The organism is Aestuariimicrobium ganziense (genome assembly GCF_015352975.1).
Taxonomy (GTDB): domain Bacteria; phylum Actinomycetota; class Actinomycetes; order Propionibacteriales; family Propionibacteriaceae; genus Aestuariimicrobium; species Aestuariimicrobium ganziense.
Map to the genome: position 1 here is coordinate 397676 of NZ_JACYIZ010000002.1, position 57671 is coordinate 455346.

The window sequence follows — 57671 nt, forward strand, 5'->3', positions numbered from 1 at the left end:
TGAACTGGTCGGGCGGTGCACCGACGGTCACCCCCTGAGCGAACACGTCGGCCATCATCCAGGTGTCGGCGCCGGCGGCGTTGACCCCGACGGCCAGGTCGGTGACCACACCGATCGCCATCCCGGCGTCCTTGGCGCTCTGCTGCGCGATCGAGACCTGGTGCTCGCACTGCCACTGCAGCCACTCGTAGAACCGCACCCGGTCGGCGTTCTCGCGGTGGAACTCGGCCACCTCGGGCGAGGTCGGCCGCTGCAACTCCGCGGGCCAGGTGCGCCAGTCGACCCCGTGCACCTCGTAGAGCGCACACCAGGTGGCGAAGTCGCGCAGCGGTCGTCCCTCACGGCGGCGGAACCCTTCGAAGGCCATCTGCCGCGCCGCGGGCAGACCGACGCGGTAGAGGATCTCGAGGGCCGCCATCTTCGCCGCCCAGGCCTCGTTGCGCTGGATCTGGTCGGCCTTGCGCACCTTCTTCCACAGCTTCTTGCGGATCGCCTCGATCTGGTCGCGCACGGCGTCGCTGACCCCGGCGTACTCGGGGATGGCTTCGGGGCGCAGGTAGAGCGGGTTGACGTACTTGCGCGACGACGGCAGGTAGGGCGAGGGCTCCATCGGGGCCGTCGGCTGCGCGGCGTGCAGCGGGTTGATCAGCACGTAGTCGGCGTACTGCTGGGTGCGTGACCACACGGTCAGGTCGGCCAGGTCGGTCAGGTCACCGACACCCCAACTGCGCTCGGAGCGCACCGAGTACAACTGGGTGGCGTACCCCCAGATCCGCTTCTCACCCAGGGCGCGGGGGAAGCCGACGAAGTTCGGGGTGACGATCAGGGACGACTCGACCTCGCGGTCAGTGCTGCGCAGCACGAGGCGGTGGTAGCCCAGCGGCAGGTCGCCGTGGATGGCGAACGTGGCTCGTCCCATCCAGACGCCGTCGACTTCCTGGTCGGGCACCTGGTTGTCGATCTGGGCCAGCGGACTGACCCGGCCGTCCTCGGTGCGCACCGACAGGTCGGCGTGGTGGCCGGCCAGCACGTGCACGTCGACCGAGCGCCAGTGGCCCTGCTCGACCACGATGCACGGCGGCAGCGCGCGGCGCCACGGCTTGAGCCGGATCTCGTCGACGGCGGCCCAGGCCAGGTCGTGGGTGCTGGCGTCGACTCCCAGGGCGGCCAGGATCGCGATCGCGGCCTCGTCGGTGATCGAGGTGTGACGGCCCTTCCAGTCCCAGAACTCGGTCTGGATGCCGAAGTGCTCGGTCAGTTCGTTCAGCGCCGCGTCGTTGAGTGCCACGCCGCACACCCTAGGACATGCTCGCGGGCCTCACCGAACCCGGGGTCAAATCCCCTTGGCTCGACGAACCACCTGGGTTCGTCCCAACTTGTCGTGCAGGGTCTGGCGGCTGTCGCCGAACAGCGGCCACAGCGCGTCGATGATGTAGGCCAGGCCGATGAGTCGATTCAGTCCGAGGATGATCGCGTAACCGGCGGCTCGCTTGATGGCCAGCGGCAGCGGCAGTCCGCCACGGTGGTTGCCCTGCCCGGCTGGGACGACGCGCAGCCCGGTGACCAGCTGGCCAGGCGTGGCTGCGAACCGGGCGTGAAAGAACGCGGCCGAGACGCAGGTGAGGGTGATCGAGACCAGCCCGATCATCGTGCTCTCGTCCTGAATGGCGTTGGCCAGGGCGACCGAGTCGACCGGGACGCCGCGCATGGCGTCGGCCATCGCCGTGTCCCACCACTGCCGCACCGCGGTGTAGGCGGCGCGGAACTGCGGCCAGCACACCGCGAGCACGACCAGCCCGATCAGCAGGTCGTCGATCAGGCGTCCGAGCACCCGCCACCACCACCCCGCCAGCGGGACGCCGTCGGCGGTGCGCTTGACCTGGTCGACCACGGGCATCTCGCGCCACTGCATCGAGACGTGGTCCCACTGGGTCGAGGTCGGCACCTGCGGGACGGGGCCCGGTGCCGGCGCCCCCGCCTGCCGGGGGTCGGCCACGCGGGCGCCGAGTCCGGACTGCCAGTCGGGCTGGGCCATCGGCTCACGGGTGTTGTGGGTCCAGCGGGTGCCGTCCCAGTAGCGTTCCTCGACCCCACCGGTGGGGTCGGGGTACCAGCCCATCGGCGGCAGCGAGGGCTGGGCGGGCGGCGACGTGCTCACCCGACCATTCTGTCAGGCGCTCGCGGAGGCGCCGAACCGGCCTGATCAGGTGGGGAACCGACGGTGGACGAGGCGGCGTCTCATGCGACACTGTGAACGCCATGGAACGCATCGGCCGGTACCGAGTGGCCCAGCGCATCGGCGCGGGGTCATTTGCGACCGTCCACAAGGGCCACGACGACGACCTGGACGTGCCGGTGGCGATCAAGGTGCTCAGCCCCCAGTGGGCCCAGCACGAGGATGTGCGTCGTCGCTTCGTCACCGAGGCCCAGTTGCTGCGCCGGATCCGCGACGAGCGGATCGTGCGGGTCTACGACATCGGGACGACGCTCGACGGCTCGCCCTACTTCGTCATGGACTACGCCGACGGCGGTTCGCTGGAACGGCTGCGCAAGAACCTGGTTGCGCCGGGACGAGCGCTGCGGCTGTGCGCCGAGGCCGGCCGCGCCCTCGAGGTGCTGCACCGGCACAACGTCATCCACCGCGACGTCACCCCGGGCAACGTGTTGCTCAGCCACTCCGCCGCCGGCCTCAGGGTGCTGCTGGCCGACCTGGGCGTCTCGGAGTCACTGGTCGAGAAGTCCGGTCTGGCCGCCACCGCCGGCACCCCGGCGTTCATGGCGCTGGAGCAGGCCACCGGGCAAGCGCTGGACCACCGCTCCGACATCTACTCCTTGGCCGCGGTGACCTACGCGCTGCTCACCGGCCACGCACCCTTCCCGATCAAGACGCTGCAGCACCTGCTCGAGCGCAACCCGAATGTGGGTCCCCCGCCGATCGCCGACCGGCTCGGTGGCCCGCGCGAACTCGACAACCTGCTGGCCGATGCGCTGTCACCGCACCCGGAGCGTCGTCCGCAGAGCGCTGAGCAGTTCGCCGCCGCACTGGACGCGTTCGCGGCGGTGATGCCCGGCGGTGAGACCTACGCGCCTCGTCCGCTCGACCCGGCCGGCGGCTCGTCGCTGCCACCGACCCACGGGTCGGGCGGCTCGGGCGGCTCAGGTGCGCCGCTGGTGCCGGTGGCACCCAACCCCTACGCCTCGTCCGAGGGTGCAGCACCAATGCCCATCCAGGGCCTGCACGAGTGGTCGCCGTCGTCGATGCACAGCTACCGCTCGCAGGTCGGCCACAACTCGATCACCCCGCGCAACGAGACGCCGGGTTCGATGCTCGACGCCTACCTGGGCAAGGGCCGCTACACCCCGGCCCCGGTCAAGGAACGCCACACCATCGGCTTCTACGTGGTGGTCGCGCTGGCGGTGCTGGCGGTGTTCGGGCTGACGATGTTCCTCACCATCACCTACCTGCTGAACTGACCAGGGTCAGCCGACGCCCGAGGTGGCGTTGCGCACCGGACCGATCCTGCGCGCGGCGAGATAGGCCGCGACGGCCACCAGACAGATCGCGGCGAACAGCCAGGCGAAGGTGGTGGTCGGGATGTGGGTCTCACGCAGCGCGACGAAGATCGCCCCGGCCAGCCCCAAGGACAGGGCGTTGCCCATGGTCTCCGAGACCTGCAGCGACGAGGTGTTGCGACCCAGTCGGGCATGACTGCTGAGTTGCATCACCGCCAGCGATCCCGAGGCGGTCGAGAAGCCCATGCCCAGCCCGGCGATGCTGTAGGCGGTGGCGATCACGACCAGCCCGGCGGTACTCGGGACGAGCACGCCGGCGGCGACCCCGACCAGCCCGACCACCCCGCACAGGGTGCCGAGAACGATGATCTGGTCGCGTCGGATCCGCAGCCACGGACGTGACTGCAGCCATGACCCGGTGGTCCAGCCGACCGAGCCGATGGTGAGCATCGACCCGGCCCAGAACAGGCTCAGGCCCCGGGTCTGGACCAGCGCCAGCGGCAGGAAGCTCTCGAAGGTGAAGAACGATCCGGCCTGCAGCAGCCTCGTCCACGAGACGGCCGGGATGCCGGCGGCCACGGTGAAGAATCCGGGCGGCATCATCCTCGGCACGGCCAGCCCCAAGGCGGCCAGACCGGCGACGGCCATGCCCGCGCCGAGCAGGTCGAGGCGTTCGGTGCCCGCCTGCAGCACCGCCAGGCCGAGGGCCGCGGCGATGGCGGCCCAGACCGGCACCGGGTCGACCGGTTCGTCGTGCTGTGGGACGCCCTGTCGCTGGATGGCCAGCATGGGTCGCCAGCACAGGATGGCGGTGAGCACCATGACCGGGACGAGGATCCAGAACGCGGCGTGCCACGACCACAGGCGGGTGACCAGGGCGGCGACGGGGGGTCCGATGAAGGCCGGCAGCACCCAGCAGAAGCTGAATGCGGTCATCATCACCGCGCGCCGGTGCTCGGCATAGGCGCGGGCGACGATCACCATCAGTGCCACGTTGATCAGGCCACCACCCAGGCCTTGGACGAATCGTCCGGTCACCAGCACCAGCATCGTCGGCGCCGAACCGGCGACCACCAGGCCGACGGTGAACAGCGCCAGGCCGAGCGCGGAGGGGATCACCGGACCGAAGCGGTCGACCGCTCGTCCACCCAGCACCGTCGACAGCGCGATGCCGATCACGAACATCGAGAAGGTCCAGGCGAACAGCCCGAGCTGGCCCAGGTCCTCGGCGGCCCGAGGCATCGCGGTGGCCACGGCGTAGGCCTGGAACGCCACCGCGAAGACCCCCATCAGGATGCCGACCGTGAGCGCACGGGAAGCAGTCTTGGCAGGGGTGGAGGGCACCGACCAATGCTAGTGGCGAGGTGTGCGCGTGGCGAACGCCCTGCCAACCGCTGGTGGGGTGTGCCTAGACTGCCGGGCATGAGTCAACAGTTGGCACCGGGTTCGCAGACCGTCCTCGACGAGCGCACCGAGCACCAGTACGACGAGGGCGACCACGAACGCTTCTCGCACTACGTGCCCAAGGCCAAGTTGATGGAGGCGATGGTCAACGGCACACCCGTCGTGGCGCTGTGCGGCAAGGTCTGGGTGCCCCACCGCAACCCCGACAAGTACCCGGTCTGCCCGGAGTGCAAGGAGATCTGGCAGGAGATGGACGCCGGCCAGGGCTGAGGCCTCCCGGGCGCCACGGCACGGTCAGTAGCGGTAGGCGTCGCTCTTGTAGGGGCCCTCGACCGGCACGCCCAGGTAGCTCGCCTGCTCGGGGGTGAGCTCGGTCAGCACCGCACCAAGGGCGTCGAGGTGCAGACGGGCCACCTCCTCGTCCAAGTGCTTGGGCAGGGTGTAGACCGCGGTCGGGTACTGCTCGGGCTTGGTGTACAGCTCGATCTGGGCCAACACCTGGTTGGTGAAGGAGTTGCTCATCACGAAGCTGGGGTGCCCGGTGGCGTTGCCCAGGTTGAGCAGGCGTCCCTCCGACAGCACGAGGATCGCGTGGCCGTCGGGGAAGCTCCACTGGTCGACCTGGGGCTTGATGGTGGTGCGCAGCACCCCCGGCCAGCGCTCCAGCCCAGCCATGTCGATCTCGTTGTCGAAGTGGCCGATGTTGCCCACGATCGCCTGGTGCTTCATCCGTGACATCTGGTCAGCGCTCACCACACCCTTGTTGCCGGTGGCGGTGACCACGATGTCGGCGACGCCCACGACGTCGTCCAGACGGGCGACCTGGTAGCCGTCCATCGCGGCCTGGAGCGCGCAGATCGGGTCGATCTCGGTGACGATCACCCGTGCACCCTGGCCCTTCAGCGACTCCGCGCAGCCCTTGCCGACGTCGCCGTAACCGCAGACCACGGCCACCTTGCCGCCGATCAGCACGTCGGTGGCCCGGTTGATGCCGTCGATCAGGGAGTGGCGGCAGCCGTACTTGTTGTCGAACTTCGACTTGGTGACCGAGTCGTTGACGTTGATCGCCGGGAACAGCAGCGCCTGCTGGGCGGCCATCTCGTACAGCCGGTGCACACCGGTCGTGGTCTCCTCGGTGACACCCTTGACGGTGTTGGCCAGCTGCACCCAGTCGGTGGTCTCGGCTGCGATGTCGTCGCGCAGGGTCTGCAGGATCACCTGGTACTCGTGGGAGTCGACCTCGCCCGCCTCGGGCACCTCCCCAGCCTTGGCGAACTCGACGCCCTTGTGGACGAGCAGGGTGGCGTCGCCGCCGTCGTCCAGGATCATGTTGGGGTAGCGGACACCGCCGTCGGAGTCCTCCCAGCGCAGGATCTTCGAGGTGCACCACCAGTACTCCTCCAGGGTCTCTCCCTTCCAGGCGTAGACCGGCACGCCAGCGGGGGCGTCGACGGTGCCCTCGGGGCCGACCACGATCGCAGCAGCGGCATGGTCCTGGGTGGAGAAGATGTTGCAGGAGGCCCAGCGCACCTCGGCGCCGAGTGCCACCAGCGTCTCGATCAGCACCGCGGTCTGGATGGTCATGTGCAGCGACCCGGCGATCCGGGCACCGGCCAGCGGCTTGGACGACCCGTAGCGCTCGCGCATCGCCATCAGCCCGGGCATCTCGTGCTCGGCCAGCTTGATCTCACGTCGCCCGAAGTCGGCCAGGGAGAGGTCGGCGACCTTGAAGTCGGGAGGGGTCTGGGACGACGCAGTGCTCATGGTCGCTGAGCCTATCGGTGCGGCTCGGGAGCGCCCCAATCGCAGGACGCTCAGGCGGTGGCGGCGACGTGGGCCAGCGCCAGGTCGTAGCCGCCCAGTCCACAACCCACGATCACACCGGACGCCCCGGCCGAGAGCACGCTGTGCTGGCGGAAGCCCTCCCGGGCATGGATGTTCGAGATGTGCACCTCGACATAGAGCGGCACCAGCACTGCTGCGTCGGCTATCGCATACGAGTAGTGGGTCCACGCACCGGCGTTGATCACCACCGGCCAGCCCTGGTCGGCAGCCTCGTGCAGCCAGCCGATCATCTCGGCCTCCGACTCGGTCTGGCGCACCTGCACCTCCAGGCCCAGCCCTCGTCCGGTCTCGACGAGGTGGTCGGCCAGTTCGGCATGGGTGGTCGAGCCGTACACCTCCGGCTGGCGGGTGCCGAGCCGTCCGAGGTTGGGGCCGTTGAGGACGAGGACCGTGGTCATGGCCGCATTCTAGGGCTCACCACCACCCCACAAGCCCCAGCTCAGACGCGTCCCAGCCCGATGCCCAGCCATGCCGCGGCGAACAGTCCGTGCTGCAGCAGGGTGACGTAGCGATCGACCCCCGTGGCGGGCGATGCCTCGTCCGCAGCCACGATCGGGCACACCCGCACCCCGTGGCGCGCCGCCAACGACTGCAGTTCGCCACGTTCGCGCCGGGCCTGCGCCTCACCGAACCCGTCGTCGAGGGCCACCAGCACCGGGCGCAGCGGCTGTCCGTCAGCCACCGGGTCGGCGAACGGGTCGGCCTCTGTGGTGCCCTCGATCACCGGCACCAGCGCCTCGGCGTCGGCAGCCAGTGCGGGACGACCGGTGCTGCGGCGCAGCGACTCCGCGATCCGGCGCGAGGCTCGTGCCGACAGCACTCCTCCACCCCAGACCAGCGGCTCGGCATCGGCCAGCGCCAGCGCGATGTCCTTGGCCGGGTTGGCCGACAGGTCACGGTGCGGGCCACACAGCTCGGCGACCGCGTCGGCGGCATCGGCGACCTGCTCGGGCTGGATCCGCGGGCCCAGGCCCAGTTCGTGCAGCACCGACAGCGCCTGCACCACCGCAGCCAGCGGGTCGCCGGTGGTCATCGGCAGCACCATCGTCGAGCGCGACGCCGCCGCATCGGCGATCATCGAGTCGGGGTGGGCGGCCACCAGCAGCGAGGCTCCACGCCGCACCGCCTCAGCCACAGCCGACATCAGCCCGGCCGGCGATCCCTCCGGCGCCAGCACCACGACCAGGTCGAGCGGACCCACCCACGCCGGCAGTCCATCGAAGGGCCAGGCCACGAACGGGGCCGGGCAGACCGTCTCGAGCACCGCCCTGACCAGGCGCGACTCCGCCCCCAAGGCGATCACCCCACGCGGGCGGTGGCCGGCCTCGAAGGTGCGGGCGAGCTCAGCGGCGGGCAGCTGGGCCTCGCGCCTGATCCGGGCGCCGGTCTCAGCCAGCGAGCGCAGCAGGTCATCGGCCCGAGGTGACAGTTCGTCCTCGAGCCGGGCGTCGTCGAAGTCCATCGTTGGTCAATTGCCGAGCGGGTTGCGGGCCTCGTCGATCAACAGCACCGGGATGTTGTCGCGCACGGGGAAGGCCAGCCCGCACAGTGAGTTGGTGCAGGTGAGTTCTGAGGTGTCGTAGTCGACCGCGAACTGGCTGTGGCAGGCCGGGCAGGCGGCGATCTCGAGGAACTCCGGGGCCAGTTCCATCTGTTCGCTCATCGCGGGTCTCCGTTCGGGTCGGGGTCGTCCCCATTGTTGCGCACCAGGTCGAGCACGTCGTCACGCAGCGCTTCCATCACCTCTGGGTCGCGGGCCTCGACGTTGAGCCTGAGCAGCGGCTCGGTGTTGCTGGGACGAAGGCTGATCCGCCACGGGCCTCGTCCCTCGGCCTCACCGGCCAGCAGCAGGCCGTCGCTCCAGTCCGCCTCGGCGCGTGGGGCGAACGCGGCTGCCACCTTCTGCATCGAGGCGGTGACGTCGGCCACCACCGAGTTGATCTCGCCTGACGAGCAGTATCGCTCGTAGTCGGCGACCAGTTGGCTGAGCGGGCGTTCGTCGTGCCCGAGCAGGGTGAGCACGTGCAGCGCGGCCAGCATGCCGGTGTCAGCCCGCCAGAAGTCGCGGAAGTAGTAGTGGGCGGAATGCTCGCCACCGAAGACCGCGTCGTGCTCGGCCATCAGCGCCTTGACGTAGGTGTGGCCCACCGGTGAGACCACCAGCTCTCCCCCGTGCTCGGCGACCACCTCGGCGACGGTCTGTGAGGTGACCGAGTTGACCACGATGGTCCCACCGGGTTCGCGGGCCAGCTCGGCGGCCGCGATCAGGGCGGTGATCGCGCTGGGGTTCACCACCTCACCACGCTCGTCGATGATGAAGCAGCGGTCGGCATCGCCGTCGAAGACCAGGGCCAGGTCGGCACCGTGGTCACGCACCGCCTGCTGGGCGTCGACCAGGTTCTCGGGTTCGAGCGGGTTGGGCTGGTGGTTGGGGAAGCTGCCGTCCAGGTCCAGAAACAGCCCGATCACCTCGACGTTGAGCGGGTCGAGGGCCGCTGCGACGGTGTGGCCGGCCATGCCGTTGCCGGCGTCGACCACCACCCGCAACGGACGCAGGTCCTGCCAGTCGACCAGCGAGCGCAGGTGCTCGGCGTAGGCGTCGAGGGTCTCGACCCGGCGGTACCGCTCGGGCGACCAGTCCTCGGGCACCGGCCCGGCGGCGGCGAATTCACCCGAGGCGTCGATCTCGATCGCGCGGTCGGCCAACTGCACCAGGAAGTCGGCGGTGACCGGGCGGGCCCCGCTGCGACAGAACTTGATGCCGTTGTAGTCGGCCGGGTTGTGGCTGGCGGTCAACTGCACACCGGGCACGTCCATCGATCCGGAGGCGAACCACAGTTGGTCGGTGCTGGCCAGTCCTGTGTCGAGCACCGACGCCCCACGGGCCAGGGCGCCCTGGATGAACGCGGTGGCCATCGCCACCCCCGAGGTGCGCATGTCGCGTCCGAGGACGAACCTCTGCCCGTTCAACCCGACGAGTTCGACGAAGGCGGCACCGATCGCCCGCGCGCCGGCCTCGTCCCACTGCGGCGGCTCACCGGTCACGGTCCCCCGGACGTCATTGGCCTTGAAGATCTCGCGTTCGAGCACGCGCTCAGCGTAGCGGCGTGGCAACCAGACGTTGCCCGACGCGGCGACGTAGCCTGCTCGAACAGAGGGTGGAGTCGTCCCGCCGCCCCCGCCCTTGCCCCACCCGAGACGTCAGAGGACCACGATGCGCCGCTGCTCCAAGACCGGTTGCCACGCACACGCGACCTCGACGCTGACCTATGTCTACGCCGACTCCACCGCCGTGGTCGGGCCGCTGGCGTTGGCCGCGGTACCCGGCAGCTACGACCTGTGCCGGCAGCACTCCGACCGGGTCACCGCCCCGCGCGGCTGGGAGATGATCCGGCTGCCCGAGGACGAACTGCTCGCCCCGGTGCCTGCCGAGGACGACCTGCTGGCCCTGGCCAACGCCATTCGCGAGGTGGGCAACCGCACCGACGACGTGCGTGGTGCCGAGCCGTTGCCGCCCGGCGTGGTGGTGCTGGCCGAGAAGCGTCACCTGCGGGTCATCGCGGAGGGCTGATGGCACGCCATCGCGACCGCCACGGGCGAGGGATGCGCGGCCCGCTGGCAGCACCGAACCCGCACACCGGCCGCCAAGTGGCACTGCGCTGGCCGTTGAGCCGGGCGGAGTGGTTCGTCGACTGCCTCGAGGCTGCGATCGACCGGGTCAACCTCGCCGCCCCCGAGGTGCTGGGCAACATCACCATCGCCATGGAGGAAGTGCCCACCGCAATGCGGCACGAGGACGACCGCGTGCCCCTGGCCAGCGCCATCGAGGCCAGCGGCCAGCGTGGTGCACGCATCGTGCTCTACCGGCGTCCGTTGGAGCACCGCTCCACCAGTCGCCGGGGGCTGCGTCGTCTGGTGCACCGCACCTTGGTCGAGCAGGTGGCCGCCCTCACCGGACGCAGCATCCTCGACCTCGACCCCGACTTCGACGAGGACGACGACACCGACGATTGACCGCCGGCCCGTGCCGCCACCCTCAGCGCAGGCCGGGATCGTTCGAGACCTGGGCACCCGACTCGGTCTCGCGAACCTGCAGCACGCGTCGGGCCGCCAGCCCTCGATTGCTGACCAGCACCGCGACCACCGGGCCGCCGGTGACTCGGTTGGCACCGGCTCGGACCGGCAGGGTGACCAGGGCCCCAGCCGCCACCGACAGCGACTGGCCCGCCACCTCGACGGTGATGTCGTCATCGGACGGGTTGACCAGGTGCAGCGTGCCGCCCGGGGCGTGCACCAGGGCATCGGTGCTGGGCTCGGAAGCGGGAATCAGCGCCGCGTCCGCCCCGAGCCGCACGTGCAGGCTGGCCGCGATCTCGCCACGGTTGGCATCGACCCGCACGGCGGCCGGCTCACCGTTGACGGCCGTGGTCAGATCGAGTGCCCGGGTCGACATCGGCTCGAGTTCGACGCTCTCCTGCCCCGAGGGGGTGAAGGCCCCGCGGGCACCAAGGATGCTGATCGAGGCTGTGACGGGCTCGGCACCGGGGTTGGTCAGCAGCAGGCTGACCCGGGTGACCTTGGCGGGGACCCCGGCGACCACCTGGCGCTGGGCCGGTTCCAGACCGAGGGCCTGGTCGAGGCCCCCTGCCCTAGCCGAGAGCCGGGCGGTGGCGATGATGCGTCCCTGCGAGGTTCTCACCGCAACGCCTACCGGCTCGCCTGCCGGCGCCAGCACCGACATGGGCACCACCCGGCTGGAGCGTCTCGCCACTGACAGCCCGCGAGCACCCGACTCGATCACCTCGCCGTCAGCACCGTAGAGGGTGAGGTTGACGACGGCGTCGGTGCCGTCGGTGTTGAGCAGGACGATGTCAGAGGTGGCCGGGTCGGGCAGTTGCAGCATCGTCTGGGTGACCGGGGCGGCGCACTCGGCCCAGACCAGCCCGGTGCGCGACCCGAGGGCGGCAGTGGCAGAGCGCGACGAGCCGGCGTCGGCGATCGAGAGCCGCACCGGTGCCCTGACCCCGAAAGCTTGGCCGCCACCCTGGACGACGGTGGTGTCGAGGCCGGTGACGGTCGTGTCCGGCGGCGCCATCAGCTGGCCTTGGCTGAGGATGAGACAGCCGGCCTCACCAGGGGGCGCGGCCTGGGCAGGGCCTGCCGCCGGCGGCCGTTCGACGGGTGAGGTCTCGGCACCCAGCAGGGCTACTGCGGACAGCAGCACCACGAGCAGGGTGAGCAGTTTGCTGCGCATGATGTCAGTCCCCTCCCGCGTGGCGAGCGGTCGGTCGTCCCAGACGTTGGCGACCCAGCGTGGGTGCGGCCAGGACGAGCAGCACCAGCAGCACCGCTCCTTCCCAGACCCCAGCCCAGGTCGACGGTGCGGTCGCCCAGCTGACCGTTCCGCTCTGCCCGCCGAGCGGGACGCTGAAGGCGGTGGCGCCGACCTGCTGATGTGCGCCGGTGACCCGTTGGCCACCGACCTCGACCCGCCAACGCGGATCTGGGGTCTCGGCCACGACGAGCCGGCCGGTGGTGCCGGGGTCGACGCTGCCCGCGGCGAGGTTGACCGGGTCGGTCTGGCCCTCGGGCAGCACCCGTGCCCGGCTGACCAGTCCGGAGACGGTGAACACGGTGGTGTCTCGGTCAGCCGGGGCGGCCACCAGGCCCTGGGTGTTGGTGAGTGCGGTGAGCTGCTCGGTGGTGGGTCGGTTCACCCAGACGTGTCCGATGCCCAGGGCGCTGAGTTGCTGGGCGAAGTCGCCGGCCGGAGTGGCCGCGGCGATCTGCCCGACCAGGGCTTGGACCGTCGATGCCCACTCGGGGGTGCCACCGGCCGGGTGCTGTTCGCCGGTTCCCCAGCGCGGGGAATCGGCGCTGGTCAGGTTCCAGGTCAGACCACTGGGGCGCACCTGCACCATCAGGGTGCGGGTCGCCCTGGGCGAGTCCTGCACGCTGGTGACGTGGGCCGGCAACTGGCTCTCGGCCAGCCGCAGCGGTCCTTGGTTGGCGGCCAACTGCCAGCCGACGGCACCGGCCACCACTGCGGCCGAAACGACGATGGCGACCAGCAGCCCGAGTCGGTCGCGATCCGGACGATCCCGGTCGGGTCGAACTCGCTCGGCTCGATCTGGGTCGGTTCGGTCTCGGCCGGGTCGGTCGGCCGCGTTTCGTCCTCGGGTCACCAGCAGCAGCACGCTGGTCAGCAGGACGAACATGGCCAGCACCACCCAGGTGTCCGGCAGCGGACGAACCGGCGCCCCGTCCACCGTGACCACCTGGCGGCCGAGCCAGCCCCCGAGGGCGATCAGCGCCAACGCCAGGCCGAGCAGCGCGGCGCCATGGCGTCGTCCCGCCCGCCAGTCGACGGCGGCGACCACGGCTGCCGCCAGCCAGAGCACGGCGAACACGGCCAGCGAGGCCCACGCGGCCGGGGCCCCCTCACCGAGTCGGCCCGCGGCCAGCGCGAGCGGCCGCGGCGCCTGGGCTGCGGCCACAGCAGCCGTCGGGTCGGCGGCGGTGAGCAGCCGTGCCGGCTGCGCGGCCAGGCGCCACCACCACGGCGCTGAGAGCAGCGCGGGCAGCAACCCGACGACCAGCGTGCGTCCGGTGAATCGACGCGCGGCGACGGCATGGACGACCGCCACCACCAGGGCGACCAACCAGAACGCCGGTTGGGCGGTGCCGAGCAACGCCAGCCACAGCGCCAGCAGTCCCGGTGCCCGCCAGATCTCGCCCTGCACGAGGTCGGCGGTGGAGTCGCGCCGGTCCTGGTCGAACCAGCGCAGCAGCGCCGAGGCTGCCAGCGGGGCCACCACCGCCACCGCGATCGCGGTCACCGACCCTCGAGACACCAGCCCGAGCACCGCCACCAGCACGCCCCAGGCGGCCGACAGCAGTCCCACCTGCCAGCCATCGGGACGCACCGACGACGAGCCACGTCGACGCACCAGGGTCCGGGCCAGCGAAGAGAAGGTGAGCCCGGCCCACAGCGGAGCCCCGAGGACGACCAGCCGCACCAGCAGTTCGGGCATCCCTGCTGTCAGCCACGAGCCGAGGGCGGCCAGCCCCAGCCAGGGCGCATTGGGGCCCGGGTGACCGGCGGCGGGCTCCAGCCAGGCCGCAAAGGCCTGCCGCGGTCCGGCGGGGGCGGGCAGCAGGTGGGGCGAGGTCAGTGACCCCGCCCAGAGCTTCGAGCGTGCGGCCCACAGGGTGAGCAGGGCCAGGGCCACGAGCAGCGCGGTGGTGGGGGCCAGCAGCCGGGCCCGCGTGCGTCCGCCGGTGAAGTCGTCGCCGGTGAGGTCGTCCAGGCTGGTGCCCGAGGAGTCGTCGCGAGCCTCGCGGTAGCGGTCGGTGAAGGCACCCGCCCCTGCGCTGACCAGGAACGCCAACCTGGCCCAAAGTCCCGGGCGCAGCGCAGCCGACCCGCTCACACTGTCGGACGTCCCGGACTCGTCGCCATGCGGTTGCGCCTCGCGCCGCCCACGCATCCGGTGCACCACCTTGCGGTCACGCAGCACCGCCCCGGCGGAGCGCCACGCGGTGCGGGCGTCGGCGAGGTTCTTGCCGAGCAGCATGACCAGCGCGGTGAGCAGGCTGACCACGCTGAGGCGGAGAGCGGTCAGGGTGGGGCGCGGCGAGCGGGCCATCAGCAGGCGTTGCCCGCTGAGTCGGTCGAGCAGCGGCAGGTCGTCGGAGACCGCCGACTCCCGGTCGCCCCATCGTCCGACCTGGTGGTGGTGCAGCGCTGCTTCGGGCACGGTGACCACGGTGAGCCCGGCGTCGTTGGCACGCCAGCCCAGGTCGACCGCGTCACGGAACAGGGGCAGGTCGGGGTCGAAACCTTCCAGCGACTCCCAGGCGTTGCGACTGATCAGCAGACCGGCGGTCGACCCGCCGAGGGTGGCCGTCGGTTCCTGCTGGTGCTGGTCGATGTCGCCCGGTTCGACGCTGAGCACTCGCCTGGACCCTGTCGAGATCGACTGGCCGATCTCGAGCAGCAGGTCGGGATGGTTGCGCCTGCGCGGGGCCAGCAGCTTGGGGAACAGCAGGTCGGGGCGCGACTGTGCCGCGGCTGCCCGCAACAGGGCGGTGAGGGCGTCGGGTCGGGGTTCGAGGTCGTCGTGCAGGAACCAGATCCAGCGGTGGTGGTCGGCGAGCACCTCGAGGGCCGGAGCCGCGGCGTCGCCGAAACCGGACGAGGGTCCCGTCAGCAGGTCGTCGACGACCCCTTCCTCCAGCGCCTGTTCGAGCAGGGCTCGCGAGCCGTCGGTGGAGGCGGCATCGACCGCGACCAGCCAACCGGGTCGCTGGTCGAGCGCCGCCAAGGCACGCAGCGTGCGTGGCAGCCATCCCTCACCGTTGTGGACGACCAGCACGGTCGCCACCTGCTCGGGTTCCACCTGTGCTGGTGGGGCGTCGTCGCGATCGTGGGCCCAGCCCCAGAGGTCGTCGTCGCCTGCCTGCGGCGCAGCGCTGCGCTCATCGGTCACGGCGGGCATCCTCACATGGGTGGAGGTCGACGCTGGCGGTCAGCGCTCGATGGAACCATCCCATGGTGGTGCACCGGAGGCGGACGCACAAACCCCCGGCGGCGACACGTTCGTCGGCCGGGGGCAGGTGGTGGTGAAGATCAGGTCAGGCCCGGCGCTTGAGGCGGCGCCGCTCGCGCTCGGAGAGTCCACCCCAGATGCCGAAGCGCTCGTCCATCGCCAGCGCGTACTCGAGGCACTCACGCTTGACCTCGCAGGAGTCGCAGACCTTCTTGGCCTCGCGGGTCGAACCGCCCTTCTCGGGGAAGAACGCCTCCGGGTCGGTCTGGGCGCACAGGGCACGCTCCTGCCAGGTGACCTCGTCCTCGTCAGCCATGGACAGCACTGTCAGCAGCTCACGCACTGGTTCGTCCTCTCGACCCGAAAGCCCGGGGTGGGGTGTTGGGCTTGTGGGTCAAATTACACGGGTGTGATTCACCCTCGTCAAGCCGAAGAGCGAAATCGTCAGGCGTGCTGCCGTGGTGAGGAGTGCCGCAGGTGCCCGAGAGTGCCTCACTGACCGTCGCGGTCGACCGGACGCCACTGCGGTTGGGGCCGCAGGATCGTGCCGTCCTCGGCGTCGGTGGGTGCCGACGACTGGCTCTGGGGCTGGCCTGGTTGGGTCATGCCTTGGGCGGCCTGACCGGCGCTCAGCCAGGGCTGGTTGGCCGGCGGCGGCGTGGCGGAGGACTGCTGGGCCGGGTACTCCGGCGCCGAGTACTGGGGAGCCGGCGGCTGTCCCTGGGGCGCATACGACTGCCCGGGCTGCTGCTGGCCCGGCTGCTGCTGGGCGGCCTGCTGGCTGGGTACCTGCCACCCCTGGGACGACTGGCCCGGGGTCCCCCAGGCCGAGGCGCCGGCACCGGTGGCCGCATCGCCGGCGCGGGTCCAGGCGCCGCCGCTGGCCTCCGAGGCCTGCCAAGTCGGACGAGTCAGGGCCGGGGTGCCGGCCGGGGCGACCTGGGTGCCCGGGGCCACGCCGGCCTGCGCCGGTGCGGTGCGCTGGGCGGCCTGCCACAGGACGTAGGCGATGGCGACCAGCAGGCCCCGGAACACCGTGGCCAACAGGAACGCGATCGTGGTGTTGAGGGTCGTGGTGAACGGCCTGAGACCGTCGTAGTCGTATCGATAGATCACCCCTGAGATCAGGTCACCGACGAAGCCGACGGCACCGAGCGCGAGGGTGATGGTGGCCAGCAGCTTCACCTGCTTGGTCGGCGGGGGCACCGCCACGCACGCCAGCACGAGCAACAACAGAATGACGTAGGCGAACTGGTCGAGGCCGTAGCCGACCGACTTAATGACAGTGCTGAAGCTCATGCCGTCGACCAGGCCCCACAGGATCGTGACCAGCGCCTGGAGCTGCGTGAGCCCCACCACGGCGGCCGCGATCCAGGCCAGCAGTTCCCTGTGCTTCTTCAACGTGTCGAGCACCATCGTCCCCTCACCACGGGCGCCACTGGCCGTGGCGCATCATCGGCCACTCTAGGCGGTTCTCAGCCCAGCTCGGCCCCGTGCCGCTCCGCGACCAGCGCGACCAGGTCCTTGACCAGTTCGGAGTCGGCCAGCGGGACGACCATGGTGGCGGTGGGCGTGGTCACCACCGCGTGGTCGTGCACGCCGGTGACCGCCAGCACCGTGCCCTCGCCCCGGGTGTTGATCAGCAGGTTGCCCGACGCCCCCAGCGCCACGGTGGCGCCGGTGACCGCGTTGCCGTGCTCGTCGCGGGGCAGGTGCTCAGCCAGGGCCTGGAACGAGCCGACGTCGTACCACTCGATCGGCAATTCGACCGCGATCACGCGTCCGGGGGCTCGTCCCACCGACACCGGCTCCATCACCGCGTAGTCGACGCTCACCTTGACCAGTTGCGGGTAGAGCTCGGCGACCCGGCTGGGGTCGTCGGTCAGCGCCGTGACGTCGGCGACGGTCTGGGGCATCAACTGCTCGAGCGTCGCCAGAAAGGTCGCCGCCCGCCAGACGAACATGCCCGAGTTCCACCAGTACTCCCCCGAGGCGAGGTACTCGGCGGCGACCTCGAGCGAGGGCTTCTCCTTGAACTGGGTCACCTCGACCGCGTGCTCGTGGTCGTCCAATGGTTGGCCCTTGTGCAGGTAGCCGAAGCCGGTCGCCGGCATGGTCGGTACGACGCCGAAGGTGACGAAGGCGTCCTCGACCTGCTCAGCCACCTCGAAGCCCGCCTCGAGGCGCGAGCGGAACAGTTCGACCGGGCGCATGATGTGGTCGGCGGTGAGCACCGCCATCACTGCCTCGGGGTCCCGGGCAGCGATCACCGCGGCACTCCAGGCGACGGCATTGAGCGAGTCGCGCCCCTCGGGCTCACCGAGCAGGTTCTCCGGCGGCAGCTCGGGCAGTTGGGCGGCCACCTGGTCGGCATAGGCCGCACCGGTGCAGACCAGCACGTTGGCATCGGGCACCAGCTCGCGGATCCGTTCGTAGGCGATCCGCAGCAGGCTTCGTCCCTCGATCAGGGTGAGCAACTGCTTGGGTTCGCCCTGCCGGCTGAGCGGCCACAACCGCTTGCCCGAGCCTCCGGCCATGATCGCCACGTGTCGCATGCCCACAGGCTAGGACGACCAGCGCTCGCCGTCAGGCAGGCTGGCCACACCTGTGCCACACGCGTGCACGTGCTGGCTAGGGTGGCGCCGTGAGCCTGTTCACCGCACTCGAGCGTCGCGTCGCCGCCGACGGGGCCCGCCCGCTGCTGACCTGGTACCTGGTTGACCCCAGCGGGACGAGCACCGCCGCCCGTGTGGAGTTCTCGGCGATCACCCTGGCCAACTGGGCCGACAAGACCGTCAACCTGCTCGCCGACCTCGGCTGGGACGACGACGGGGTGGCGGTCGGTGCGCCGGTGCTGGCCGAGCGGCCAGGGCACTGGGTGGGGGCGGTCTGGGCTCTGGCCACGTGGCAGGCCGGCGGACGACTGCTGGTCGCGGGCGTCGATGCCTTGGACGACGTCGATGTCGCCGTGCTGGGCCCCTCGGCGACGGGCCCTGTGGCCGGCGCAGACACCATCGCCTGCTCGCTGCACCCGCTCGGTCTGGCACTGCCCGACCGGCCCGACGGCGTGCTGGACTTCCACGAGGTGCTGTCGCAACCCGACCTGCACTCCCCCGCTGTCGCCGACCCCGACGAGGTGTGGCTGAGCGTCGGCGACGCCGACGTCACCGGTGCCGACCTGGCTGCGTCACCCGACGATGGACGAGTGCTGGTCGTCCCGAACGGTCCGCAGGCCGCCCTGACCGTGCTGCGCGCCCTGGCCTCAGCGATCGTGGGCGGCGGATCGGTCGTCGTCGTCGACGGGACCGCGAACGAGCAGTACCTGGCCGACGTGGCTCGCGCCGAGCACGCCGTGAGTTCGTCCTTGGACGAGTCGAGATGAGGGGGCACGCACGATGACTTCTGAGACCGAGCGCTGGATCGAGGTGCAGGGGGTGGGCACCGCCGTCGCGGTGCCCGACTGCGTCGAGGCCGCGTTGACCCTGCGCCACACCGGACCAGAGGTGGCGGCGGTGCTGCAGGCCTCACTGAAGGGCATGGCCGACCTCGGCGCGGTGCTGCGCGAGCAGGGCGTCGAAGGGACCGACATCCAGACCTCCGGGGCACAGATCAACCCGCAGTGGGATCCCGAGGGTCACGGCCGGGTGATCGGCCACGAGGCCCACCAGCGAGTGATGGTGCGCATCCGTGACCCGAAGGCGGTCGGCCAGGTGCTGACCCGGGCTGCCGAGGCCTGCCGCAACGCCTTGGGCATGGACGGGGCGCACCTCAAGGTGAGCGATCCCTCGACCCTGGCCGAGCAGGCCCGCGACGCCGCCTACACCGACGCCGAGGCCAAGGCCACCGCGCTGGCCACTCGCGCCGGGGCGACGCTCGGTGACTGCCTGCGGATCGTCGAGGGCAGCAGCCATGGCGACCAGGTGATCATGCGTTCGATGGCGGCGGAGAAGGCCTTCGGTGGTGTCGAGGCTGGCCAGAGCACCATCGAGGTCGTGCTGACGGTGCGCTTCGCGCTCAGCTGAGCGCCGGGGCGCTGGGGCTTCAGGCCTGTGCTGCCGGGCGAGGCGCGGCATCGCGGCGATGGCGCTCGTCCTCACGCAGGCCCACCACGAAACCGGACCCCCAGGCCAGGTGCATGACCGCGAGGACGAACGGCAGTCGCGCCCGTACGGCCGCCGGCATCTGGCGAGGCATCGCGGCCGCACCGGCAACCACGCCGAGCAGGTACCCCAGCGGGACCAGCCAGCCCAGCAGCAGCCAGCGCGGGGTCCGGGGAACCAGCCCGACCAGTCCGGCGAGTTTGCCGACCGCCAGGCCGCCCACGAGTGCCGGCGGCGCCAGATAGCGCAGCGAGGCACTCTCGGGGTGGCGCCTGATCACCTCACGGCGCCACTGGCCGGTGCGGAAGAACTGCTTGGCCAGCGCCTTCACCGAACTGCGCGGTCGATAGACCACGCGCAGCGCCGGTGAGAACCAGACCTGCTCGCCGGCCTGTCGCAGTCGCAGGTTGAGTTCCCAGTCCTGGGCGCGCAGCAGGTCGGGGTCGTAGCCGCCGACCGCGACCAGGGCGTCGCGGCGGAACACACCGAGGAAGACCGAGTCGGCGGCGCCCTCGGGGGTGTCGTGCAGGTGGAACGCTCCGCCGCCGAGCCCCAACCGTGAGGTGTAGGCGATGGCGACGGCCTGTTGGAAGGCGGTGGTGCCCTGGGCGTCCATCAGCCCGCCGACGTTGGCGGCACCGGTGCGTTCGAGCAACTCGACGGCGGTGGTGATGTAGTCGGGGGCGAGTTCGCCGTGGGCGTCGACCCGCACGACGATCGGGTGCCTGGTGGCGGCGATGGCCAGGTTGAGCGCATCGGGCGTGGTGCCCGAGGGGTTGTCGACCACCCGGATGCGGGGGTCGTCGGCGGCGAGTTCGTCGGCGATCTCGCGGGTGCGGTCGGTGCTGGGCCCCACAGCCAGGACGATCTCGAGGTCACCGGCGTAGTGCTGGTCGAGCACGCCCTGCACCGAGGTGGCGAGGTGGGTCTGCTCGTTCAGCACGGGCATGATCACGCTCACCGGGGTCGTCATGGCGCTCATTGTCGCAGCGGCGCGGACGCCAGCGTCAAGCCGACGATCACGACACCGCGCAGACTTCGGCGAGGTCGTCGCTGGTGGGCGCCGGGGTGCCGTTGTCGTCGCGGGGGGTCGGCGTCGGGGTGGCCGCGGGCGCGGGGGCGGTGGTCGGCTGCTGGCTGTTCTGGGACGAGGGTGCGGGGGTGGGCGAGGCGGTCGCCGGGGTGCGGCCCTCGTCCAAGGCCTCGGACCGTTCGATCGCCGCCTTGACGGTGGCGTGGATGACGTCGAACTTGGGGTTGCCGGGGTAGACCAGCGGCGGGGTGAACGAGATCGACGCGATCGGCTTCTGGCGAGCCTTGACCGCCAGTTCGGTGAGCCGGTTGACGTCGGAGGGGCCGACGTCGGTCACCGCGATCTGCTTGCCGGCCGCGGCCACCTCGTTGAACTTCACCAGCACGGTGGTGGGGTTCAGTTGGTGCAGCATGGCGCTCATCACGCACTTCTGGCGGGCCATCCGTTCGAAGTCGGTCGATCCCTCACGCGAACGGGCGAACCACAGCGCGTGGTAGCCGTCGAGGTGCACATTGCGACCGGGCTCGATCCAGCCGAAGATCTTGGACGAGCCGCCGCCGATCGGCACCCGCTTGCCGATGTCGAGCCGGATGCCGCCGAGCGCGTCGACCAGGCTCGAGAAGCCGGCCAGGTCGACCATCGCGTAGTAGTTGATCTCGAGGCCCAGGGTCTCTTCGACGGCCTCCTTCGTGGCCTGCACGCCCGGGTCCTTGACGCCCGGGTAGCGGTCGGCATGCTCCTGGCCGAGCAGGTAGACCGCGTTGAGCATGCAGGAGTGGTCGTCGCAGGAATAGCCGTTGGGGTACAGGTCGTGCAGCGGCGAGTCGGCCGGGAAGCGGACGTCCTCGAGGTTGCGGGGCAGGCTGAACAGCACGGTGCGTCCGCTCTCGGCGTCGACCGAGGCGACGTGGATCGAGTCGGGACGAAGCCCGTCGCGGTTGGCACCGGCATCGCCACCGAGCAGCAGGATGTTGTAGCGGCCGGCGTTCTGCTTGGCGTTGCCGCCGCCACCGAGCACGGACGAGAACAGGTCACCCTGGGCGCGGGCGATGTTGCCGGCACCGATCGAGGCGGCGAGCACGGCCACCGCGACCGCCAGCGCCGACAGCGTGGTCGCCCAGCCGCCGCGTCGTCCCAGGCTGCCCGGGCGAGCCAACCTCAGCGAGTCGAGCAGCAGCAGCGCCCACCCGGCGCCCAGCACCCACAGCACGGGCTGCAGGGCCTTGAGGATCCAGCCGGTGGTGGCCACGGTGACCACCGCACCCCGGGCGACGAACAGGCCCACCCCGGCCAGCAGCAGCACCGCCCAGACCAGACCGACGACCCGCAGCCCGAGCACGCCGAGACGCCGGTTCCCGGCGACCAGTTGCACCGAGCCGGGCAGCACCGCCGAGCCGAGCAGGTAGCCGATCCCACGGCGCAGGCGAACGCCTCGGGCCCGCTGGGCGGCGGTGAGCGAGGGCAGGGACGAGGGGGAAGGCACGAGGACTGCGGCCTTTCGGGCGGGGAAGGAGCCGAACGGGTTCCCCCAGTATCACCAGCCCGGCCCGCCCGATGCTGGCAGGCACGCCGTGGAACGGCCGGGTAGCGTTGAGGCCGATGAACGCGACCCCAGACCCGCGCAGGCGCCCTGACGGCGCCCGCGAGGACGACCTCGACTGGCTCTACTCCGACCAGCGCCGGGCCGTGCCCGGTGAGCAGGCCGACCCGCCGACCCGGGTGGACCAGCCGCCACTCGACCGGACCAGGGTTGACCAGGCCGGAGTCGAGCAGGGCAGGGTCGCCGGCCCGCCGCCGGCAAGCCGCAGGCCCGCCGCGCAGCAGGGTCGCCGCTCGCAGCCGTCCTCGCGTGACCGTCGTCGCGACCAGGGCGCTCCCCCGCCGCCCGCTGGGACCGAGCAGGAACCTCGCCCCACCCAGCGGCGGCGCCGTCGTCGCGGTGGCGTCGGCCGGTTCATCGCGCTGCTGCTGGTGCTGGTCGTCCTCTGGTTGGTGGGCGTGCCGCTGTTCCACCTGGCTCGCGCCGGGTCGGTCGATGCGAGCCCCGGGGGCAGTCGTCCCGCCGATCAACCGGGCACCGCGATCCTGCTGACCGGCACCGATGATCGTCCCGGTGCCGAGGGTGCTCGCACCGACACGATGATGATCCTGTTCATCCCCGACGAGGGGAAGCCGGCGCTGATCAGCCTGCCTCGCGACTCCTACGTCCAGATCCCCGGCAAGGGCTCCAACAAGCTCAACGCCGCCTACGCCTTCGGCGGGCCGAAGCTGCTGGTGCAGACCGTCGAGGCCAACACCGGGTTGCGGATCGACGGCTACCTGCAGATCGGCATGGCCGCCTTCCCACGGATGGTCGACGCCGTCGGCGGCATCGAGGTCTGCCTCGACAAGCCCATGAAGGACCGCGACTCCAAGGCCGACTTCCCCGCCGGCTGCCAGCAGATGGACGGCAAGGACGCACTCGCCTACACCCGGATGCGCAAGGCAGACCCCAAGGGTGACTTGGGTCGGATCGAGCGCCAGCGCGAGGTGATCGGCAAGGTGGTCGACAAGGCGGTCAGCCCCGCCACCCTGCTGCCCAACCGGTACTGGGCGCTCAACTCCGCCGGCGCCGACCTGGTCACCAAGTCGTCCGACACCTCGACCGGCGAACTCGCCCGGGCAGCGCTCGCCTTCCGCACGATCAGCAGCGGCGGGGGCATCAGCATGACCGTGCCGATCGCCAACGCCGACGCGCACACCTCGGCTGGGTCGAGCGTGCTGTGGGACGAGGCGCTGGCGAAGCGGATGTTCGCCGACCTGGCCCGCGGCGACACCTCCAAGCTGACCAGCTACCAGCGCTGAATCCCCTCGGGCATGGCCTGCGGGCAACGGCTCATGCGCGAAGTGGGCTCGATAGGCTCGTGGGCATGACCACCGACCCCATCTGGCTTCCCTGGCAGGGCGCCCTGCCGCCCCGCGCGCACCTCACCACCGACGCCCCGGTGACCTCGCTCGATGGCGACTGGGCCTTCCGTTGGCTGCCCTCGCCGAGCCGGGCCACCCTCGGCTTCGAGGCGCCCGACTTCGACGACGCCGCCTGGGACCAGTTGGCGGTGCCGTCGTGCTGGCAGATGGTCGATCCCGCCGGTGCCGCACCGTACGGTCGTCCCGCCTACACCAACGTGCTCTACCCGATCCCGGTGCCGGCGGCCGGTGGCCAGCCGTTCGTCCCCGACGACAACCCCACCGGTGAGTACCGGCGGCGGTTCACCGTGCCCGCCGCGCACGACGGCATGCGCACGTGGCTGCGGTTCGAGGGCGTCGACTCGAAGTTCTGGGTGTGGGTCAACGGCACCGAGATCGGCTGGTCGAAGGGTTCGCGGCTGACCACCGAGTTCGACATCACCGATGCCCTGGTCGAGGGCGAGAACACCCTGGCCGTGCGCGTGCAGCAGTGGTCGGAGGCCACCTTCCTCGAAGACCAGGACATGTGGTGGATGTCGGGCATCTACCGCTCGGTGAGCCTGCTCGGTCGTCCGCAGTACGGGGTGGACGACGTGTTCGTCCATGCCGACTACGACCACAACTCGGGCTCGGGAGAGTTGCGGGTCGACGTGACCCGCGGTGGCGAGCCGGTGCTGGCGCGGGTGTCGGTGCCCGAACTCGCCCTGCACGACGTGGCTGCCAACCAGACCCACCACCTCGCCTCGGTGCAGCCGTGGACCGCCGAGACGCCGCGACTGTACGACCTGACCGTGGCCACCGACTCAGAGCAGGTGAGCCTGCGGATCGGGTTCCGCCGGGTGTGGATCGACGGCGACAGGATCATGGTCAATGGCCGCAACATCTCGCTGCGAGGGGTGAACCGGCACGAGTGGCATCCCGAGCGCGGCCGCACCATGGACGACGAGACCATGCTGCGCGACGTGCTCTTGATGAAGCAGCACAACATCAATGCCGTGCGCACCTCGCACTACCCGCCGGATGCCCGGTTCCTCGACCTGTGCGACGAGTACGGCCTGTGGGTCATGCTCGAGTGCGACCTCGAGACCCACGGCTTCCAGTTGGGTGGCTGGGAGGCCAACCCGCCGGCGGACGAGCGCTGGACGCCGCAGCTGGTCAACCGGATGCAGCGCACCGTCGAGCGTGACAAGAACCATGCCTCGATCATCAGTTGGTCGCTGGGCAACGAGTCCGACACCGGTGCGGGGCTGGCCACGATGGCCGAGTGGACCCGCCGGCGCGACCCCGACCGGTTCATCCATTACGAGGGTGACCGGGCCGTGGAGTACACCGACGTGCTCAGCCAGATGTACACCTCGATCCCGACCACCGAGATCATCGGAAGCCGGGCTCCGCTGACCGACGAGGCCAGGTCGACCATGTGGCGTAGTCAGGACGAGTTCACGCCGCGCCAGTACAGCGTGCCGTTCGTGCTGTGCGAGTACGGCCACGCCATGGGCAACGGTCCCGGTGAGCTGGCCGACTACCAGAACCTGTTCGACACCCTCGAGCCGCTCAACGGTGGTTTCATCTGGGAGTGGATCGACCACGGTGTCGCCACCGGCGGCCAGGTCGGACGACGTGGCAGCGACGAGGGCGCCGACTACTACTACGGCGGCGACTTCGGTGAGGAGTTGCACGACGGCAACTTCATCGCCGACGGCCTGCTGCTGCCCGACCGGACCCCGTCGCCCGGACTGCTCGAGTTCAAGGGCGTGATCGCGCCGTTCAAGATCGCGATCGGGCCTGAAGGCATCTCGGTGACCTCGATGCTGAGCTTCGCCGACTCGTCCAGCCACCGGTTCGCCTGGTCGCTCAGCGAGGACGGCGAGGTCGTGGCCGAGGGTGCCCTCGAGGTGCCAGTGGTCGAGGCCGAGCAGACCGTCTCGGTGGCGCTGCCCGAGCTGCCCGAGGGACAGGGCGGCGAGCGGTGGCTGACCGTGACCGCGTCGTTGTCGGTCGACACGCCGTGGGCCGAGGCCGGCCACGAAGTGGCGGTCGGCCAGGGTCAGCTGGATGCTGGTCGTCCGGTGGCTGTCGGTGAGGGCGAGGCTGTTGCCGTGGCATCGGACGCTGACGGCCACACCCTGGGCGGGGCGCGCTTCGACCGGTCGGGACGACTGGTGGAACTGTTCGGGACGGCTGTCTCGGGCCCTGAGCTCGACCTGTTCCGGGCACCGACCGACAACGACCGGCTGGGCTGGGCTCCGGGTCGCGAGACGCACTTGGGCACGTTGTGGAAGAAGGCCGGCCTGGATCGGCTGCACTTCACCACCGAGTCGGTCGAGGCTGACGGCGAGACGCTCACCGTGGTCACCCGGACCGCACCGGCGGCCCTGGAGTTGGCCTACCGCACCACGTTCACCTGGCGAGGTGTCGGCGATGCGTTGCTGGTCGACGTCGAGACCGTGCCCGAGGGCGACTGGCCGCTGGTGATGCCTCGCGTCGGTCTGCGTTGGAGCGTGCCGAGCGAGTGGGAGCGGCTGACCTGGTTCGGGCTCGGCCCGGGCGAGAGCTACCGCGACAGCACCGCCGCCGTGCAGATCGGGCGCTGGAGCGCCGGTGTGGACGAGTTGCAGACCCGCTACACCCGGCCGCAGTCGAACGGCAACCGGTCGCAGGTGCGCTGGGCCGAGGTCTCGTCCACGGGTGGGCAGGGCGTACGGATCACCGCCGAGCGCCCATTCGACATCTCGCTGAAGCCGTGGACCGAGAAGGCGATCGCCGCAGCGGCCCACCCCAGCGAGATCGAGCGGGACGAGGTCAACTGGTTGCACGTCGATCTGGCCCAGGCCTCGATCGGCTCGGCCGCCTGTGGTCCGTTCCCGCTGCCGAAGTACTGGCTGAGGCCCGAGCCGATGCGGCTCTCGCTGCGGATCGACCCGATCGCCAGCTGACCTCAGCTGTTGAAGCTGCGGACCGCCTCACCCTTGGCGGCGGCGGTCTCGCGCAGGCTCTCCTGGAACGCCACCATCCGCGCGGTCAGTTCTTCGTCCCCGGTGGCGAGGATCCGCACCGCGAGCAGGCCGGCGTTGCGGGCGTTGGCGACCCCAACCGTGGCCACGGGCACCCCCGCGGGCATCTGGACGATCGAGAGCAGCGAATCCATGCCGTCGAGGTGCTTCAGCGGCACCGGCACGCCGATCACCGGCAGCGGGGTGAGCGAGGCCAGCATGCCGGGCAGGTGGGCGGCTCCCCCGGCGCCGGCGATGATCACCTCGAGGCCGCGGCGGTGGGCCATGCGTCCGTACGAGACCATCTCCTCGGGCATCCGGTGCGCCGAGACCACGTCGGCCTCGACGGCGATGTCGAACTCGCGCAGGACCGCGGCGGCGGGCTCCATGGTGGGCCAGTCGGAGTCGGACCCCATCACCAGTCCCACGCGGGGACGACGGGCGCCGGAGCGATCCGAGTGGCGAGGTGTGGGCTCAAGCATCAGGGTCTCCCATCAGGTAGCCGGCCGCGTGCCGGGCTCGGCGCAGGGTCTGGTCGAGGTCTCGTCCCAGGCAGGTGACGTGGCCCACCTTTCGTCCGGGCTTGACGCTCTTGCCGTACAGGTGGACGCGCAGTTCACGATCGCGAGCGAAGCAGTGCTGCAGGGCGCCGGTCAGGTCGTCCTCGCTGCCACCGAGCACATTGGTCATCACCACGTGCGGGGCGCGCAGACCGGGTTCGCCCAGCGGCAGGTCGAGCACGGCCCGAAGGTGGTTCTCGAACTGGCTGGTGTGGGCGCCGTCGATCGTCCAGTGGCCGGTGTTGTGCGGACGCATCGCCAACTCGTTGACCACGACGTGCCCGTCTCGGCGCTGCATCAACTCCACCGCCAGCAGGCCGACGACCTCGAGTTCCTGGGCGATGCGCAGGGCGAGGTGCTGGGCCTCGAGCGCCTGGTCGTCGGTGAGCCCGGGGGCGGGGGTGATCGTCTCGACGCAGATGCCGCCACGCTGGGTCGACTCGCTGATCGGGTAGGCGACGGCCTGACCCGATGGTGAGCGGACGACCAGCGCCGACAGTTCGCGCCTGAAGTCGATGAACTCCTCGGCGATGATCTGGACGCCCTCGCGGCTGATCGTCCCGCCGTCGACGGTCGAGGTCGGGCGGGCGAGTTCCTCGAAGGGAATGTCGGCCTGGTCAGGGCTGTCGATCTTCCAGACGCCCTTGCCGTCGTAGCCACCCCGGCTGGTCTTGGCGATCACCGGCCACCCCGTGCGCTCGCCGAAGGCGCGCAGGGCGTCGGCGTCTGCGACCACCTCGTGGGCTGGGCAGGGGGCATCCATGGCGGTGAGCCGCGCGCGCATGACTGCCTTGTCCTGGGCGTGGACGAGGGCTTTCGGGCCGGGGCGGACCGCGACCCCGGCGGCCTCGACCGCCTCGAGGATGGCGGTGGGCACGTGCTCGTGGTCGAAGGTGATCACGTCGCAGTCCTTGGCGAACGCCAGCACCGTGTCAAGGTGGGCGTAGTCGCCGACGGTGACGTCGTGGACGACCTGGGCGGCGGAGACGTCGGGCCCTTCGGCGAGCAGGCGGATGGTGATGCCGAGCCCGATCGATGCCTGGTGCATCATCCGGGCCAGTTGGCCGCCGCCGATGATGCCGATGGTGTAGCGCCCGGTCACACGCTGACCCTAGCAAGGGGCGAAGGGGGGATTCAGTGCTCGATCACCGCACGCGATTCGGCGGTCGACTTGGTGCGGGTGCGTGCGACCATGGCTGTCATGGGTCTTGATCGCAGGTTGTTGGGCAACGACGAGCACGAGGTGCGCCACATGCGCACCCACGGCAAGGCGCTGCTGGTGCCGGGGCTGGTGTTCGTCCTGCTGGCGGTGCTGATGGGCACGGTGCTGGCGCTGCTGCCGACCTCGTGGGGCTGGATCGGCGACGCGGTGGTGGTCGGGCTGGTCGTGATCGCCATGATCGTGTTCTGCCTGGTGCCGTTCCTTCGCTGGCTGACCAGCACCTACACCCTGACCGACCGTCGGATCATCACCCGCAAGGGAGTGCTCAACAAGACCGGTCACGACCTGCCGCTGCGGCGCATCAACAACGTCTCCTACGAGCGCAGCCTGCTCGATCGGATGCTGGGCTGCGGCTCGCTGGTGCTGACCACGGCCGCCGAGACCCCGGTGGTGCTGCGTGACGTGCCCGACGTCGAGCGGGTGCACGTGCTGATGACCGAACTGCTGTTCGGGACGCACGAGTTGTCGAACGACGACGGTGTGCAGCGTCCCGGTGAGCTGGACGACCCCGACGACCCCGATCGTGGCGATGCCCGCCTGGGGCGCGGCCGGGTCGCCGACGACGACTGAGGTTCTGGCATCCACCTTCCCCCGTCCATCTGACTCGATGGACACCGGTGGCTCCCCGCGGTTTGTGGCGTGAAACGACTCGTCAATCAGTGATTTCGCGCCACGAATCACTGCGTGGGTGCTCAGCCCACCCCAACCCCACCGGTTTGTGGCGTGAAACGACTCGTCCATCAGTGATTTCGCGCCACCAATCACTGAGGCGCACTCGGACCACCCCGGCCCCCACGGGTTTGTGGCGTGAAGTGACGCGTCAAACAGCGATTTCCCGCCACAAACTGGGGTGGCCCCCCAACTCGATCACCACGTGGGACGATCCACCGCTTGGGCACCGCCACGAGAGTTGTCCACAGCTTCGAAACTGGTTGGCGCTTCCAGGCTCGCCGCCTCCCAGAGTGTGGGCATGCGAGCTGCCAAGAACCCCGGTCCTGAGCTCATCAGCCTGTTGCGAGCACAGGCGGGAGTCGCCACCACGCGTCAGCTGCGCGACAAGGGCTTCGGCCCGTCCAGCACCAAACGATGGGTGGACGCCCGCGGCTGGGTCGATCTGGGACGAGGCGTGTTCGCGGACTCGTCCCCCAGCTTCACCGGCCTCTGCTGGGCCGGAGTTCTGCTCGCAGGACCCGATGCCATCGTCGGCGGCGACGCGGCCCTGCACCTTCACGGGCTGGGCCCTCGACCGCAGGTGATCGACATCCACGCCAGCGATCTCGTCCACCGGGTTCATCAGCCTGAGCACTGGAGGTTCAGGCGGATCCCTCAGCTCGGATCGGGCACTCCTCCGCGTGCCAATCCTGGTGTGGCCTTCCTCGATCATCTCGACGCTGTCCAGGACGAAGGTGACGTCATCACCAAACTGGCTGAGCTGCTCCACCAGCGCCATGATCTGCGCCGCTACCTCGCCCACCTCGTCCGGGAGCGCACCAGGCAACGCCATCGTGGGCTGCTGAGGGAGTTGCTCGAGGGGACGATGGTGGGCATCGCAAGCCCCTTGGAGCTGCGCTACCTCCGAATGGAGAGGTTGCATGGTCTCCCCGAGGGGAGTCGTCAGGCGAGTCTGGACGGCGGCCGGTTCGTGGACGTGCTCTATGAGAAGTACTCGCTGATCACCGAACTGGACGGGGCGGCCCACCACGGTGGCGCCAGGAATGCTCGTGATGCCAGGCGAGACCGACGGCATGCGCTTCAGGGCGCTCACACCAACCGGGTCACCTACGCCGATCTCGTGCCGAGTCACTGCGAGTTGGCGCGCGACACGGCCATGCTGCTGAGGCACCGCGGGTGGCCAGGCCCCGATGGACTGATCACGTGCGTCCACTGTCGCCGCTTGCCACAGTTCGAGGCGAGAGGCGACCAGGCCGCCTAGAGCGCCGGGCGCGGCCAGGAACGGCCGGGACCGGAGCGCGTGTCTGAGGTTGCCGTGTCTCACATGTGTCGGGACTTCGGTGTCTCACATGTCTCGGGACTTGTTGTGTCACCTGTGCCGGGACACCGACGCTGTTGGCCCTTGCCGCATCTTGTGCAGCGTCCAGGCCTCGCCCGACCCCGGGATTTGTGGCGCGGAATCACGGTCTGACAGCGCATTTCACGCCACAAACCGAGTCAGGCAGACGAGTGCCCCCAAGGCTCGCGTGATTCGTGGCGAGAAATCGCCGAATGACAGCGCGGTTCACGCCACAAACCGAGTCAGGTCGACCGCGGATCGGGGGCCCGGCGTGCCGCGGCTGGAGGCAGCGTCCGAGGCGACTGCGCTACCGCAGGTGGACGACGTCGCCTGCCGCGAAGGACTGCAGCCCCTGCGCCGTGCGCACCACCAGTCGTCCCTGCTCGTCGACGGACTCACCAACCCCCTCGACCACCTCGGACGCGCTCACGTGCACCCGCAGCGGAACCCCGAGTGACCCGCAGGCCTCGGTGTAGGCCTCGCGCAGGTGGCCGCGACGCTCCCACACCTCCAGCAGCCCCGCCAGCTCACCCACGACCGCCGCCACCACCTCCGACTTCGACGGCACGACGGCCTCGTCCGACCCCGCCGCCAACAGCAGCGACGTCGCGGTCGGCACCGGCAACTCGTCCGCCTGCATGGAGATGTTGATCCCGAAGCCGATCACCGCCGCCGGGCGACCGAGCACTCCGCCGTCGACCCGCTCGGCAAGGATCCCGCAGAGCTTCCCCGCCCCGACCCCACCGTCGCCAGCCACCAGCACGTCGTTCGGCCACTTCAACACCAGCCGCTCGGCCACCGAAGCCCCGACCACCGAGCCCAGCCCGCGCAACACCGCCACCCCGGTCACCAGCGGCAACCAGGTCCAGTCCAGGAACTCCCGCCCCGGCCACACCGCCACCGAGATCGCCAGCGAAGACCCGGGCGGCGCCGTCCAGGCCCGGTCGAAGCGGCCTCGTCCAGCGGTCTGGTGATCGGCCACCAGCACCCGCGCCACGGCCTCGTCCGCACCGGCCACCCAGCGCGCCAGATCGCGGTTGGTCGAGCCGGTCTCGGGCACCCACGAGACGTCCCAGCGCACCCCTGCCGCCCGCAACCGGGAGCGCAGGTCGCCCACGTCGAGAACCGCATCCCAAGCCACCCTCGCACCCTAGCCAAGCTGGGCTATCGTCGCCTGCATGGAGATCGACATCCACACCACGGCAGGCAAGATCGCCGACCTGGGACGCCGGATGAACGAGGCCGTCAACGCCGCGTCCCCCGAAGCCGTCGAGCGCCAGCACGCCAAGGGCAAGATGACCGCCCGCGAGCGCGTGCTCGCCCTGCTGGACGAGGGCAGCTTCGCCGAACTGGACGAGTTCTCCCGCCACCGCTCCACCGCCTTCGGCATGGAGAAGCGGCGTCCCTACGGCGACGGCGTGATCATCGGGGTGGGGTCGATCCACGGTCGTCCGGTCTGTGTGTTCAGCCAGGACGTGGCGATCTTCGGCGGCGCGCTGGGCCAGGTCTACGGCGAGAAGATCGTCAAGATCATCGACTTCGCGATCAAGACCGGCTGCCCGCTGATCGGCATCAACGAGGGCGGCGGTGCCCGCATCCAGGAGGGCGTGGTCTCGCTCGGCCTCTACGGCGAGATCTTCCGCCGCAACACCCACGCCTCGGGCGTCATCCCACAGATCTCGCTGATCATGGGGGCGGCGGCCGGCGGCCACGTCTACTCTCCCGCGCTCACCGACTTCATCGTGATGGTCGACCAGACCAGCCAGATGTTCATCACCGGCCCCGACGTGATCAAGACCGTCACCGGCGAGGACGTCACCCTCGAAGAACTCGGCGGCGGACGCACCCACTCGGTCAAGTCGGGCACCGCCCACTACCTGGCCGGCGACGAGCACGACGCGCTGGAGTACGTGCGCGACCTGCTCACCTATCTGCCGCAGAACAACCTCGAGGATCCCCCGATCTACGAGGACGAAGAGGTCGACCTCACCATCACCGACCACGACCGCAAGCTGGACGCGATCATCCCCGACTCGCCCAACCAGCCCTACGACATGCGCGAGGTCATCCACACCGTGCTGGACGACGACGAGTTCCTCGAGGTGCAGGAGCTCTATGCCGGCAACATCATCTGCGGTTTCGGACGGATCGAGGGCCGCTCGATCGGTGTGGTGGCCAACCAGCCCAGCGTGTTTGCCGGTTGCCTCGACATCAAGGCGTCGGAGAAGGCGGCCCGCTTCATTCGCACCTGCGACGCGTTCAACATCCCGGTGCTGACCTTCGTCGACGTGCCCGGTTTCCTGCCCGGCACCGAGCAGGAGTTCGACGGCATCATCCGTCGCGGCGCCAAGCTGATCTACGCCTACGCCGAGGCCACCGTGCCGCTGGTGACGGTGATCACCCGCAAGGCCTACGGCGGTGCCTACGACGTGATGGGCTCCAAGCACTTGGGCGCCGACATCAACCTGGCCTGGCCGACCGCCCAGATTGCGGTGATGGGTGCCGAGGGCGCGGTCAACATCCTCTACAAGCGCGAGTTGGCCGACCACGACGACCCGGTGGCCCGCCGCAAGGAACTGGTCAACGAGTACAACGACGAGCTGGCCAACCCCTACGTGGCCTCCGAGCGTGGCTACATCGACCAGGTGATCTACCCCCACGAGACCCGCGCCCAGATCATCCGCGTGCTGCGACTGCTGCGCACCAAGCGCGAGTCCCTGCCGCCCAAGAAGCACGGCAACATCCCGCTGTGATCGACAGTGAGTGAGCTGAGATGAGCGAACCGACGACACCCCGTGCGGACGAGCCGCAGCCTCGTCCCCCAATGGCGATCCGCGGCGGTGAGCCCACCGAGGACGAGCTCGCCGCGGTCACCGCGGTGCTGATGGCCGCGATGACCCCGGTCGAGCCCATCCGCAACACCGATCGTCCGCTCGCCGGAGGCTGGAAGTCGTACTACCGGGTGGTGCGCCGCGAGCACCGTCCCGGGCCGGGAGCCTGGCGGGTCAGCGGCCGCTGAGTGCGCTCGGCTTCGGGACGATGGCTCGTCCGCCCTCAGCGGAGCCAGCCTGAGGATTGCCTGTTCAGCGCCCGCGCGGACACCGATCTGTGCTGGAGTTGGGGTTGCCCGCGCACTCACGCGGGGCAGACAAGGAGACACCCACGATGACTGCTGTCAACGAGATCCTCACCCACGTCCCGCTGTCGCGGCTGGCCGCCGAACTGGGCACGGACGAGCAGACCGCTCGCTCCGCCGCCGAGACCGCCGCCGCTGAGCTGCTCGGTGGCCTGGCCAGCAACGCCCAGGACCCCAATGGTGAGGTGTCGCTGGCTGGAGCACTGCGCGACCACGCCGACAACAACCACCTGATCGATGCCGGCACCGCCGACCTCGGCCAGGTCGACCAGGCTGACGCCGCCAAGATCCTCGGTCACGTGTTCGGTGACACCGACGCCGTGGCCCTGGCCGCTGCCCAGCGTGCGGCCGGCGGGAACGTCGACCAGGACATGATGATGAAGGCACTGAAGTTCCTCGCCCCGATCGTGCTCGCCTACCTCGCCAAGAACCTGCAGGGCGGCAAGTACGGCGACATCCTGGGCGGCATCCTCGGTGGTGGCGCCGGTGGCAGCCAGTCCGCCGGTGGCGGCATCCTCGGCCAGATCCTCGGGGGTGTGCTCGGCGGTGGCCTGGGCGGCGCGCTCGGCGGTGGCGGTCTGGGCGGACAGCCCGAGACCCGCGCCCCGCACCAGCAGGCGCCGTCGAACCCGTTCGATCGTCCCGACAGCGGTGACGGTGGCCTGCGCATGGACGACGGCACTGGCGACGCCCGCTATCAGGAACAGGTGCGCGCCGACCAGCAGCAGCAGCCACAGTCGGGTGGCATCTTCGGCGACATCCTGGGCAAGATCTTCGGCCGCTGACAGCAGCCGGTAGACCTGCACCTCACTCGCTCCCCAGCCAGTCGGTTGGGGAGCGAGTGGCATTTCGTGGACGAGCCTTGGCTGATCGAGTAGGAGCGAGGGACGAGCGACGTGTCGAGATCACGAACCCACTTCAACCAACCGCTGGTTGAGGAGCCTGGGAGATCACGAGCGGGCGTCTCGAAACCCTCCCAGTAGCATCAGCGGCATGCGCGTCATCCTCGCCAGCAAGTCCCCCGCCCGGCTCGACACCCTGCGCAGCGCCGGCATCTACCCCGACGTCGTGGTCTCGGGCGTGGACGAGGAGGGCATCACCGCCGACACCATCCCCGAGCTGACCCGCGCGCGGGCTCAGCTCAAGGGGCAGGCGGTGCTCGGTCGACTCGAGCTCGACGAGGTGGTCGAGGCGGGCACCACCATCATCCTGGCCTGCGACTCCCTGCTCGAGGTGGCCGGACAGACCTTCGGCAAGCCCGGCACCGAGGCGGCGGCGATCGCCCGCTGGTACCGGCTGCGCGGCCAGCGCGGCATTCTGCACACTGGCCACCACGTGATCGTGGTCGCAGGCGACGGATCGAGCCAGTCGGCGACGCGGGTGGCCTCGACCACGGTCACCTTCGCCGACCTGACCGACGCCGAGATCGCCGCCTACGCCGCCACTGGGGAACCCCAGCGGGTAGCCGGTGCGTTCACCCTCGACGGCCACGGCGGCGCTTTTGTCACCCGGATCGAGGGTGACCCGCACAACGTGGTCGGCATCAGCCTGCCGTTGGTGCGCCAGATGCTGCTCGACCTGGGCATCAGCTGGACGTCGCTGTGGGCGCCGATCGTCCCCCGTGAGGACGACTGAGACCGCGCGGCTGAGCGGATCTCCCAGCACCGTCGAGCGCGTGCTTGAGTCGAGGGAAGTCTTCTTCTGAGCAGTTGAGGTGGATGTCGCGAGGGACGATTGTCGGGTCCTCCGTGTGGACGCGCACGGCCATGCTGCCGTCGAGGAGGGGATCGATGCCCAAGCCAAGGCAGATGCCGATCACCTCGTTGGCGAAGGTGAGCAAGCGGTTGTATCGCCCATCGTCGGAGATCTCGGGAACCGTGTAGCTGTGTTCGGCCAGGGTCACGTTCAAGTGCTTGCCAGAGGCAGGCCGGTCTGCGTGGTCGTCATCGTCCGGCCAGGCTGTCGACCGCGGAGCGGATGCCGCCGGGGTCACCGGCTCGTCCGGGGTCGGGCGGGAACATCGTCAACACCTCGGCTCCCTCGGCCACCGCAGCCCCCGACAACGCTGCGACCAGCGCGATCCGGAGGTCTCCCTCGGCTTCTGCCAGCAGTTCGGCGCACCGCGCCTCGTCCAAGCCGGACGCTTGCACCAGCAGGTTGACGGTGCGGCGACGCAGCTTGGCGTTGGTCGCCACCACGTTGACCATCAGGTTCGACAAGGTCTTGCCCAGCCGCACCATGGTCGCGGTCGAGAAGGTGTTGAGCACCAGCTTCTGGGCAGTGGCGGCCTTCATCCGGGTCGAGCCGGTGACCACCTCAGGCCCAGTGTCGGGCAAGATCGCGACGTCGGCCAGGTCGCTCAGCGTCGCGGCCGGGTTGGACGAGACCAGCACCGTCGGCAGCCCTAGTTCGCGCGCCCTCTGCAGAGCACCGCGGACGAACGGGGTGCGTCCACTGGCGGCGATCCCGACCACCAGGTCGTGTGGTCCGGCGTCGGCGATGGCCTCGGCTCCGAGCGCCGGGTCGTCCTCGGCGCCCTCGACCGCACGCAGCATCGCCGCCTCTCCCCCAGCCAGGTGCGCCACCACCTGGTCGTCGTCCACCCCGTAGGTGGGGAACAACTCCACCGCGTCGAGCACACCGAGTCGTCCCGACGTGCCGGCGCCGACGTAGTGCAGTCGACCACCGGCTGAGAGGCTGGCCACGGCCAGGTCGACCGCCGCCGCAATCTGGTCAGCCACCGCCGCCACCGCAGGCTGCACGACGGCATCAGCAGCCACGATCAGCGCCACCACCCCAGCGGAATCGAGGGTGTCGATCGCGGTGGTGTCAGGGTTGCGCTGCTCGGTGGTCCAAGTCAGGGGTTCGGCATCGGTCACGGGGCCCATTGTGGCGGCTCAGTTCTGCTGAGATAGGGACGCCGGCTCAACCAACCTGCCGTACGGAGCGGTTGGTGCCGCATTCGTCGACATTTCAGCGGTCGCCCACCCCCAGGCAGCCGAATCGGGCTGTGAACTGAAGGCTCGCTCACCTAGACTTGCCCGGTCCGAGCGCGGTGTGGCGTCACCGGTCGTCCCACAACCATCCTGACCACGGGAGACACCATGCAGGCAGCCCAGACCACGACAGCACCGGTCGACGCCGACGCACCGATCAAGTGGTCGGTGATCGGGCTGCTGCTGGTTGCCGCGTTCACCGTGATCCTCAACGAGACCACGCTCGGCGTCGCGATCCCGCACCTGATGCACGACCTCGACATCAGCGCCCGTACCGCCCAGTGGCTGTCGACCGGCTTCCTGCTCACCATGAGCGTGGTGATCCCGACCACCGGCTTCATCATGGACCGGTTGACCACCCGGCAGGTGTTCCTCACCGCGATGGGGCTGTTCATCGCCGGCACCGTGATCTGCGCGCTGGCCCCCGGCTTCGAGGTGCTGCTCGGCGGACGCGTCGTGCAGGCCAGCGGCACCGCGGTGATGATGCCTCTGCTGATGACCACGATCCTCAACCTGGTGCCGATGCACAAGCGCGGACAGACCATGGGACTGGTCTCGATCTGCATCTCGATGGCCCCGGCGATGGGCCCCACCGTGTCGGGGGTCATCCTGCAGGTCGGCAGTTGGCGCACCATCTTCTGGGTGATGCTGCCGATCGCCATCATCGCCACCGCGCTGGGTTTTCGTTGGCTGACCAATGTCGGCCAGACCCGTCCCACCCCGATCGACCCGGCCTCGATCATCCTGTCGGTGCTCGGTTTCGGTGGCCTGGTCTACGCCCTGAGCCTCGTCGGCCAGCCGGGCCAGACCCTGGCGCTGGCGGTCTGCGGCGTCCTCGCCGTCGTCGCGCTGGCCCTGTTCGTCGCCCGCCAGTTGTGGTTGCAGAAGCACGGCCAGCCGCTGCTCGACCTGCGCATCTTCCTCGAGCACAACTTCCGGGTCTCACTCGGCGTGATGATGCTGTCGTTCCTGGTGCTGATGGGGGTCGCCCTGATCTGGCCGATCTACCTGCAGGACGTGCGCGGGGTGGACGAGGTGACCACCGGCATGATGCTGCTGCCCGGCGGCCTGGCCATGGGCCTGCTCGGCCCGGTGGTCGGACGACTGTTCGACCGCCTCGGCGCTCGTCCGCTGGTCGTGCCGGCGACCGTGGTGATGGCGGTGTGCATCCTGACCATGAGCCGGGTCGACGAGACCACCCCGCTGTGGATGCTGGTGACCATGCACGCGGTGCTGTCGCTGTCGCTGTCGTTCATGTTCACCCCCTGCTTCACCGCCGCCCTGAACGCCACGGCTCCCCGGCTCTACGCCCACGGGTCGGCCGGTCTGGGCACCCTGCAGCAGGTCGCCGGCGCCGCCGGTGCCGCGCTGCTGATCACCGTGATGGAGGCCACCCAGCGCTCGCAGGTGGCCGCCGGTATGGCCGCACCGCAGGCGCTGATGAACGGTGTGAGCCACGCGTTCCTGCTGGGTGCGGCGCTGTCACTGGGTTCACTGGTGCTCGGGCTGTTGATCCGCCGGCAGAGCCCCACCGGCGACCGGCCGCCTGCCGCAGCGCACTGAACGAGGCAGGCTGCGCGGGGCGCAGGTTCGTCCCCCCCGAACGCGGACGATCTCAGGCTGGTCGCGTCCCCGGGCGGACGAACACCCACAGGTGCACGGCGGCGACCGCCATCGTCACCGCAGCCGCGAGCATCAGGGCCGGTACGCCCCAGTTGTCGAGCAGCCCGCCGCCGATGGCGGTGGTGATCGCGAACGACAACTGCACCAAAGCGACCTGAAGGCCTCCCATCGCCTCGGCCTGCTCGGGCACCGCCCGGGTGATCCAGGTCGACCAGCAGACCGGGATCATCGCGAACGATGCCGCCCACACCATCAGCACCGGGATCGTGGTGGGGATGCCCAGGCTGGCCCAGATCATCACGACCGCCAGCACCGAGATCAGGGTGACGGCGGTGACCATGGTGACCATCAGGTTGCGGCGGATGAAGCGGCCGGACAGCGTCGTCCCGATCAGGCCCGCGATGCCCGACAGCAACAGCAGCACCGAGACCCAGCTCACCTGCCCGCCGGTGGCCCGGTCGAGCACCGGACGGGTGTAGGCGAAGAAGAAGCGCTGCCCGCCGAAGGTGAGGATGATGCCGATCATGCCCATCAGCACGACTCGCTTGCGCAGCAGACCCAGCATCGACCCGATTCGCAACTGGGTGGTGGCGGGCAGCGACGGCAGCGTGAAGAACTGGATGACCAATCCCAGCAGCGCCAGAGCGGCGACCGCCCAGAAGACGCCTCGCCAACCGACCGACTCGGCCAGCAGGCTGCCCAGCGGCGGGGCGACCAGACCAGCGATCGCTGTGCCGGCGAACACCACTGACAAGGCCTTGGGCACCATCAGCGGCGTTACCAGCCTCATCGCCAGGGCCGCAGTCATCGTCCAGAACACACCGATGGCGACACCGAGCAGCGCCCAGCCGACGACCAGCCCGGCCAAGCCGGAGGCGTTGGCCACCACCACGCTCGAGGCGACCTGGATGGCGGCGATGATCAGCAGCAGGTAGCGCCGGTTGAGCGAGCGGATCACCAGGGGTCCGAGCAAGCTGGTCAACACGGCGCTGACCGCCAGGGCGGTGAGGGCCTGACCGACCGACCCTGCGGTCGCGCCGACGTCGTCCCCGATCGGGGTGAGCACAGCGATCGGCATCATCTCGGCGGCGCTCACAGCAAAGGCTGCCAGCGCCAGCGCCCAGACGGCCTTCCACTGGGGTGCCGCTTCTGGCTCGGTGGGGCCGACGATTTGCTCGACCCTCGGTATTCCACCCACGTGCACAGCCTAGGGTTCAGCGCACCCCCTGGGGCATCGGGGTTGATCAAACCGAATCAGGATTCAGTGGGGGATTGGCAGGCCTCACCAGGAAGTGGATGTGCACCGCGGCGAGGGCCATGATCACGGCCGTCCCGACCAGTATTCCAGAGACACCCGAGCGGTCGACGACGACGCCACCCAGGCCCGAGGCGACGATGAACGCCAACTGGATGATGGCCACCTGCAGCCCTCCGGCGCTCTCGGCATGGTCGGCCACGGCGCGAGTGATCCAGGTCGACCAGCCGACCGGGATCATGCCGAAGGCCACCCCCCAGAAGAACAGCACCGGGATGACGCTCAGCCAGTGTTGGCTGGCGGGAATCATCACCAGCGCGAGCACCGCGATTGTGGCCGAGGCCACCGTCATCGTCCGATTCATGTTGCGCGAGTGCAGTCGTCCCGACCGGGTGGTGCCGATGAAGCTGGCCACGCCGAACAGCAGCAACAGCCCCGAGATCAGCCCGACGCGTGAATTGGTGGCCTGGTCGAGCATCGCGCGCACGTAGCCGAAGAAGAACCGGTGCCCACCGAAGGTGAGCATGATGCCGGCCAGGCCGGCCAGCACCGCGGGGCGCCGCAGCAGCACGACGAAGGTGCCCAGGTTCGCCCGGGTCTGGGGTGGCATCGAGGGCAGGCTGGGCAACTGGATCGACAGCGCGACCACACTGAGCGCGGTGGCGGCCCAGAACACCCCGCGCCAGCCGATCACGCCTCCGAGCAGGCTGCCCAGCGGCGCGGCGGCGATGCCGGCGACCGAACTGCCGCCGAAGACGATGGCCAGGGCCTTGGGCACGTCGACGGTGGGGACGAGCCGGAGCGCGAGTGCGGCCGACATCGACCAGAAGCCGCCAACGGCGATGCCGACCAGCACCCGTCCGACCAGAACGGTGGCCAAGTTCGGCGCCAGGGCCATGATCAGGTTGGCGATCACCTGCAGCACGGTGAGCGAGAGCAGCAGGATGCGCCGGTCGAGGTTGCGGGTGAGCACGGCGACGGTGAGCGCGGCGACCGTGGCCGAGATGGCCGAGGCGGTCAGCGCCTGCCCGGCCATGCCGGTGGTGACGTTGAGTCCTTCGGCGATCGGGGTCAGGATCGCGACCGGCAGGTTCTCGGTGGTCGACAGGCTGGCCACACCCAGCGACATCGCCCAGACCGCCACCCAGGGGGACCGTTCCTTGGCTGCTGGCGACGACGGTGTGCTCACAGCGCACACGCTAGTGAACAGGACCGGCCCGATGGCAGGTGACCGCGTTACTCCCCTGGCTCGTCGAGTACGAGCGAGGTAGCGGCGCCCACATTCGTCCACTCGGTCGCAGACACCTCGCGATGATGATTGGCTTGTGGGTGACGCCCGACCTCGTCCTGGGGCGGGCAGGTACCTGACACCGTTTGAGGAGTCCCCCCATGAAGATCGCCGTCATCGGCGCTGGCCAGTTCGGCCCCACTTTCGCCAACCTCTGGAAGCTGCACCCCGACGTGGACGAGGTCTGGATCACCGACCGGGTGCCCGGCCGGGCCGAGGCGGCTGCTGAGAAGCTCGGTCTCGACGGAGTGTTCGCCAACGCCGAAGAGGCGATCAACTCCGACGTCGACGGCGTCGCGGTGATCACCCAGCGCTGGCTGCACCACGAGACCGTCATTCCCGCGCTGGAGAACGGCAAGCACGTCTACTGCGCCGTGCCGATGGGCATCACCGTCGACGAGATCAAGCGCACCTGCGAGCTGGTCGAGCAGACCGGCCTGACCTACATGATGGGCGAGACCAGCTGGTACTACCCGCAGACCATCTACGCCCGCAAGGCGATCGCCAACGGTGAGTTCGGCCGCATCTTCTACGCCGAGGGCGACTACGTGCACGACATGGACAACGGCTTCTACGCCGCCTACCAGTACTCCGGTGGAGAGAACTGGAAGCAGACCGCCTCCTACCCGCCCATGCTCTACCCCACCCACGGCCTGGGTGGCGTGCTCGGCGCGTGGCCGACCCACCTCACCTCGGTGAGCACGATCGGCGTCCACGACGACCGCGGCGACGGCGTCTTCGACAAGGACGTGTCGCTGTGGGGCAACGACTTCTCGAACATGTCGTCGCTGTACGAGACCGCCGACGGCGGTGTGGTGCGCCACAACGAGTTCCGTCGCGTCGGGCACCCGGGCAAGGCCAACGAGTCGCGCTACCGCTACTACGGCACCGAGGGTGTCATGGAGCAGGCGACCACTGGCACCAGCCGCACCACCCGTGACGACTACGAGGACATCACCGAGCTGATGCTCACCAACGAGCGCCACCTGCCGCTGGGAGTCGAGGTCGAGGGCCTCGATCCCGAGCTGCTGCACTCGTTCGTCTCGGGCACCTCGCGGGTGCACGACCGCAGCCGCCTGCCCAAGGAGTACGAGGGTGCTCCCAACGGTCACGAGGGTTCGCACCACTACCTCGCCGACGACTTCGTCAAGGCGATGAAGGCTGGCAAGCAGCCCCCGATCAACGCCTGGGTGGCAGCTCGCCTGACCATTCCTGGCATCGTCGCTCTCGAGTCGGCCCGTCAGGGTGGCGCTCGCCTGCCGATCCCCGACCTGGGCGACTGCCCGCTCGAGATCCTCGACACCAATGCCTGACCGTCCTCCTACGCCACACTCCACCCCCTTGCGCTGAGGCACACCTTGTTGCGCGAGGCACAGGCAATTGCTTGTGCCCCACGCAGCACGGTGTGCTTCAGCGGGGGGGTCAGGACGATGGCGCAGGGGTGAACTGACCCAGCACAGGTCGAGGTCGTCGACGGCCTCCAGCGCCTCGTTGCCGGGCAACTCCGACCCGTGCACCCGCTGCAACCGGGTGACGTCGCCACCCTCCTCGTCCACGGTGATGCACAGCGATGGATTGAGCGCTGACAAGGCATCACACAGCACTCGAGTGGTGGCGAGGTCTGGGGTGTTCATCGCGAACAGGCAGACGGCGCCGAGTCCGTCGCGCAGGTGCGCTTCGAGCCAGCTGGGCACCGTCGTGCCGTGGAAGCCGGGCATCAGCACACCCAGCGCCAGCCGCCTGAGGTCGAGGTCGGTGTCAGCCATGAGCCGATCATGGCAGGGTGGGGCTGGACAGTCGCTGAGGAGCCCGATGGACGACAACACCGACGCTCACCTGAGCGACCAGGTACGTGAGCTGCTGACCGCTGCGACCACCGACGGACGAACGCCCGGCGCGGTCGCTGCGATCGCCGTCGATGGCCGACTGGTCTGCCAGGTCGCTGCCGGGGTACTGGCCACGCATGGCGATCATGGTGAGCCGCTGCCTGCTTCAGCGCTCCAGCCAGCAACGCTGGGCACCCGGTTCGACCTGGCCAGCATCACCAAGTTCTTCAGTGCGATCACCCTGCACGTGCTCGTCGAACGCGGCGTGCTCGGTTGGGACGAGCCGATGGCTGCGTTCCTGCCCGAGTGGGGCTCGGGAGATCGCGCCCGGGTGAGCCTTCGGATGTTGCTCACCCACACCTCGGGTCTGCCCGACATCTGGGCCGGCTGGCGCGCACCGTTGGACGAGTGGGTTGCCGATCACCCGGGCGAGGTGGCGGTCGGCTGGCCCGGTCCGCCGCGCGATGTGATGGTCGAGAGCCTCGTCCGCACCCCGCTCGAAGACCCACCACTGACCACCTGGCGCTACTCGTGCGCCGGCTACAACACCGCGATGCTGCTGGCCGAGGCCGCGACCGGACGAGCCTGGGCCGACCTGGTCGAGTCGCTGACACTTGAGCCACTGGGGCTGTGGGGTCGGATCACCTTCACCCCCGAGGCGGACGAGACTGCGGCCACCGAGGTGGTTCCGGGACGAGGCGCCACCCGTGGCCAGGTGCACGACGAGGCGTCGTGGTCAATGGGTGGCGCCAGCGCCAACGCCGGGTTGTTCGGTGACGCACTGTCGCTGCTCCAGGCGGCCGAAGCGCTGCGGTTGGACCAGCTGCCGTGCTCGTCCGAACCGCTGTGGAAGAACCAGCTGCCCGCGCTGCTGGGACGAGACCTCTGCGACCCGGTGGAATCGCCGTGGGGCCACTCGATGGGGTTGCGGATCGGACAGCAGAGTTGGATGGGTGATCGTGGTGGCCAGGCACGTGGGCACGCTGGGTTCACCGGCACCTCGTTCCTGGTCGACCGCGAGGCAGGGCTGTCGGTGGTGCTGCTGACGAACCGGGTGCACCCCAGTCGCGACGGCGACATCGTCCACACGCTGCGGGCTGCCGTGGCCGAGGCCGCGTACCTGCGGCTGATCGAGTAGCCCGCGAGGCACGAGCGGGCGTGTCGAGATCACCTGCGACGGGGGGATCTCGACACGGGGCTCGTTCCTCGCCCCTACTCGATCAACCAGACAGCGAGGGCATCGCCCCTACTCACGCCTCAGTTCGTGGCGGGCTCGGCCTTCGCGCTGGCGGGACGCACGACCACGGTGTCACCCTCGGCGTGGGCCTCGAGGGTCGGGTGCTCGTCGTCCTCCTCGTGCTTCTTCTTGCCGAACGGCAGGAAGTGGATGATCGCGACCACGATCGCGCCGACCACCAGGCCCAGCACGAAGCTGAAGAAGGTGTTGGTCAGCCAGGCCAGGAAGCCGCCCAGCGGACCGGTGGCGTCACCGACGGCCACCTCGAGGTGGTGCACCCAGTCGTAGAGCACCGGCCAGCCGAGGTCCTTGATGCCGACCAGCAGGATGTGCCCGCCGACCCAGAGCATGGCGACCACACCGACCACCGACAGCACCGCGAGCAGCTTGGGCATGCCCTTGACCAGGCCGTTGCCGAGCTTCTTGCTGAAGTCGGAGTCGTTGAGGGTCATCCGCAGGCCGATGTCGTCCATCTTCACGATCAGGGCGACCACGCCGTAGACGCCGATGGTGATCGCGATCGCCACCACGATCAGGATCAGAGCGCGGTTGAGGATCGGCTCCTCGGCGACCTCGTTGAGCGCGATCACCATGATCTCCGACGACAGGATGAAGTCGGTGCGGATGGCGCTGGAGGTCATCGCCTTCTCGTGGTCGGCGCCCTTCATCGGCACCGGCTTCTTGTGGCCCTCGTGGCCGCTCAGCTTCTCCCACAACTTCTCGGCGCCCTCGAAGCTCAGGTAGGTGCCACCGAGCATCAGGAGAGGGGTGAGCAGCCAGGGCACGAACTGCGACAGCAGCAGCGCCACCGGCAGGATGAACAGCAACTTGTTGACCATCGAGCCCTTGGCGATCTTCTTGATCATCGGCAGCTCGCGGGCGGGGGTCATCCCCGTGACGTAGCGAGGGGTGACCGCGGCGTCGTCGACGACCACGCCCGCGGCCTTGGCCGAGGCCCGGCCGGCGGCGGCGCCGATGTCGTCGACCGAGGCGGCCGCCAGCTTCGCCATCGCGGCGATGTCGTCCAACAGGGCAGCCAGACCGCCGCTCATGGGTTCCTCCGACAGGGTTGGGGGTGCACAGGCACTCCAGAGTAAGGGCAGGCCAGCCCTGCTCGCGCCTCAGCGCTGCACGCGTCGCAGGGTGAAGCCGCTGATCTCGGGCGAGATGGTGAAGGCACCGTCCCACTGGTTGTTGTGGAACATCAGCGAATCGCCGCCTGTGCGATCGATGGTGAAGCCCATCGCTGGCAGGTGCCTGGTGAGGTGCTCGAGCACGGCGCGGCCGTCCTCGGCGCTGAACAGGGCGGTCACCACGTTGGGCTGGTCGACCCGGCGGGTGATCGAGATCCCTCCGGGCAGCGTGAAGCCCACCGGGGCGTTCTGGAACCCCATGTCACTCAGCGCCATGCCCGGTGCCGGGGTCGTGGTGGGTGTCGGCGAGGGCGATGGATCGACGACGGCGGGGGCAGCACCGCACCCGGCGAGGGCGACGAATGCCACCCCCGCCGTCAGCAGGGCACGCCTCGTCCGATCCACGGCGCCCAGCCTAGAGGGCAGCCGGTGATGGTTTCGTGCCACGCGATGGCGCCAAGAGCCCCGAATCGCCCCGATTCGGCGATCGCGTGGCACGAAACCATCACGCGAACCTCGGCACTCTCACCCGCTGACTCCACCAGCGAGTCGCCACCGGTCGCCCTAGACTCTGGCCGGGAGGCAATGACGCCTCACAACGGGCCACACCGGTCGTGGGAGGGAACTGTGTCAGAGATCACCAAGGTCCTGATCGCCAATCGAGGCGAGATCGCCGTGCGGGTCATCAGGGCCGCCGCCGATGCCGGCATCGCCAGTGTGGCGGTCTATGCCGACTCCGACTCCGACGCACTGTTCGTCAAGCTCGCCGACGAGGCCTTCGCGCTCAACGGCGCCACCCCCGCCGAGAGCTACCTCAACGTCGACAAGATCCTGGCGGTGGCCGAGCGCTCCGGTGCCGACGCCATCCACCCCGGCTACGGCTTCCTGGCCGAGAACGCCGACTTCGCTCAGGCCGTGATCGACGCCGGGCTGACCTGGATCGGTCCCCCGCCGGCTGCCATCGAGGCGCTCGGCGACAAGGTCAAGGCCCGCCACATCGCCCAGAAGGTCGGTGCCCCGCTGGTGCCCGGCACCCCCGACCCGGTCGCCGGTGCCGACGAGGTGACCGCCTTCGCCCAGCAGCACGGGCTGCCGATCGCGATCAAGGCGGCCTACGGCGGCGGCGGCCGCGGCCTCAAGGTCGCCCGCACCATGGAGGAGATCCCCGAACTGTTCGAGTCGGCCACCCGCGAGGCGGTGACTGCGTTCGGACGCGGTGAGTGCTTCGTCGAGCGCTACCTCGACAAGCCGCGCCACGTCGAGACCCAGTGCCTGGCCGACTCCCACGGCAACGTCATCGTGGTCTCGACCCGTGACTGCTCGCTGCAGCGCCGCCACCAGAAGTTGGTCGAGGAGGCGCCTGCCCCATTCCTGTCCGACGACCAGATCGCCACCCTCTACTCGTCCTCGAAGGCGATCCTCACCGAGGCCGGCTACATCGGGGCCGGCACCTGCGAGTTCCTGGTCGGCCTCGACGGGACGATCAGCTTCCTCGAGGTCAACACCCGCCTGCAGGTCGAGCACCCAGTCTCCGAAGAGGTCACCGGCCTCGACCTGGTGCGCGAGATGTTCCGGATCGCTGCCGGCGAGGAACTCGGCATGGACGACCCGCAGGTGCGCGGACACTCGATCGAGTTCCGGGTCAACGCCGAGGACGCCGGCCGCAACTTCATGCCTGCACCCGGCACCCTGACCACCTGGCACGCCCCCAGCGGACCGGGGGTGCGGGTCGACGAGGGCTACCACGTCGGCATGACAGTGCCCGGCTCGTTCGACTCGCTGGTCGCCAAGATCATCGTCACCGGCGCCACCCGCGAGCAGGCCCTGCAGCGCTCCCGCCGAGCACTCAGCGAGACCGTGCTCGACGGCATGCCGACAGTGCTGCCCTTCCACCAGGCCGTGCTGCTCGACCCCGCCTTCACCGCCGAGAACGGGTCGTTCGACGTGCACACCCGCTGGATCGAGACCGAGTTCGACGGCGGCATCGAGCCCTACCACGGCACCCTGGGCGAGGCCGAGGACGAGGGTGAGCGCCAGCGCGTGGTGGTCGAGGTCAACGGACGACGCCTGGAGGTCACCCTGCCCGCCAGCCTCGGCGGCGGGGTGCGGCCGGCAGCCTCGTCCACGGCGAAGAAGCCCACCAAGCGTGACCGTGGTGGCGCCAAGGTTGCCGCCCCCTCGGGCAACTCGCTCACCGCGCCGATGCAGGGCACCCTGGTCAAGGCTGCCGTCGCCGAGGGCGACCACGTCAACGAGGGCGACCTGGTCGTCGTGCTCGAGGCGATGAAGATGGAGAACCCGGTCACCGCGCACCGCGCCGGGGTGATCACCAACCTCAACGCCACCCCCGGCCAGGCCGTCGGCAGCGGTGACCTGATCTGCGAGATCGTCGACGCCGAGTCCTGAACGAGCCTCGTCCCCACGCGGGCGAACCTGAATCTTCTGCAAGAACGCTCTCAGGAACCCGACATTTGCTGGTGACATGACGATTGTCATGGCAAGACTGGGCAGGTGCTGTACGCCGTGGTCGTTGGTGGACTGCTGCTCCTGGGGTTCGTGATGTTCCAGGCGTGGCGCCACGACAGGGACATGCGCGCCGAGCATCAGGTACTGGAGAACCAGACGTCGTCCTCACGACTGGCCTGCGAGTCGGATCTCACCCGATTCCGCAACGATGTCGAGCAGGCCGCCCCGCTGGATGAGTTGGGCGAGTGGGTCGACGAGGACTGGTCGGCCGCCAAGGCCGCCCTCTCCCGTGCCGAGGATGCCTTGGCGCGCGCTGCGTCGTCCCCGCAACCGGTGGCCTCGCTCGAGAAGGTGACCTTCGCACTCGAACAGGGACGAGCCGCGCTGGCGCGCGTGCAGGCAAACCTCGTCGGCGACGAGCCCCACGACGCCCCGCCGTGCTTCTTCAACCCCAACCACGGCCCCAGCAGCACCACGGTGAGCTGGACGACCGCCGATGGAACCAGGGTGCGAGTGCCCTCGTGCGGTGCGGACGTCCTGCGCATCCAGTCCGGGGCCGACCCCTACTGGCGCACCGTCGCCGTGGACGACCTGCGGCTGCCCTGGTGGCAGGCCGGTGCCAACGGCGCCCCGTGGGCCCGTGGCTGGTTCGCCCGCTGGCACAACCATCCGCTGATGGCCTCGATGGTGCAGGCCGCGCCGGTGTTGCGCCGGGACGAGGCCCGCGAGGTCTCCCGCGCCGCCTGAGGCGAGCGCTCCACCAGGTCTGGCGAACCTCCGCCTCAGAACGTGGTGGCAGGCCGGGCGTGCAGGTGCAACTGCCTGGCCGCCTCGGCCACCGAACCGGTCAGTGACGGGTACACCGTGAAGTCGTGGCTGAAGCTGTCGACGTCGATCCGCTCGGCGACTGCCACCGAGATGGCGTGGATCAACTCACTGGCGTGCGGGGCCACCACCACTCCCCCGACGATGATGCCGGTGATCGGCAGGCAGTAGAGCTTCACGAAACCGTCGCGCAGCCCCTGCATCTTGGCCCTCGCGTTGCCTGACAACGGCAGGGTGACCGCCTTGATCTCGGCACCCAACTCGCCCGACTCGACCTGGGCCTGGGTGACGCCGACGGTGGCGATCTCGGGTGAGGTGAACACGTTGGACGACACCGTGCGCAGGTCGAGCCCGCTCACCGCGTCGCCCAGCGAGTGCCACATCGCGATCCGGCCCTGCATGGCCGCCACCGAGGCGAGCGCGAACACCCCGGTGCAGTCGCCGGCGGCGTAGATGCCGCGCGCCGTGGCGCGCGAGACGGTGTCGGTGACGATGTGGCCGCTCGGCGTGAGCTCGACCCCGGCCTCCTCCAGACCGATGCCGGCGGTGTTGGGGATCGACCCGACCGCCATCAGGCAGTGCGAGCCCCGCACCTCGCGACCGTCCTCGAGGGTGACGACCACGCCGTCGCCCTCGCGCCGTGCCGCAACCGCCCGGGAGCGCGACATGACCTCCATGCCGCGCCGCTCGAACACGTCCTGCAGCACCTTGGCGGCGTCGGCGTCCTCACCGGGCAGCACCCGGTCGCGTGAGCTGACCAGCACCACGTCGACGCCGAGTTGGTCGTAGGCCGAGGCGAACTCCGCACCCGTGACGCCCGAGCCGACAACGATCAGCCGCTCGGGCAGTGCGTCGAGGTTGTAGACCTGCTTCCAGTTCAGGATCCGCTCGCCGTCGCAACGGGCCGTGTCGAGTTCGCGCGGGGTCGTGCCGGTGGCGACCAGGATGACGTCGGCGTCCAGGCGTTCCTCGGTGCCGTCGTCGTGGGTGGCGACCACGGCGTTGCTGCCGTCGACTCGTCCACTGCCCTTGATCACCCGCACGCCCTCGGCCTCCATCTTGGCGGCGATGTCGGACGACTGGGCCAGGGCCAGGTCGAGCACGCGCGCGTTGACCACCGCCAGGTCGACGTGCACCGACGAGGCGACCCCGGCGTCCTCACCGGTGTCGCGGATGGTCAGACCGAGTTCGGCGGAGTTCTCCATGGTCGCCATCACCTCGGCGGTGGCGATCAGGGTCTTCGAGGGCACGCAGTCGGTGAGCACCGCCGCGCCGCCGAGGCCATCGCGTTCGACGATGGTCACCTCGGCACCGAGTTGGCGGCCCACCAGCGCCGCTTCGTACCCGCCGGGGCCACCACCAAGGATCACGACACTGGTCACGCGTCGACTCTATCGGCCAGTGCCGCGGCGGGGCTGGGCTCAGCCGTCGATGGTGCGACGTCGGTAGCCCACGGCTCCCACGGCGACCAGCACGACGGCCAGTCCCCACTGGACCAGGCGCGCGGTCAGGTCGTCACCGGTCTCGGCCGGCCGTGCGACCAGGTGGTCGAACGGGGACGACCAGCGCACCCACTGTGGCCAGTCGAGCAGTTCGGCGAAGTAGAGCACCACGCCGCACCAGATCACCAGCAGCCACAGCAGCCACGACGCCCTCGGCAGCCAGCCCACCAACACCGCAGCCACGCCAATCACCACCGCCAGCGCCGACCACTGCTGCACCGATGCCACGACGATGTCGCCGAACAGGGCCCGCTCACCGGTCACCTGCACCGCCGTACCACCCACCGCCAGGCCGAACGCGAGCGTGGTCACTGCGGCAGTCAGGGCTGCGACCGCCACCCCGGCCAGGTACCAGCCCAGCCGCGTGGTGCCTCCGCTGAGCAGCGGTGCGGTCCGTCCGGCGGTCTCGTCGCTGAGCATGCGGGTGAGCGCCTGACCAGCCGGAACGCAGCACACCACGGCCACCAAGGCGACCAGGATGGCGGCGAACAGCCGTACGCCACCGGCCTGGGCGGCCTCGGGCATGAAGTCGATCAACAGCGGCATCTGGGTGAGGAACTCCTCGGCATCACCGAGCACCGGCCCGTAGACCAGCCCGAACACCACCAGTCCGACGGCCCAGCCGATCAGCACCCCGCGGTGCAGTCGCAGGGCAAGGCCCACGGGGTGTGGCAGCGCCGAGGTGGCCTGGGCTCGTCCCGGTCGAGGGGGGCGAAGGGCTGCCCCCAGGTCGCGACTGGCGCTGACCGCCAGCCCTACGAGCGCGAGCAGCACCGCCACTGCCACCCCGATCACCAGCGGCCACCACCGGTCGAGGTGCCAGGGGTAGCTGCGCTGGGCCCAGCCCAGGGGTGAGGTCCACGCCAGCCAACTGGCACCCGGTGAGACGTCGGCGACACCTCGCAGCAGGAAGCTCGCGGCGAGCACCGCCGAGGCCATCGCGTTGGCGGCCCGGGCGGTCGAGGCCAGTTGCACGGCCACTGCTGCAACGCCGGCGAACACCAACCCGACCATGCCGACCGCCGCTCCGTAGACCGCAGACCCGGCCAGGTCGATGCTGGGCTCACCCACGGCCAGCAATACCCCGGTCATCACCACCGCGATCACCACGTTGAACGCCACGGCGACGGTGAGTCCTGCCAGCAGCGGCACGTGGCGTCCGACCACACCCGACAGCAGCAACTCGGTGCGGCCGGACTCCTCCTCGGCGCGGGTGTGCCGGGTGACGACCATGATCGAGCCGATGGCGACGGCCACTGCCATCACGACCAGGGTCTCGTGGCCGGTCATGATGCCCCAGTGGTAGTCGTGACCGTGGTAGATCCGCCCCACCAGGAAGGTGCTGCCGGGGTTGTCGAGGGTGAGTGCGGCCCCGGCGCGTGCGGCCTCGTCGGGGTAGAGGGTGACCAGGCTGGTCACCAGCAGCACCATCATTGCCCCGAGCCCGATCACCGTGGCCAGCAGCCGCACCCGGTCGCGGCGCAGCGCCACCGCGGTGGCGTAGCCCCAACCCTGCGTGCCGCTCATCGGCGCGCGCCCGAGCCGGCGTCGGCGACGTAGTGGCGCAGGAACAGGTCCTCAAGGCTCGGCGGTTGGGTGACCAGTTCGACGATGCCCGCGCCATGGGCGCGACCGACCACCTCGTCCAGGTGCTCGGCGTCGACCGAAAACGACCAGGCCCGGTCGTCGTGGGTTGGGTCGTCCTGACGAGGGTCGTGGACGCCGGCCAGCCCGGTCGGGTCGAACGCGTCGCGGGTGCGCACCCGCACGCTGCTGCGGGTCAGGTGGCGCAGTTCGGCCAGCGACCCCGATTCGACCAGGCGGCCCGCGCGGATGATCGAGATCTGGTCGCACAGTCGCTCGACCTGGGCCAAGGTGTGGCTCGACAGCAGCACGGTGCGTCCCTGCTGGCGCTCGTGCTCGATGCAGCCGGCGAACACCGACTCCATCAGTGGGTCCAGCCCCGAGGTGGGTTCGTCGAGGACGAGCAGTTCGGCCTCGCTGGCCAGTGCCGCGACCAAGGCCACCTTCTGCCGGTTGCCCTTGGAGTAGGTACCGGCCTTCTTGGTCGGGTCGAGTTCGAACGCCTCGACCAGTTCGGCCCGGCGCGTCGGGTCGACGCCACCGCGCAACCGCGACAGCACGTCGATGCACTCCCCGCCGCTGAGGCTCGGCCACAACGACACGTCGCCGGGCACATAGGCCATCCGGCGGTGCAGGCTCACCGCGTCGTGCCACGGGTCGGCCCCCAGCACCCTGACGTGGCCACCGTGGGCGCGCAGCAGTCCGAGCAGGATGCGGATGGTGGTCGACTTGCCCGCGCCGTTGGGGCCGAGGAAGCCGTGTACCTGCCCGCGCTGCACCTGCAGGTCGAATCCGTCGAGGGCCACCACCCGCCCGAAGCGGCGGTGCAGTCCCTGTGCGTCGATCACTGAGTCGGTCACCACTCCATGGTGCACCATTTTCGACGAGTGTCGCAAACGCTACGATGTCATCCATGGCGGACTCGACCAGGCAGCGGCTGCTCGATGCTGCGCTGACGCTGACCCAGGACGAGGGCCTGCACGCGGTCACCCACCGCACCGTCGAGGAGCGCGCCGGGGTCGCCCGCGGCTCGACCCGCTACCACTTCGGCACCCGTGACGGACTGGTCGCCGCCCTGCTCGCCCACGTCGCCGAACTCGACCAGGCCGACATCGTCGAGGCCATCTCGCGGGTGGCAGGCCCAGCAGGACTCGATGCCCTCGCCGTACTGACCCCCGAGCAGCAGAACCTGGCCATGCAGCAGATCACTGCGGTGATGCTCGAGGACCCGCGCCGACTGCTGGCCCGCTTCGAGCTCTACCTGCACGCTGCCCGCCACCCAGAACTGGCCGACCAGGTCGCCCAGTGGCGCGAGGGGTTCGTCGCCATCGGCGCCCCGCACCTGGCTGCGGTCGGTGCCGCCGACGGTTCGGCAGCCGCCCGGCTGGTGATCGCCTCGATGGAGGGCCTGATGCTGCACGCGCTCTCGTCCCCCCACCCCGACTTCGTCCGATGGGGACCGGAGTGGACCGGTCTGCTGGGAGTCGCCGCCAGCCTGCTCGGCTCGGCGAATGCTCCCCTACAGTGGCCACGTGAACCCTGATCCGTACGCCCTGGCCACCGAGGCCGCCGAGCACGTCCGCACTGCCCTGGGGATCGAGTCCGCCGACCTCGCGCTCGTCCTCGGATCGGGGTGGAAGGAGGCCACCGACCGGCTCGGTGACCCGATCGGACGCATCGACTTGGCCGAGCTGCCCGGGTTCCACGCCCCGGTGGTCGCCGGCCACGGCGGCGAGCTGATCGCCTTCGGCACCGCTGCCGGCAAGACCGCGCTGGTGTTCACCGGCCGCACCCACCTCTACGAGGGACGAGGCGTCGACGCGGTCGTCCACGGCGTGCGCACCGCCGCGGCGCTGGGCGTGCAGACCCTCGTCCTCACCAATGGCTGCGGCGGACTCGACCCAGCCATCGCCCCGGGCACCCCGGTGATCATCCGCGACCACCTCAACCTCACCGGCGAGACCCCGTTGCGCGGCGCCACCTTCATCGACATGTCGACCACCTGGACGCCGCGGCTGGTCGAGGTCGCCCAGTCCGTCGACCCCACCCTGACCACCGGGGTGTACGTGCAGTTCCGCGGGCCCCAGTACGAGACCCCCGCCGAGGTGCGGATGGCCGGTGTGATCGGCGGCACCTTGGTCGGCATGTCGACCACCCTCGAGGCGATCGCCGCCCGCGAGGCCGGGCTCGACCTGCTGGGCCTGTCGCTGGTGACCAACGCCGCCGCCGGGGTCACCGACGCTCCCCTGGACCACCACGAGGTGATCGAGGCCGGACGAGCCGCAGGCCCCCGCCTGGCCGGACTGGTCGCCGACCTGGTCGCCGTGCTCTGAGAGGATCCCCGCACCATGACCGAGACCCTCGACCAGCAGCTGCGCCACCAGGCGCGCGAGTGGCAGACCGCTGATCCCGACCCGGCCACCGCCGCCGCGCTGGTCGGCCTGCTCGACAAGGCCGATGCAGGTGACCAGGACGCCCTGGCCGAACTGCGCGACGCCTTCGCCGGTCCGCTCACCTTCGGCACCGCCGGCCTGCGCGCCGCCCTCGGCCCGGGGCCCAACCGGATGAACCGGGTCGTGGTCAGCCAGGCCGCCGCCGGGTTCGCCCGCTGGCTGCGCGACCAGGGCCACAGCGGCGGACGCGTGCTGATCGGCTACGACGCGCGCTACAACTCCGACGTGTTCGCCCGCGACACCGCCGAGATCATGGCCGGCCACGGCTTCGAGGCGATGGTCACCGACCAGCGCACCCCCACCCCGGTGGTCGGCTTCGGCATCAAGCACTTCGGCGCAGCAGCCGCCGTCGTGGTCACCGCCTCGCACAACCCTCCGGCCGACAACGGCTACAAGGTCTACCTCGGTGACGGTTCGCAGATCGTGCCACCGGCTGACAGCAAGATCGCCGACGCCATCGCCCAGGTCGCCGCCACCGGTCTGGAGCAGATCCCGCGCAGTTCGTCCTACACGACCATGGACGACGAACTGGTCGAGGCCTACGTCGCCCGCTGCGCCCAACTCGTCCCCGACCACGCCCCGCGCGACCTGCGCTGGGTCTACACCGCCATGCACGGTGTCGGCACGCGGGTGGTCACCCGTGCGGTCGCCGCCGCCGGGCTGCCCACCGGACTGGGTGTCGCGCAGCAGATCGACCCCGACCCGTCGTTCCCGACCGTGGCCTTCCCCAACCCCGAGGAGCCGGGAGCGATCGACCTGGCGATCAACCTCGCCGAGGCCCAGGCCGCCGACCTCGTGGTGGCCAACGACCCCGACGCCGACCGGTGCGCGGTGGCCTGCGTGGTCGACGGCCGCTGGCGGATGCTCACCGGCGACGAACTCGGTGCCCTGCTGGGTGACGACGCGCTGCGCCGCGGTGTCGAGGGCACCTATGCCTGCTCGGTGGTCTCGTCCACGCTGCTGCCGACGATGGCCCGCGCCGCCGGACGACCGGCCACCACCACCCTGACCGGGTTCAAGTGGATCGGCAGGGTGCCCGACCTGGCCTTCGGCTACGAGGAGGCCATCGGCTACTGCTGCGACTCCGCGTTCGTCCCCGACAAGGACGGCATCACCGCGCTGCTGACCGTGCTGCGGATCGCCGCCGAACTCAAGTCCCAGGGCCTGACCCTGGCCGACCGGTTGGACGAGATCGCGCGCGCCCACGGCGTGCACGCCACCGGACAGCTCTCGGTTCGGGTCGCCGACCTGTCGCTGATCGCCGATGCCATGGCCCGGTTGCGGGCCCGGCCGCCGGCCACCCTGTTGGACGAGCCGGTCACCGTCACCGACCTGGCGTGGCCCACTCCGGGCTCACACCTGCCCCCCACCGACGCTGTCGAGCTGAGCGGCGCCTCGGTGCACGTGGTCGCGCGTCCTTCGGGAACCGAACCCAAGCTCAAGTGCTACCTCGAGGTGCGCATCGACCAGCAGTCGTCCGCCGACGACCTCAGCGCCGCGAAGACGCGGGCGGCCGAGTCGCTCACGCGGCTGCGTCGCGAGATGGCCAGCGCCCTCGGCGTGGACGCCTGAGCCGATGGCGAAGCGCAAGGACTCCACGCGGTCGAAGCGAACCTCGTCGGCGAGGTTGTGGGTGCAGGTGCTGGTCGCACCGCTGCTGTCGTTCATGGCCTTCGGGCTGCTGCTCGCGCTCGGTGCTGGTCCTGAGAAGCATGCCGAACCTCCCCCACCCTCCCCCTCGGACTGGCGGGTCACCCGCTACGACCAGGTCGCCACCCTGGGCCTCGACGGCAGCACCGAGGTCGTGGTGAGCATGAGCTTCAACTTCGGTGAGAGCGGTGGCCGGGGACCGGTACTCACCTTCCCCGAGCGACACATCAGCCCCGGCCATCTGGACCGGTGGCAGAACACGCCGATGGAGGTGCTCGAGGTCACCAGCCCGAGCGGGGCACCCGCGGATCGCAGGGTGACCTCCGAGAACGGCGTGCTCACCCTGCGGATCGGTCGGCAGGAGGAGTTCGTCCACGGCCAGCACGAGTACACCATCCGCTACCGGGTCGAGGGTCTGGTCACCCCGAACCACCCGGCGTCCGGACTGGACGAGTTCAACTGGAACGCGATCGGTGCGGCCTCGACCGTGCCGATCGACGCACCCCGACTCACCCTGGTGCTGCCGGCACAGGTGCAGCGGCTCGGCTGCTTCACCGGTGCCCAGTTCGACCAGCCCTGCGCCACCCCTGCCATCGACGACACCGAGGCCAACGAGAACGGGCAATGGGCGATCGAGGACTGGGAGATCGACGACCTCGGCCGTGGCGAGGGCTGGCAGGTGGTGGCCGGTTTCGCCGCCGGCACCTTCTCACCCGACGTGGCCGCGCGTGAGAGCCGCGTGTACCGGTGGCGGACGATGTTCAGCTCTGACCCGGCACCGCTGCTGACCGCGGTTGCGATCCCCGTGCTGGCCATCGGCACGCACCTGCTCTGGGTCTGGCGGCGTCGCCGGCCCACCGAACGACGCGAGATCGCGGTCCGCTTCGATCCCCCCGGCGGCAGCGGGTCAGGCGGCATCGAGCCCGGAGTGCTCGGGGTGCTGGCCGATGGCGAGGTCAACCCGGTCGACATGGCGGCGAGCATCGTCGACCTCGTCGTCCGACGCCAGGTGCTGATGGACCGCCGCGACCTGGACGACTGGTCGATCAGCCGCGCCGACCGTCAACAGCGTGCGCTGCTGCACCGGTCGACCGACACAGCCCTGGCCAACGCGCTGTTCAGCGTCGGCGAGCCGCTGACCGCGGCACGGTGGGGTTCGAGCAAGGGTGGCCCGGCCCACAACCAACTCCGCAGGTCGCTGGAGACGGCGGCCGGCGTGCACGAGTGGTTCACCCAGCCACCCCAACAGCTCGCCGATCGACTGCGCTCCTGGTACGGCCTGGTGTTCGCCTTCACCCTGGTGATCATCGCCGCACTCAGCTTCGTCGGGTTCGGCTGGGCGGGTCTGGCGATCGGGGTGACCGCGTGGCTGCTGACGCGGCTGCCGGCCCCCTTGCCAAAGTTCACCGCCGGGGGCACTGACGCTTGGTACCAGGCGCAGGGGTTCCGGCTGTACCTGACCACCGCCGAGGGCCCCCAGCTGCGGTTCGAGGACGGTGGGGAGCGCTTCGCCCGCTACCTGCCCTACGCCATGGTGTTCGGCGTGGTCGGGCAGTGGGCTGCCGCCCTGTCACGCGGCGCCCAGGACCCGCAGCGCTACCTGGGTGGTCTGGTGGCAGTCGGTGAAGCGCTCGACTCGCGATCGTTGCGACGGTCGCTCACGCGATCGGTGGACGAGTTCTCGGGCTCGGTGACCACCCCGGTGCACGTGGCCGCGATCAAGGCCCAGGCGGCGATGACCGCTGTCTCGGCGGCGCGTTGGGCGAGCAGCGGCGGCTCGGGCGGGCGCTCGTCCGGGTTCGGCGGCGGGGGCGGTGGCGGCGGCGGTTCCGTGGGCGGTTGGTGAGGTCCGACCCTGCTCCCCGTGGCGCGGTGCCCCGGGTTGGTAGCTTGGAAGCATGATGCGCACGTGGCGGTGGCTGGCCGCAGTCCTGCTGGCGATGTCGGTGCTGCTGGTCGGCACCCCCGCCCACGCCGACGACAATGAGACCCCCAGTTCGTGGCGGATCACCAAGTACCACGTCGACGCCACCCCGGCCACCAACGGCACCACGACGGTCACCGTCGACCTCGACTTCGACTTCGCTCGCGACCCCGGGCACGGTCCGTTCATCGTCCTAGTCACCCGGATGCGGGTTCCCGACAACCCCGACCTGTGGCGCAACATCGACATCCGGGTGCAGTCGGTGACCAGTGCCACCGGTGCTCGCACCGACACCCAGATCACCCGCGAGGGTGACGCCATGCTGGTCAGGGTGGGGCGTCAGGGCACCCGGTTCACCGGTGTGCAGAACTACCAGATCACCTACACCGCCACCGGACTCATCGACCCCGACAACGCCAACAGCGGGCTCGACGAGTTCAACTGGACCGCGATCGGCCCGGCCTGGCAGGTACCGATCAACGACATCCGGGTCACCGTCAACGGCCCCGTTCCGATCGAGCGCACCGCCTGCTGGCAGGGCCGCTCGATGACCCTGTCGTGCGACGCCCCCGAACCCGGCCAGCAGTCGTCCAC

The 57671-nt window shown here is 70.1% G+C and carries 50 protein-coding genes (2 of these 50 running past the window's edge); 24 read left to right on the forward strand and 26 right to left on the reverse strand.

Annotated features, from left to right (window positions below; genetic code table 11):
• On the reverse strand, positions 1-1288 hold the 5' portion of the coding sequence (malQ, locus tag IE660_RS05590; RefSeq protein ID WP_203567328.1) for a 4-alpha-glucanotransferase. Its footprint begins 884 nt before the window's first position; 1288 of the gene's 2172 nt are visible here — the first part of the coding sequence; its start codon is at positions 1286-1288; its stop codon lies off the left edge, out of view.
• Positions 1289-1333: 45 nt separating this feature from the next.
• A complete protein-coding gene (locus IE660_RS05595; RefSeq protein ID WP_203567329.1) occupies positions 1334-2158 on the reverse strand; it encodes an RDD family protein in 825 nt (274 codons plus the stop codon).
• 101 nt (positions 2159-2259) lie between these two features.
• Here IE660_RS05595 and IE660_RS05600 point away from each other — a divergent pair, with 101 nt between their 5' ends.
• The gene (locus IE660_RS05600) at positions 2260-3474 is read left to right on the forward strand and encodes a serine/threonine-protein kinase (RefSeq protein ID WP_203567330.1); all 1215 of its coding nucleotides are present in this window, start codon (positions 2260-2262) and stop codon (positions 3472-3474) included.
• Positions 3475-3480: 6 nt separating this feature from the next.
• On the opposite strand, the gene IE660_RS05605 is transcribed toward IE660_RS05600, so the two are convergent.
• On the reverse strand, positions 3481-4857 hold the full coding sequence (locus IE660_RS05605) for an MFS transporter (protein WP_203567331.1): 1377 nt from the start codon (positions 4855-4857) through the stop codon (positions 3481-3483).
• A gap of 78 nt (positions 4858-4935) precedes the next feature.
• On the opposite strand from IE660_RS05605, the gene IE660_RS05610 reads away from it, so the two are divergent.
• Positions 4936-5187, forward strand: a complete 252-nt coding sequence (locus IE660_RS05610) for a DUF3039 domain-containing protein (RefSeq protein ID WP_203567332.1) — start codon at positions 4936-4938, stop codon at positions 5185-5187.
• Between the two features lie 24 nt (positions 5188-5211).
• Here the strand turns inward: IE660_RS05610 and ahcY are convergent, their stop codons facing one another.
• The 5 genes from ahcY to manB are packed head-to-tail and all read right to left on the reverse strand — an operon-like array spanning position 5212 to position 9852.
• Entirely contained in the window at positions 5212-6681 is a 1470-nt protein-coding gene (gene ahcY, locus IE660_RS05615; protein ID WP_203567333.1) for an adenosylhomocysteinase, read from the reverse strand.
• Positions 6682-6731: 50 nt separating this feature from the next.
• A complete protein-coding gene (locus tag IE660_RS05620; RefSeq protein ID WP_203567334.1) occupies positions 6732-7160 on the reverse strand; it encodes a type II 3-dehydroquinate dehydratase in 429 nt (142 codons plus the stop codon).
• A gap of 41 nt (positions 7161-7201) precedes the next feature.
• Positions 7202-8224, reverse strand: coding sequence for a hypothetical protein (locus IE660_RS05625; protein ID WP_203567335.1), 1023 nt, complete (start codon positions 8222-8224; stop codon positions 7202-7204).
• A 6-nt stretch (positions 8225-8230) separates the two neighbouring features.
• The gene (locus IE660_RS05630) at positions 8231-8425 is read right to left on the reverse strand and encodes a Trm112 family protein (protein WP_203567336.1); all 195 of its coding nucleotides are present in this window, start codon (positions 8423-8425) and stop codon (positions 8231-8233) included.
• A complete protein-coding gene (manB, locus tag IE660_RS05635; RefSeq protein WP_203567337.1) occupies positions 8422-9852 on the reverse strand; it encodes a phosphohexomutase domain-containing protein in 1431 nt (476 codons plus the stop codon). Before manB ends, IE660_RS05630 begins: the two co-directional genes overlap by 4 nt.
• Positions 9853-9976: 124 nt before the next feature.
• Here manB and IE660_RS05640 point away from each other — a divergent pair, with 124 nt between their 5' ends.
• Entirely contained in the window at positions 9977-10333 is a 357-nt protein-coding gene (locus IE660_RS05640) for a DUF3499 domain-containing protein (RefSeq protein ID WP_203567338.1), read from the forward strand.
• Positions 10333-10776 (forward strand): metallopeptidase family protein, encoded by a 444-nt coding sequence (locus IE660_RS05645; protein WP_203567339.1) that lies wholly within the window; start codon positions 10333-10335, stop codon positions 10774-10776. The genes IE660_RS05640 and IE660_RS05645 overlap by 1 nt, the downstream gene beginning before the upstream one ends.
• 22 nt (positions 10777-10798) lie before the next feature.
• Here IE660_RS05645 and IE660_RS05650 read toward each other — a convergent pair whose 3' ends face one another.
• From IE660_RS05650 to IE660_RS05670, 5 genes are all read right to left on the reverse strand, one after another.
• A complete protein-coding gene (locus tag IE660_RS05650) occupies positions 10799-12016 on the reverse strand; it encodes a DUF5719 family protein (RefSeq protein WP_203567340.1) in 1218 nt (405 codons plus the stop codon).
• 4 nt (positions 12017-12020) lie between these two features.
• The gene (locus IE660_RS05655; protein ID WP_203567341.1) at positions 12021-15254 is read right to left on the reverse strand and encodes a glycosyltransferase; all 3234 of its coding nucleotides are present in this window, start codon (positions 15252-15254) and stop codon (positions 12021-12023) included.
• 145 nt (positions 15255-15399) lie between these two features.
• Positions 15400-15630 carry a WhiB family transcriptional regulator gene (locus IE660_RS05660; RefSeq protein WP_203567342.1) on the reverse strand — a complete coding sequence of 77 codons (231 nt, stop codon included), beginning with the start codon at positions 15628-15630 and terminating at the stop codon, positions 15400-15402.
• A gap of 176 nt (positions 15631-15806) precedes the next feature.
• On the reverse strand, positions 15807-16727 hold the full coding sequence (locus IE660_RS05665) for a hypothetical protein (protein WP_203567343.1): 921 nt from the start codon (positions 16725-16727) through the stop codon (positions 15807-15809).
• A 62-nt stretch (positions 16728-16789) separates the two neighbouring features.
• Positions 16790-17869, reverse strand: a complete 1080-nt coding sequence (locus IE660_RS05670; RefSeq protein ID WP_203567344.1) for a mannose-1-phosphate guanylyltransferase — start codon at positions 17867-17869, stop codon at positions 16790-16792.
• An 89-nt stretch (positions 17870-17958) separates the two neighbouring features.
• Between IE660_RS05670 and IE660_RS05675 the strand changes: the two genes are divergently transcribed.
• Both IE660_RS05675 and IE660_RS05680 read left to right on the forward strand, forming a co-directional pair.
• The gene (locus tag IE660_RS05675; RefSeq protein ID WP_203567345.1) at positions 17959-18696 is read left to right on the forward strand and encodes a TIGR03089 family protein; all 738 of its coding nucleotides are present in this window, start codon (positions 17959-17961) and stop codon (positions 18694-18696) included.
• A 13-nt stretch (positions 18697-18709) separates the two neighbouring features.
• Positions 18710-19336, forward strand: a complete 627-nt coding sequence (locus IE660_RS05680) for an SIMPL domain-containing protein (protein ID WP_203567346.1) — start codon at positions 18710-18712, stop codon at positions 19334-19336.
• Between the two features lie 19 nt (positions 19337-19355).
• Here the strand turns inward: IE660_RS05680 and IE660_RS05685 are convergent, their stop codons facing one another.
• Both IE660_RS05685 and IE660_RS05690 read right to left on the reverse strand, forming a co-directional pair.
• Positions 19356-20396 carry a glycosyltransferase family 2 protein gene (locus tag IE660_RS05685; RefSeq protein ID WP_203567347.1) on the reverse strand — a complete coding sequence of 347 codons (1041 nt, stop codon included), beginning with the start codon at positions 20394-20396 and terminating at the stop codon, positions 19356-19358.
• 37 nt (positions 20397-20433) lie between these two features.
• Positions 20434-21930, reverse strand: coding sequence for an LCP family protein (locus IE660_RS05690; protein ID WP_203567348.1), 1497 nt, complete (start codon positions 21928-21930; stop codon positions 20434-20436).
• 116 nt (positions 21931-22046) lie between these two features.
• Between IE660_RS05690 and IE660_RS05695 the strand changes: the two genes are divergently transcribed.
• Together IE660_RS05695 and IE660_RS05700 are read left to right on the forward strand one after the other, a co-directional pair.
• A complete protein-coding gene (locus IE660_RS05695; protein WP_203567349.1) occupies positions 22047-23291 on the forward strand; it encodes an LCP family protein in 1245 nt (414 codons plus the stop codon).
• 65 nt (positions 23292-23356) lie between these two features.
• Complete coding sequence (locus IE660_RS05700) at positions 23357-26329, forward strand: glycoside hydrolase family 2 TIM barrel-domain containing protein (RefSeq protein WP_203567350.1); 2973 nt, start codon at positions 23357-23359, stop codon at positions 26327-26329.
• 2 nt (positions 26330-26331) lie between these two features.
• Here IE660_RS05700 and purE read toward each other — a convergent pair whose 3' ends face one another.
• Positions 26332-26868 carry a 5-(carboxyamino)imidazole ribonucleotide mutase gene (gene purE, locus IE660_RS05705; protein ID WP_203567351.1) on the reverse strand — a complete coding sequence of 179 codons (537 nt, stop codon included), beginning with the start codon at positions 26866-26868 and terminating at the stop codon, positions 26332-26334.
• Positions 26861-27997, reverse strand: a complete 1137-nt coding sequence (locus IE660_RS05710) for a 5-(carboxyamino)imidazole ribonucleotide synthase (protein ID WP_207730994.1) — start codon at positions 27995-27997, stop codon at positions 26861-26863. The genes purE and IE660_RS05710 overlap by 8 nt, the downstream gene beginning before the upstream one ends.
• A gap of 150 nt (positions 27998-28147) precedes the next feature.
• On the opposite strand from IE660_RS05710, the gene IE660_RS05715 reads away from it, so the two are divergent.
• Together IE660_RS05715 and IE660_RS05720 are read left to right on the forward strand one after the other, a co-directional pair.
• Positions 28148-28738 (forward strand): PH domain-containing protein, encoded by a 591-nt coding sequence (locus IE660_RS05715; protein ID WP_203567353.1) that lies wholly within the window; start codon positions 28148-28150, stop codon positions 28736-28738.
• A gap of 400 nt (positions 28739-29138) precedes the next feature.
• A complete protein-coding gene (locus tag IE660_RS05720; RefSeq protein WP_203567354.1) occupies positions 29139-30101 on the forward strand; it encodes a DUF559 domain-containing protein in 963 nt (320 codons plus the stop codon).
• A 385-nt stretch (positions 30102-30486) separates the two neighbouring features.
• Here the strand turns inward: IE660_RS05720 and IE660_RS05725 are convergent, their stop codons facing one another.
• Positions 30487-31320 carry a biotin--[acetyl-CoA-carboxylase] ligase gene (locus IE660_RS05725; protein WP_328701857.1) on the reverse strand — a complete coding sequence of 278 codons (834 nt, stop codon included), beginning with the start codon at positions 31318-31320 and terminating at the stop codon, positions 30487-30489.
• A 37-nt stretch (positions 31321-31357) separates the two neighbouring features.
• On the opposite strand from IE660_RS05725, the gene IE660_RS05730 reads away from it, so the two are divergent.
• The 4 genes from IE660_RS05730 to IE660_RS05745 all read left to right on the forward strand — a co-directional run bounded on the left by IE660_RS05730 (position 31358) and on the right by IE660_RS05745 (position 34950).
• Positions 31358-32932, forward strand: coding sequence for an acyl-CoA carboxylase subunit beta (locus IE660_RS05730; protein ID WP_203567355.1), 1575 nt, complete (start codon positions 31358-31360; stop codon positions 32930-32932).
• A gap of 20 nt (positions 32933-32952) precedes the next feature.
• A complete protein-coding gene (locus IE660_RS05735) occupies positions 32953-33198 on the forward strand; it encodes an acyl-CoA carboxylase subunit epsilon (protein WP_235997042.1) in 246 nt (81 codons plus the stop codon).
• 146 nt (positions 33199-33344) lie between these two features.
• Positions 33345-34100 (forward strand): DUF937 domain-containing protein, encoded by a 756-nt coding sequence (locus IE660_RS16135; protein WP_203567356.1) that lies wholly within the window; start codon positions 33345-33347, stop codon positions 34098-34100.
• Between the two features lie 208 nt (positions 34101-34308).
• Positions 34309-34950 (forward strand): Maf family protein, encoded by a 642-nt coding sequence (locus IE660_RS05745; protein ID WP_203567357.1) that lies wholly within the window; start codon positions 34309-34311, stop codon positions 34948-34950.
• 308 nt (positions 34951-35258) lie between these two features.
• On the opposite strand, the gene IE660_RS05750 is transcribed toward IE660_RS05745, so the two are convergent.
• Positions 35259-36194: an N-acetylmuramic acid 6-phosphate etherase gene (locus tag IE660_RS05750; protein WP_328701858.1), complete on the reverse strand. Its 936-nt coding sequence runs from the start codon at positions 36192-36194 to the stop codon at positions 35259-35261.
• A 225-nt stretch (positions 36195-36419) separates the two neighbouring features.
• Here IE660_RS05750 and IE660_RS05755 point away from each other — a divergent pair, with 225 nt between their 5' ends.
• Positions 36420-37874, forward strand: a complete 1455-nt coding sequence (locus IE660_RS05755; protein WP_203567359.1) for an MDR family MFS transporter — start codon at positions 36420-36422, stop codon at positions 37872-37874.
• Positions 37875-37926: 52 nt separating this feature from the next.
• Here the strand turns inward: IE660_RS05755 and IE660_RS05760 are convergent, their stop codons facing one another.
• Together IE660_RS05760 and IE660_RS05765 are read right to left on the reverse strand one after the other, a co-directional pair.
• Positions 37927-39132, reverse strand: coding sequence for an MFS transporter (locus IE660_RS05760; RefSeq protein WP_203567360.1), 1206 nt, complete (start codon positions 39130-39132; stop codon positions 37927-37929).
• Positions 39133-39178: 46 nt separating this feature from the next.
• On the reverse strand, positions 39179-40378 hold the full coding sequence (locus IE660_RS05765) for an MFS transporter (RefSeq protein ID WP_203567361.1): 1200 nt from the start codon (positions 40376-40378) through the stop codon (positions 39179-39181).
• Positions 40379-40578: 200 nt separating this feature from the next.
• Between IE660_RS05765 and IE660_RS05770 the strand changes: the two genes are divergently transcribed.
• Entirely contained in the window at positions 40579-41790 is a 1212-nt protein-coding gene (locus IE660_RS05770) for a Gfo/Idh/MocA family protein (protein WP_203567362.1), read from the forward strand.
• Positions 41791-42289: 499 nt separating this feature from the next.
• Positions 42290-43441 carry a serine hydrolase domain-containing protein gene (locus tag IE660_RS05775; protein WP_203567363.1) on the forward strand — a complete coding sequence of 384 codons (1152 nt, stop codon included), beginning with the start codon at positions 42290-42292 and terminating at the stop codon, positions 43439-43441.
• A gap of 119 nt (positions 43442-43560) precedes the next feature.
• On the opposite strand, the gene IE660_RS05780 is transcribed toward IE660_RS05775, so the two are convergent.
• Both IE660_RS05780 and IE660_RS05785 read right to left on the reverse strand, forming a co-directional pair.
• Positions 43561-44592, reverse strand: coding sequence for a DUF808 domain-containing protein (locus tag IE660_RS05780; RefSeq protein ID WP_203567364.1), 1032 nt, complete (start codon positions 44590-44592; stop codon positions 43561-43563).
• A gap of 69 nt (positions 44593-44661) precedes the next feature.
• Positions 44662-45078, reverse strand: coding sequence for a hypothetical protein (locus IE660_RS05785; RefSeq protein ID WP_203567365.1), 417 nt, complete (start codon positions 45076-45078; stop codon positions 44662-44664).
• Positions 45079-45258: 180 nt separating this feature from the next.
• Between IE660_RS05785 and IE660_RS05790 the strand changes: the two genes are divergently transcribed.
• Both IE660_RS05790 and IE660_RS05795 read left to right on the forward strand, forming a co-directional pair.
• Positions 45259-47079 carry an ATP-binding protein gene (locus tag IE660_RS05790; protein ID WP_203567366.1) on the forward strand — a complete coding sequence of 607 codons (1821 nt, stop codon included), beginning with the start codon at positions 45259-45261 and terminating at the stop codon, positions 47077-47079.
• 105 nt (positions 47080-47184) lie between these two features.
• Complete coding sequence (locus tag IE660_RS05795) at positions 47185-47886, forward strand: hypothetical protein (protein WP_203567367.1); 702 nt, start codon at positions 47185-47187, stop codon at positions 47884-47886.
• Between the two features lie 35 nt (positions 47887-47921).
• Here the strand turns inward: IE660_RS05795 and IE660_RS05800 are convergent, their stop codons facing one another.
• The 3 genes from IE660_RS05800 to IE660_RS05810 are packed head-to-tail and all read right to left on the reverse strand — an operon-like array spanning position 47922 to position 51928.
• The gene (locus IE660_RS05800; protein ID WP_203567368.1) at positions 47922-49346 is read right to left on the reverse strand and encodes an NAD(P)H-quinone dehydrogenase; all 1425 of its coding nucleotides are present in this window, start codon (positions 49344-49346) and stop codon (positions 47922-47924) included.
• Between the two features lie 39 nt (positions 49347-49385).
• A complete protein-coding gene (locus IE660_RS05805; protein ID WP_203567369.1) occupies positions 49386-50993 on the reverse strand; it encodes an ABC transporter permease in 1608 nt (535 codons plus the stop codon).
• Entirely contained in the window at positions 50990-51928 is a 939-nt protein-coding gene (locus tag IE660_RS05810; RefSeq protein ID WP_203567370.1) for an ABC transporter ATP-binding protein, read from the reverse strand. The genes IE660_RS05805 and IE660_RS05810 overlap by 4 nt, the downstream gene beginning before the upstream one ends.
• A gap of 35 nt (positions 51929-51963) precedes the next feature.
• Here IE660_RS05810 and IE660_RS05815 point away from each other — a divergent pair, with 35 nt between their 5' ends.
• The 5 genes in view from IE660_RS05815 to IE660_RS05835 are tightly spaced (at most 52 nt apart) and all read left to right on the forward strand, a layout consistent with a single transcriptional unit that may run on beyond the window.
• A complete protein-coding gene (locus IE660_RS05815; RefSeq protein ID WP_203567371.1) occupies positions 51964-52593 on the forward strand; it encodes a TetR/AcrR family transcriptional regulator in 630 nt (209 codons plus the stop codon).
• Positions 52562-53383, forward strand: a complete 822-nt coding sequence (locus tag IE660_RS05820; protein WP_203567372.1) for a purine-nucleoside phosphorylase — start codon at positions 52562-52564, stop codon at positions 53381-53383. Before IE660_RS05815 ends, IE660_RS05820 begins: the two co-directional genes overlap by 32 nt.
• Before the next feature lie 15 nt (positions 53384-53398).
• Positions 53399-55075 carry a phospho-sugar mutase gene (locus IE660_RS05825; RefSeq protein ID WP_203567373.1) on the forward strand — a complete coding sequence of 559 codons (1677 nt, stop codon included), beginning with the start codon at positions 53399-53401 and terminating at the stop codon, positions 55073-55075.
• Positions 55076-55079: 4 nt separating this feature from the next.
• On the forward strand, positions 55080-56999 hold the full coding sequence (locus IE660_RS05830) for a DUF2207 family protein (protein WP_203567374.1): 1920 nt from the start codon (positions 55080-55082) through the stop codon (positions 56997-56999).
• Positions 57000-57051: 52 nt separating this feature from the next.
• On the forward strand, positions 57052-57671 hold the beginning of the coding sequence (locus IE660_RS05835; protein WP_203567375.1) for a DUF2207 domain-containing protein. Its footprint extends 1210 nt past the window's final position; only the first 620 of its 1830 coding nucleotides appear in the window; the start codon lies at positions 57052-57054; its stop codon lies off the right edge, out of view.

Coding starts and splice junctions, on each gene's coding strand:
- IE660_RS05600 (WP_203567330.1), top strand. CDS start 2,260: ATGGAACGCATCGGCCGGTACCGAGTGGCCCAGCGCATCGGCGCGGGG.
- IE660_RS05610 (WP_203567332.1), top strand. CDS start 4,936: ATGAGTCAACAGTTGGCACCGGGTTCGCAGACCGTCCTCGACGAGCGC.
- ahcY (WP_203567333.1), bottom strand. CDS start 6,681: ATGAGCACTGCGTCGTCCCAGACCCCTCCCGACTTCAAGGTCGCCGAC.
- IE660_RS05620 (WP_203567334.1), bottom strand. CDS start 7,160: ATGACCACGGTCCTCGTCCTCAACGGCCCCAACCTCGGACGGCTCGGC.
- IE660_RS05625 (WP_203567335.1), bottom strand. CDS start 8,224: ATGGACTTCGACGACGCCCGGCTCGAGGACGAACTGTCACCTCGGGCC.
- IE660_RS05630 (WP_203567336.1), bottom strand. CDS start 8,425: ATGAGCGAACAGATGGAACTGGCCCCGGAGTTCCTCGAGATCGCCGCC.
- IE660_RS05640 (WP_203567338.1), top strand. CDS start 9,977: ATGCGCCGCTGCTCCAAGACCGGTTGCCACGCACACGCGACCTCGACG.
- IE660_RS05645 (WP_203567339.1), top strand. CDS start 10,333: ATGGCACGCCATCGCGACCGCCACGGGCGAGGGATGCGCGGCCCGCTG.
- IE660_RS05650 (WP_203567340.1), bottom strand. CDS start 12,016: ATGCGCAGCAAACTGCTCACCCTGCTCGTGGTGCTGCTGTCCGCAGTA.
- IE660_RS05660 (WP_203567342.1), bottom strand. CDS start 15,630: ATGGCTGACGAGGACGAGGTCACCTGGCAGGAGCGTGCCCTGTGCGCC.
- IE660_RS05670 (WP_203567344.1), bottom strand. CDS start 17,869: ATGCGACACGTGGCGATCATGGCCGGAGGCTCGGGCAAGCGGTTGTGG.
- IE660_RS05680 (WP_203567346.1), top strand. CDS start 18,710: ATGACTTCTGAGACCGAGCGCTGGATCGAGGTGCAGGGGGTGGGCACC.
- IE660_RS05685 (WP_203567347.1), bottom strand. CDS start 20,396: ATGAGCGCCATGACGACCCCGGTGAGCGTGATCATGCCCGTGCTGAAC.
- IE660_RS05695 (WP_203567349.1), top strand. CDS start 22,047: ATGAACGCGACCCCAGACCCGCGCAGGCGCCCTGACGGCGCCCGCGAG.
- IE660_RS05700 (WP_203567350.1), top strand. CDS start 23,357: ATGACCACCGACCCCATCTGGCTTCCCTGGCAGGGCGCCCTGCCGCCC.
- purE (WP_203567351.1), bottom strand. CDS start 26,868: ATGCTTGAGCCCACACCTCGCCACTCGGATCGCTCCGGCGCCCGTCGT.
- IE660_RS05710 (WP_207730994.1), bottom strand. CDS start 27,997: ATGATGCACCAGGCATCGATCGGGCTCGGCATCACCATCCGCCTGCTC.
- IE660_RS05715 (WP_203567353.1), top strand. CDS start 28,148: ATGGGTCTTGATCGCAGGTTGTTGGGCAACGACGAGCACGAGGTGCGC.
- IE660_RS05720 (WP_203567354.1), top strand. CDS start 29,139: ATGCGAGCTGCCAAGAACCCCGGTCCTGAGCTCATCAGCCTGTTGCGA.
- IE660_RS05730 (WP_203567355.1), top strand. CDS start 31,358: ATGGAGATCGACATCCACACCACGGCAGGCAAGATCGCCGACCTGGGA.
- IE660_RS05735 (WP_235997042.1), top strand. CDS start 32,953: ATGAGCGAACCGACGACACCCCGTGCGGACGAGCCGCAGCCTCGTCCC.
- IE660_RS16135 (WP_203567356.1), top strand. CDS start 33,345: ATGACTGCTGTCAACGAGATCCTCACCCACGTCCCGCTGTCGCGGCTG.
- IE660_RS05745 (WP_203567357.1), top strand. CDS start 34,309: ATGCGCGTCATCCTCGCCAGCAAGTCCCCCGCCCGGCTCGACACCCTG.
- IE660_RS05755 (WP_203567359.1), top strand. CDS start 36,420: ATGCAGGCAGCCCAGACCACGACAGCACCGGTCGACGCCGACGCACCG.
- IE660_RS05770 (WP_203567362.1), top strand. CDS start 40,579: ATGAAGATCGCCGTCATCGGCGCTGGCCAGTTCGGCCCCACTTTCGCC.
- IE660_RS05775 (WP_203567363.1), top strand. CDS start 42,290: ATGGACGACAACACCGACGCTCACCTGAGCGACCAGGTACGTGAGCTG.
- IE660_RS05780 (WP_203567364.1), bottom strand. CDS start 44,592: ATGAGCGGCGGTCTGGCTGCCCTGTTGGACGACATCGCCGCGATGGCG.
- IE660_RS05790 (WP_203567366.1), top strand. CDS start 45,259: ATGACGCCTCACAACGGGCCACACCGGTCGTGGGAGGGAACTGTGTCA.
- IE660_RS05805 (WP_203567369.1), bottom strand. CDS start 50,993: ATGAGCGGCACGCAGGGTTGGGGCTACGCCACCGCGGTGGCGCTGCGC.
- IE660_RS05810 (WP_203567370.1), bottom strand. CDS start 51,928: ATGGTGCACCATGGAGTGGTGACCGACTCAGTGATCGACGCACAGGGA.
- IE660_RS05815 (WP_203567371.1), top strand. CDS start 51,964: ATGGCGGACTCGACCAGGCAGCGGCTGCTCGATGCTGCGCTGACGCTG.
- IE660_RS05820 (WP_203567372.1), top strand. CDS start 52,562: ATGCTCCCCTACAGTGGCCACGTGAACCCTGATCCGTACGCCCTGGCC.
- IE660_RS05825 (WP_203567373.1), top strand. CDS start 53,399: ATGACCGAGACCCTCGACCAGCAGCTGCGCCACCAGGCGCGCGAGTGG.
- IE660_RS05830 (WP_203567374.1), top strand. CDS start 55,080: ATGGCGAAGCGCAAGGACTCCACGCGGTCGAAGCGAACCTCGTCGGCG.